This is a genomic window from Bacillus sp. AFS037270, from assembly GCF_002585305.1.
Genome location: NZ_NUNF01000026.1, coordinates 57672 through 104920, shown reverse-complemented (window position 1 = coordinate 104920; position 47249 = coordinate 57672). Strand labels below are relative to the sequence as shown.

The 47249-nt window shown below is 39.7% G+C and carries 39 protein-coding genes and 1 pseudogene (1 of these 40 only partly in view); 27 read left to right on the top strand and 13 right to left on the bottom strand.

Going from position 1 to position 47249, the window contains the following annotated elements; all coding sequences use genetic code 11:
• Positions 1-71: 71 nt before the first annotated feature.
• From COD92_RS13755 to COD92_RS13730, 6 genes are all read right to left on the bottom strand, one after another.
• Positions 72-1997 (bottom strand): GAP1-N2 domain-containing protein, encoded by a 1926-nt coding sequence (locus COD92_RS13755; protein WP_098996413.1) that lies wholly within the window; start codon positions 1995-1997, stop codon positions 72-74.
• Positions 1994-3259 carry a TRAFAC clade GTPase domain-containing protein gene (locus COD92_RS13750; protein ID WP_098996412.1) on the bottom strand — a complete coding sequence of 422 codons (1266 nt, stop codon included), beginning with the start codon at positions 3257-3259 and terminating at the stop codon, positions 1994-1996. Before COD92_RS13750 ends, COD92_RS13755 begins: the two co-directional genes overlap by 4 nt.
• Positions 3260-3270: 11 nt before the next feature.
• Positions 3271-3909 (bottom strand): beta-mannanase, encoded by a 639-nt coding sequence (locus COD92_RS13745; RefSeq protein ID WP_098996411.1) that lies wholly within the window; start codon positions 3907-3909, stop codon positions 3271-3273.
• A 246-nt stretch (positions 3910-4155) separates the two neighbouring features.
• Positions 4156-6507, bottom strand: coding sequence for a hypothetical protein (locus tag COD92_RS13740; RefSeq protein ID WP_098996410.1), 2352 nt, complete (start codon positions 6505-6507; stop codon positions 4156-4158).
• A 329-nt stretch (positions 6508-6836) separates the two neighbouring features.
• Positions 6837-10229, bottom strand: coding sequence for a tubulin-like doman-containing protein (locus COD92_RS13735; RefSeq protein WP_098996409.1), 3393 nt, complete (start codon positions 10227-10229; stop codon positions 6837-6839).
• Between the two features lie 40 nt (positions 10230-10269).
• Positions 10270-12051 (bottom strand): vWA domain-containing protein, encoded by a 1782-nt coding sequence (locus tag COD92_RS13730; protein ID WP_098996408.1) that lies wholly within the window; start codon positions 12049-12051, stop codon positions 10270-10272.
• A 177-nt stretch (positions 12052-12228) separates the two neighbouring features.
• Between COD92_RS13730 and COD92_RS31945 the strand changes: the two genes are divergently transcribed.
• A complete protein-coding gene (locus tag COD92_RS31945) occupies positions 12229-12378 on the top strand; it encodes a hypothetical protein (protein WP_176541223.1) in 150 nt (49 codons plus the stop codon).
• Entirely contained in the window at positions 12371-13318 is a 948-nt protein-coding gene (locus COD92_RS13725; RefSeq protein ID WP_098530882.1) for a hypothetical protein, read from the top strand. Before COD92_RS31945 ends, COD92_RS13725 begins: the two co-directional genes overlap by 8 nt.
• A gap of 310 nt (positions 13319-13628) precedes the next feature.
• Here COD92_RS13725 and COD92_RS13720 read toward each other — a convergent pair whose 3' ends face one another.
• Complete coding sequence (locus COD92_RS13720; protein ID WP_098530883.1) at positions 13629-13937, bottom strand: DUF4359 domain-containing protein; 309 nt, start codon at positions 13935-13937, stop codon at positions 13629-13631.
• Between the two features lie 324 nt (positions 13938-14261).
• On the opposite strand from COD92_RS13720, the gene COD92_RS13715 reads away from it, so the two are divergent.
• Positions 14262-15179: a CPBP family intramembrane glutamic endopeptidase gene (locus COD92_RS13715; RefSeq protein WP_176541224.1), complete on the top strand. Its 918-nt coding sequence runs from the start codon at positions 14262-14264 to the stop codon at positions 15177-15179.
• Between the two features lie 34 nt (positions 15180-15213).
• On the opposite strand, the gene COD92_RS13710 is transcribed toward COD92_RS13715, so the two are convergent.
• Both COD92_RS13710 and COD92_RS13705 read right to left on the bottom strand, forming a co-directional pair.
• Positions 15214-15813, bottom strand: coding sequence for a hypothetical protein (locus COD92_RS13710; RefSeq protein ID WP_098530885.1), 600 nt, complete (start codon positions 15811-15813; stop codon positions 15214-15216).
• Between the two features lie 129 nt (positions 15814-15942).
• Positions 15943-16335, bottom strand: coding sequence for a GtrA family protein (locus COD92_RS13705; protein WP_098530886.1), 393 nt, complete (start codon positions 16333-16335; stop codon positions 15943-15945).
• 131 nt (positions 16336-16466) lie between these two features.
• Between COD92_RS13705 and COD92_RS33170 the strand changes: the two genes are divergently transcribed.
• The 6 genes from COD92_RS33170 (at position 16467) to COD92_RS13675 (ending at position 25974) form a co-directional block, all read left to right on the top strand.
• Entirely contained in the window at positions 16467-17447 is a 981-nt protein-coding gene (locus COD92_RS33170; protein ID WP_098996407.1) for a peptidoglycan recognition protein family protein, read from the top strand.
• 249 nt (positions 17448-17696) lie between these two features.
• Complete coding sequence (locus tag COD92_RS13695) at positions 17697-18623, top strand: glycosyltransferase family 2 protein (protein ID WP_176550435.1); 927 nt, start codon at positions 17697-17699, stop codon at positions 18621-18623.
• Positions 18601-19659 carry a polysaccharide pyruvyl transferase family protein gene (locus tag COD92_RS13690; RefSeq protein ID WP_098996405.1) on the top strand — a complete coding sequence of 353 codons (1059 nt, stop codon included), beginning with the start codon at positions 18601-18603 and terminating at the stop codon, positions 19657-19659. The genes COD92_RS13695 and COD92_RS13690 overlap by 23 nt, the downstream gene beginning before the upstream one ends.
• Positions 19660-19721: 62 nt before the next feature.
• The gene (locus COD92_RS13685; RefSeq protein ID WP_098996404.1) at positions 19722-21245 is read left to right on the top strand and encodes an MATE family efflux transporter; all 1524 of its coding nucleotides are present in this window, start codon (positions 19722-19724) and stop codon (positions 21243-21245) included.
• A gap of 36 nt (positions 21246-21281) precedes the next feature.
• The gene (locus COD92_RS13680; RefSeq protein WP_098996403.1) at positions 21282-22598 is read left to right on the top strand and encodes a glycosyltransferase family 2 protein; all 1317 of its coding nucleotides are present in this window, start codon (positions 21282-21284) and stop codon (positions 22596-22598) included.
• Between the two features lie 226 nt (positions 22599-22824).
• Positions 22825-25974, top strand: a complete 3150-nt coding sequence (locus COD92_RS13675; protein WP_098996402.1) for an Ig-like domain-containing protein — start codon at positions 22825-22827, stop codon at positions 25972-25974.
• 39 nt (positions 25975-26013) lie between these two features.
• Here the strand turns inward: COD92_RS13675 and COD92_RS13670 are convergent, their stop codons facing one another.
• Positions 26014-27018: an LCP family glycopolymer transferase gene (locus COD92_RS13670; protein ID WP_098530892.1), complete on the bottom strand. Its 1005-nt coding sequence runs from the start codon at positions 27016-27018 to the stop codon at positions 26014-26016.
• Between the two features lie 275 nt (positions 27019-27293).
• Here COD92_RS13670 and COD92_RS13665 point away from each other — a divergent pair, with 275 nt between their 5' ends.
• The 10 genes from COD92_RS13665 to COD92_RS13620 all read left to right on the top strand — a co-directional run bounded on the left by COD92_RS13665 (position 27294) and on the right by COD92_RS13620 (position 37578).
• Positions 27294-28079 carry a glycosyltransferase family 2 protein gene (locus tag COD92_RS13665; protein ID WP_098996401.1) on the top strand — a complete coding sequence of 262 codons (786 nt, stop codon included), beginning with the start codon at positions 27294-27296 and terminating at the stop codon, positions 28077-28079.
• Between the two features lie 143 nt (positions 28080-28222).
• Positions 28223-29587, top strand: coding sequence for a hypothetical protein (locus COD92_RS13660; protein WP_098530894.1), 1365 nt, complete (start codon positions 28223-28225; stop codon positions 29585-29587).
• Complete coding sequence (locus COD92_RS13655; protein ID WP_098996400.1) at positions 29584-30420, top strand: glycosyltransferase; 837 nt, start codon at positions 29584-29586, stop codon at positions 30418-30420. Before COD92_RS13660 ends, COD92_RS13655 begins: the two co-directional genes overlap by 4 nt.
• 14 nt (positions 30421-30434) lie before the next feature.
• Positions 30435-31139: a glycosyltransferase family 2 protein gene (locus COD92_RS13650; RefSeq protein ID WP_098530896.1), complete on the top strand. Its 705-nt coding sequence runs from the start codon at positions 30435-30437 to the stop codon at positions 31137-31139.
• A 349-nt stretch (positions 31140-31488) separates the two neighbouring features.
• Positions 31489-32361 carry a glucose-1-phosphate thymidylyltransferase RfbA gene (gene rfbA / locus COD92_RS13645; protein ID WP_098996399.1) on the top strand — a complete coding sequence of 291 codons (873 nt, stop codon included), beginning with the start codon at positions 31489-31491 and terminating at the stop codon, positions 32359-32361.
• 21 nt (positions 32362-32382) lie between these two features.
• Positions 32383-32943, top strand: coding sequence for a dTDP-4-dehydrorhamnose 3,5-epimerase (gene rfbC, locus COD92_RS13640; RefSeq protein WP_098530898.1), 561 nt, complete (start codon positions 32383-32385; stop codon positions 32941-32943).
• Positions 32944-32953: 10 nt separating this feature from the next.
• Positions 32954-33976 carry a dTDP-glucose 4,6-dehydratase gene (gene rfbB, locus COD92_RS13635; protein ID WP_098530899.1) on the top strand — a complete coding sequence of 341 codons (1023 nt, stop codon included), beginning with the start codon at positions 32954-32956 and terminating at the stop codon, positions 33974-33976.
• Complete coding sequence (gene rfbD, locus COD92_RS13630) at positions 33976-34818, top strand: dTDP-4-dehydrorhamnose reductase (protein WP_098530900.1); 843 nt, start codon at positions 33976-33978, stop codon at positions 34816-34818. Before rfbB ends, rfbD begins: the two co-directional genes overlap by 1 nt.
• A gap of 479 nt (positions 34819-35297) precedes the next feature.
• A complete protein-coding gene (locus COD92_RS13625) occupies positions 35298-36392 on the top strand; it encodes a glycosyltransferase family 4 protein (RefSeq protein ID WP_098530901.1) in 1095 nt (364 codons plus the stop codon).
• 127 nt (positions 36393-36519) lie between these two features.
• Positions 36520-37578 carry a glycosyltransferase family 4 protein gene (locus tag COD92_RS13620; protein ID WP_098530902.1) on the top strand — a complete coding sequence of 353 codons (1059 nt, stop codon included), beginning with the start codon at positions 36520-36522 and terminating at the stop codon, positions 37576-37578.
• A 94-nt stretch (positions 37579-37672) separates the two neighbouring features.
• Here the strand turns inward: COD92_RS13620 and COD92_RS13615 are convergent, their stop codons facing one another.
• Positions 37673-38314 carry a YigZ family protein gene (locus COD92_RS13615; RefSeq protein ID WP_098996398.1) on the bottom strand — a complete coding sequence of 214 codons (642 nt, stop codon included), beginning with the start codon at positions 38312-38314 and terminating at the stop codon, positions 37673-37675.
• Positions 38315-38551: 237 nt separating this feature from the next.
• On the opposite strand from COD92_RS13615, the gene COD92_RS13610 reads away from it, so the two are divergent.
• The 5 genes and pseudogenes from COD92_RS13610 to COD92_RS33350 form a co-directional block, all read left to right on the top strand.
• Complete coding sequence (locus tag COD92_RS13610) at positions 38552-39694, top strand: sensor histidine kinase (RefSeq protein WP_098530904.1); 1143 nt, start codon at positions 38552-38554, stop codon at positions 39692-39694.
• A gap of 48 nt (positions 39695-39742) precedes the next feature.
• A complete protein-coding gene (locus COD92_RS13605) occupies positions 39743-40429 on the top strand; it encodes a response regulator (protein ID WP_098530905.1) in 687 nt (228 codons plus the stop codon).
• A 95-nt stretch (positions 40430-40524) separates the two neighbouring features.
• Positions 40525-41364: a DegV family protein gene (locus COD92_RS13600; protein WP_098996397.1), complete on the top strand. Its 840-nt coding sequence runs from the start codon at positions 40525-40527 to the stop codon at positions 41362-41364.
• A 543-nt stretch (positions 41365-41907) separates the two neighbouring features.
• Positions 41908-42216, top strand: coding sequence for a hypothetical protein (locus COD92_RS13595; RefSeq protein ID WP_098530907.1), 309 nt, complete (start codon positions 41908-41910; stop codon positions 42214-42216).
• Positions 42128-42313 (top strand): annotated as a pseudogene (locus tag COD92_RS33350) (nuclease-related domain-containing protein); the annotation flags it as partial. The gene COD92_RS13595 and the pseudogene COD92_RS33350, both read left to right, overlap by 89 nt.
• 505 nt (positions 42314-42818) lie before the next feature.
• Here the strand turns inward: COD92_RS33350 and COD92_RS32805 are convergent.
• Entirely contained in the window at positions 42819-42947 is a 129-nt protein-coding gene (locus COD92_RS32805) for a hypothetical protein (protein ID WP_255286669.1), read from the bottom strand.
• Here COD92_RS32805 and COD92_RS13585 point away from each other — a divergent pair.
• From COD92_RS13585 to hpf, 3 genes are all read left to right on the top strand, one after another.
• Entirely contained in the window at positions 42946-44448 is a 1503-nt protein-coding gene (locus COD92_RS13585; RefSeq protein WP_098996395.1) for an ATP-dependent helicase ComFA, read from the top strand. The two genes, COD92_RS32805 and COD92_RS13585, sit on opposite strands and share 2 nt — an antisense overlap.
• Positions 44445-45161: a ComFC family protein gene (locus COD92_RS13580; RefSeq protein ID WP_098530910.1), complete on the top strand. Its 717-nt coding sequence runs from the start codon at positions 44445-44447 to the stop codon at positions 45159-45161. Before COD92_RS13585 ends, COD92_RS13580 begins: the two co-directional genes overlap by 4 nt.
• 288 nt (positions 45162-45449) lie before the next feature.
• Positions 45450-45998: a ribosome hibernation-promoting factor, HPF/YfiA family gene (gene hpf, locus COD92_RS13575; RefSeq protein WP_098530911.1), complete on the top strand. Its 549-nt coding sequence runs from the start codon at positions 45450-45452 to the stop codon at positions 45996-45998.
• A gap of 419 nt (positions 45999-46417) precedes the next feature.
• Here the strand turns inward: hpf and secA are convergent, their stop codons facing one another.
• Positions 46418-47249 carry the 3' portion of a preprotein translocase subunit SecA gene (gene secA, locus COD92_RS13570; RefSeq protein ID WP_098530912.1) on the bottom strand. 1679 nt of this gene lie beyond the right edge of the window, so only the last 832 of its 2511 coding nucleotides appear in the window; the start codon falls outside the window, past its right edge — the gene reads right to left on this strand; it ends in the stop codon at positions 46418-46420.

Here is a 47249-nt window from a genome sequence, read left to right as displayed (position 1 = left end):
AGTAGGACGTTGCCAGGCACGGAAAAGGACAGCTAAATGTAGCTGCCCTTTTTTGTCTATTAAAAAAGTCCTTAAAAGTTAATTCCAGTCTTTTTTAGGAACCTAACCAGTGGATTGGCGGTGTCTTTCTCTACTTCTTTTATTAAAAGTTTAAATTTATCATCATTAACATCTTGCAGTTCCTTACGCCATTTTTTATCCTTCCAAATCGATTTTGGATGAGTTATAAAATAGATTTTCAAGGACTTTCTATAGAGTAAATCCGTTGCAACAAGGTTAGCATTCTTTTTTATAAACGAGCACATGGTGTTCTCGTTAAAATGGTCAATAATAAAATCTAATAACTTAGGGTAATCAACGCCATCACCACTGGTTTCAAAGACAACAAAAAATAACTGAATTGGTATAGATGATGGCAATTCACATAGTATTCTCTGAAGTGTCTTGTTAAGCTGATCACGCCCATTCTTGGTTAACAGCTTGATAAATTGTGAGGCCGATTCTGTTGGGAAGTTCAGTAGTTTGGATAGAACTTTGAGAATTAGAAGATGATCCCGTGTGGTTTCAACTTGTACTTTTACCAAAAGTTCATTTGAAATAATCTCCCCCAAACACGTTATTTCCTCCAATTTAAGATTATTTATACGCAGGTTAAGGTAACAGTTTAATAAGTCCTTATAGTCTGGCTTCTCATTGATGGAGCAGACTAATGACTCATAAGCAAGTCTGTCACGTTCAATGATCTTCCAAAGCTCTAGATAAAGCGGGTCTTTTTGATAAAAACGGAGTGTCTCTAGTAAAAATAAACATACCTCATCAATCCTCAATAAACGGTTTACTGACACAACAGACTCTGTATAAAAACGTGCAATTGACCAATCATCAGCCATTTTTTCATTATCCAAAATCCTCAAAAACAGTTCCACTAATTCTGATTTTCCCTCACTTTTTAACTGCAGGTATTTAACCAGATTATTTAAAAATCGAAGTTTATCATTTAAATAAAGATCGAAATCACCATTTTTCCATGTTAGATATAAACCTGTTAACTGATTGTAACTTGCTAAAGAATGTTTTTCCTCCTCAGCTAAACCGGCTAACGCCATTTCGGCGAACTTAAAGAAATCATCCATCCTTTTCATCTCGGTTAAATGCTGTAAGGCAATATCTAAATACTCACTCTGTTCAACAGCAACCGATACACCGGAAATAAATCCGCGAGAAAAATCAAAAACAAATTGTTTTTCAATCGAACGATCCCCTAGATTAAGTGTTCCAGGTTCAAAAAAGGTAACATGAATATACGTTCTTGTCTCAGGCTCACTTGTAAAGGTAATCGCACCCAGATTTCTTCTGTATGCATAGGGCAGATAAAGATAAAGTAATTCGAGCAGCAGGAGTGCGTAGTTTGTATATTCTTGCAAAGGCACATTCAGAGAAATAAATACCTTCTTCTTACCGGAAATTGACGTCATAACAGCAAATAAAAGCTGTTGAAAGTGGTCATGGCTAATCCCTAGCGCTTTTAATATTTCATGCTCCAAAAGGGTAGTATCATGAAAAGGCACTACATCTAGCTCTGGAAGAACAGGACCATTGCTCAGATCATAGGCTGTTTGGAAAGTCTCTAATTGGAACAGCATCTCAGGACGTAGAACCCACTCCTCTTTCTGTAAAGGAGGGATCACATAGGTATGCATGAAATAAGTGCTGCGGGTGCCAGTAAAATCAGCAGGGATAAATACGGCCTGACCCATCACAAGGTCCCCGGTCTCAGGCTGAACGATCGTCACCGCGGGAGGATAGAGAGAAGGATCCTTTTCCCCGCGTTCTCTTAACGTTTTAGGCGCATGATAATAACAAAAGGGATGCAAATACTTCTTAACAAAAGAAGGCTCAAGTCCTTCCGACACAGCAATGGTGTCATATCCAGCGGTGTCGTGAAAAATTCCTTTCCGTTCCCGTGTATACATATGCTGCTGAATCTTTCGGCTCACTCCCTGTGTCTCCCCTCAATATACCCCAATTTATAAAGCAGCCAAATAAATGGTTCATCCACACGAACCGGACTAATCATCCCACTTACTTGTTGATTAATGGGATTACTTCCTAGCGAAGAAACAGCAAAATATGAGATTTCTTTAAAATACACCTCTAGGGCATTTACTAACGGGTTATCCACTTTTGCCAAAAATCTTTTTATCTCTCCGTTGATATTTTCATATTCATCTAAATCAAGATACCCCTGATGTGTAAAATTGCGGAAAACATTGCTGTTCGTCCCGATATACTCTCCATCAGCCTTTAACGAATTTAAAAGATCGCTTTTTGTTACGATAACCGCGGTAGGGATAGTAGTTTTACTTTCTTCTAAATGGGAGATAAAGTCACTAAACAATGAAATGACCACTTCGCGGGGCTCATCGCCTTGGTCTGCAATTTCCCCGGGTTGTTCCCCCATCTGATATAGAAGCTTATTGCGAATGGTCCGAATTTGTATTGGGTCGACCAAAAAATGAATGCCGGCCGAATTTTTTATATGGGCCGCATGAAGCTTGAGGTAGTCTTTGTCTATCATACCTTCACCCGCGACATCGAAAAACACAAGAGTGAGAGGGGCTTGGTCTTCATTTTTAAAAATAAATTGAAAAATAAACGGCTCTTGCCGGATTGTTTTTTCCGTTGATTGTAATAAGCTCCCGTTTTCAAAGAGAGGAACTTCATAGTTACCTCGAAAGCGCCTGCTAATGTCAGTGGTTAATGGAATACAGGCCGCATTAAAGTTATTGGCTGTGATATGTTGAAGTGTGTGAATTAGCGTGGTCATATAAACGGTCTTTCCTACTGAGGTTGCACCCACAATCGAGACGATATTGCTTGGATATTTTCCGGCCGTGATTGGCAAATCGTTATGGCAAGCCGGGCAAAGGCGGTTTCTAGTTACCACCGAGTATTTATCAGAAACCCCGATTAGAACGTTATTGGAATAGATCTTATTTTCATCGGCAATCCTCGAAGGATCAATAATCGCCTCCAGTTCGTCAATCGGTGCAAGTCCAAATTTGGCACGGTAATCGTTCAAACGTTCATCCTCCTGAAGTGCCATTTCCTCATCTTCGTCCCGATAATGGGCAGCCCTGAAGACGACATCTTCATGGTGGAATTTTAAAAAACAGTAAGGGCAGACGATATCGTAAAAAGGTAGTCTTTCTTTTAATGGTTGTTTAGTTTCAAAGAGTCGTCTTAATAGTGAGAACATGGGTGGACCCCCTATTCAGGTATCAGCTCGAAGGGTTGAGCAGAAGCATTTCCTTTGCTTAGAAATATTCGAACGAACTCATGTTTATTTATTTCAATTTCTGGGAGGATGGTTTTTCCGGGAGCAATGTCCCGGACAAAAGGATAGATGGTTCCATCCTCCAACGATAGGGGAACGGCGCCGCTTTTTTTTACATAAACAAGCTGCTCTTTACTGACTGGCAGCTCGGTATTAATTATCATCTTTACTTTTTTACGAGTTTGGAAGAGTTTCTGTTTATAGGTGATTGAAAAATAAACCTTTGCCCTTAATCCGTTGATATAAATACGATTTTGGTCATTATCCTGACGAAAGACAATCAGATGACCGTCTACTTTTTTACCGGGGAAGATCCGGAGAGCAATCCTCCCCATTGTTTCAAGGTTAAATAAGAGCCCTTGGTTGGCTTTATATTCCTCACGGGTGTAGAGCTTTAAATCATGTGGTTCGAATTCATTTAGGGACTCACCCTGGTCTGCAGGAGTTTGATGAATATAGACAAAATCAATCCCACTTGGCCAGTACCATTGTATGTGGACCTTCATATCGATTATTGTTTTTTTGATATCCCTTATTTCATCATTAGGGGAAGGAATCGGTTCCCAGTTCACCACACATCACCCCTAGGTCTATTTCTTTGAAGTGCTCAGTCGAAGGGCTCCAGTCCATACGCCGCTAAACGGACGCTTCCGCTTTGATAAATAAAATAGTAAGGGACTTTAACTTTGGTAACCGTCTAGCTCCAGCGTCCAGCGGCTAGTGGACTTCGCTCTTCTCCCAACGATAAGTCAACATCGGATCGCTGGCGCTCTCCGTGTTTCCTTTATCTCGGTCGAAGCGCTCCAGCCAATACGCCGCTAAACGGACGCTTCTGCTTTTGAGTGGAATTCATAACCATTATCAGTATATTTTTTGTAATATCTTTCACCGTTGCGATAAAACATAAGGTCTTTTAATGTGAATCCTCCCATGAGGGTAAGCTTCTCAATCCCGCTTGTTTTCTTTTCATGGACACAGCCCACCTTCCATTGGCGTGTGTCATGTTCTTTTTCTAAGGCAAACCGCATGAACTCACTGTAAAAGTCGCCAAAAAAATACTTTTCTTCATAACGGTTCACTTGGGTGTAGTTGAACACTTCAATGTGGATGGATGAACTTTCGTCCAATCGAAGATATAATTTTTTAAACAATTCCTCTTTAGAGAGAATCTCCCTATTTTCATAATCGGTAATCACATTGGCTCTTTCTAGCAATTCATCTTCAAAGGTGCGGTGGAATTCTTCCTGGGATAATATCTCCCGGTCGCAAACAACCAACAGTCGCTCCAAAAGAACTTCAGGTTGATCGTCTTCCAGATAACTATAGAGGTTTTTAAAAAAACGTTCATTCAAAAAGAAATGGGGCCCTCGTTTTTCCTTTAACTTTGCTGTAATGAGCTGAATCACTCTTGAGTAATATTGGGCAATATTCTTGTCTAAATCATCATCGGAATCAAATAAACTATCCGCCGCGGTCTTTTTCAGGAAGGTATCCACCTTGTTCATCAGTCGGATCTTTGGCTGCAATGAGCGGTGCAGTCCCTTGAGCACCGTTCGGTATTGATTTAAAATCGCAAGTTTCACTTTAAGCCTTAACAGTTCGTATTTGGTCCCATATACTTCCTTGAAAAAGTATTCTACAAAACTGGTCAGGTTTTTCTTGGCTGAAAAAGGTAGATAGCTTTTATTAAAATCACAATGATCCACGATTTGCTGATAAGTTAGTTCCAGTTGTTCTTCAAGCTTTAACTGTTCCTGTTTTGTTTCCTGGAAAAGTTTGCTAATCGCATTCAATACATTTGACTCAGAGTGAACGTTGTCCGCTGTCCAACTATAAGCGCAATAGATTCCGTACTGTTCATGGTTGATCACATTTTCATAAAAGCACCATTCAATTTGCTCCCTTAGGTCTAAAATCCCTAAAAATTCACGGACGGGTTGTTCGAAGTTCTGGTAAAAGAACGTTTCCGTACCACCTTCGTAAAGAAACTCTTCTGTTTCGTTCAGTGACATTTTCCTCACGGCCTTATAGGAATTGCTAACCCTCATTAATCCAAGCATGTCATAAAGCCGGTCAGCTGGAGGAAGGAAGTGCTCATAATATTTTTCAAAAGAAGACTCAGATAAATCAAAGAGCTGAAGGATTTTCTCCCTGGGTTGCTTGCTTTGTTTTTTTAGGGTTTCTAATAAATCTTGGAAAAAGTGACTCGCAGCGTTAAGAACAATCGCTTTATTGGGCCGTGTCACCTTAGCAAATCCGGCTGATGCATAAACAGGATCCCTTGCATTCCCCTTCATCGCGCGCTTAAAGGATTGGTGAGAATAACCATTCATTTTTTCATGATGCTCGGTCCATATTTTCCGATTCTTCAACAGGTTTAGATGACTGATTAATTCATAGTTTTGTTGAACGGCTTCCTCCCTAATCAGACCATTCTCATTTTTATCGCTTAATAAATAGACCACTTCAAAGAGCGGGGATGGGGGATGGCAAATGGGCAATCTTAAATGGTCCTCTGTCAGCTGAAGGTCCTTTTCGAAATGATAATCATTCTGTTGATAATTATCTAGCTCTTTTAGGAAGCTGATCCCAAGCGATGTGGTGAAGGCAAAGTTCTCACCGTCCTGTTTTTCCATTAACAACCCGAATAAATCCACCTCCACGATTCGGAACGATTCCTGAAGGATGCTTTTGAGAAGAAGGGTGAATTCTTGGATCAGAATATTTGCCGGGTCATGAACGGCAGTTACCACACATAGGTTTACTTTCTGGAGCGAAGAAAAGGCCCTTCCATATTCGGCTAGCTTTGATGTAAGCTTCCGAAAGGTTTTATTGAGCTCAATCAGCATCGTTTCATCCTGGTAAAAAATCTCTACCAGCTCTTTCCGTTGTGATTGGCGATCGAACCCATTATTCGCCAGCTGGAGTGAAAACAGATTATCAGCAAGGATGGTTTCTGTTTGATAGGCATGAAAGTATAAGACTCCGTTACTGTTATGCCATTTTTCCTTGTTCAACTTTTTGATAGCTAATAGGGCATCCTTAACGAGGTCGCCTAAAAATAAAAAAACAATCGGATAGTTGACACTGCGCTGCACATTTTCGGATTGGCTTATTTTTTCAAGTTGAATGGCGAAGGAATCGGCATATTTTTGTAATAGGTCTCGCACAAGTGTATCCCTCCTTGAAAAACATGAAATGAGGCGGGCCACATGCAACGAAATGCGTGTGGCCTTCTAAAATTAATTTGAGAATTGTCTAGCTCCAGCGCCTAGGGGCTCTTAGGTCTAAGCTTATCCAGTTTCGGCTCCTTGGGACGCAAGTCTAAGCCACCCCCTGAAGTAGGCAAAAATCGCCTTCTTGCAGGGTGCGTCTTAGCCTAGAGTCCCAGGACAGTCGCCTCCACTTTTAAATCAATCCGTCAAGAAGGCTAAAGAGCAGCCTTCTTGCCGGCTCGTCTGTAGCCTCGCGCCCCTGGTCAAGGCGCCTTGCGCTTTTATTATGATTTTAACTGTCTAAGCATTTCTTGCACTTTGATCATCATCTCTTTATAGAAGCTGTACACTTCCTCGCCATTTACCAAATCCTTGTATTCATAATCAAGGGCTTCCTTTTCTTTTTGAAAGGTGTCTGCCATTTGTTCTAAGGCGAAGATTAACTGTGCCGCGCTTTCTTGTAGGATTAACTCATGGCTGCGCTGCTCCGATTTTCTTTCAAGCTGGGCTTTTTGCTTTGGGGTTTGTGCTTTAAATGCTTGAAAGATTTCATAGTCGACGAATTTCGGGGTTTTTATAACATTAACCAACGGCTCCCACGCATCTTCCTCCAATCCATGATCATAAACGTAAAGTGCCCCTCGTTTTTTTATCGTATGGGTGTAAATGGCCTGAATATACAGGTTTTTAAGTCTCTCATTCTCTTTTTGTAAGGAGATGAATTGTTCTATTTCCGCCATCATTTCTTGAATAAATTGGTATTTTCGAACCTCTAGTTTCAATTTTTCAATTAACTTAGGCGAACGAATAAAGTTTTCTTTTGCCATTTCTAAGTTGGTGCTTCCGAAAATATCACAGCTGCCTTCAGGATCCATGCCCCCAGCGGACCATTCTTTCAGCTGCCTGAGTACTTGATTTAAGTTTCCGAGGCTGGCTCTATCAAGCTTTTTTAGGTCAATCTCATATTTGGCGAAAAATGCTCGTCTGTTTAACTCTTTTGTAAAATGGCACCGGTATTTGGCACTGGTATTCCGTTCGTCCTCTTTCACCGTAATACAGCCGAATTCCAACGCCTGATCAAATAAAGCCCGTACTCCGGCATTGTATTCTTTCACCCGTGAGTTTTGGTACGTATCTCCCCAGGATTTTTCCGGGATGGGTGAGGGGAGGTAGAGCCAGTTTACCTTCTCTGTCTGCACCAGGTGCCGGCCCACTCCCTCTTTTTCTAAGATTGTCTTTTCATAGGATGCCTCGTAAATTTTTAAAGGCGAGTAGGCAAATAGGGGAATTCCGTTTTTCGTATTTAACCAGAAAATCCGATTTCTTAGCTCGCTTTCTTTAATGGTGAAGCGGGAATGGCTTAACGAGTGCTTTTCAAAATTTTTAATTCCGTTATAAATATTTGGAGCTTTTACTGGCACGCTCACAAACCCCCATTGCGGGAAGTGGAGCTGGCCGTTGCTATTAGCAAGGTGGAACACTGGCAGGGCGTCGCGGTCCAAGCGGGCAGCAATCTTTTCTTCAATAATTTTATCAATTGGTTTATCCTCGCCGTACTTCAAACGTAGAAAGTCTTCCATCGATTTCGTAATTAAATCACCAAACTGATCGGTGAGAAACTCGGACACGGTGCCAACCACATCGACATCTTGTTCTTTGATCCAATAGGCTGATTTTTCAAGGAGCATTTCCGACCATTTCTGTAGCAGTAATTCGCCATCCTTCGAATCAAACATCCGCTGAATCTCTGGGGAGGTATCAGGAATACTGACCAAATGCCAATAATAGGTTAGGGGGGTATCCTGATTAATCTCCTCTTTTTCTATTAAAATACCGGCATTTTTTTCAAAGATATTTTTCAAGGTTAGTAAGATTTCTTGATAGACTTCATAAATTTTGTTGTTCTGGTTGTAAAGAAGCTGGTACAGTTCCTCATAAAATTCAATCATTTCTTCGAGTCTTGCCTTTTCTGCCCGAGCAGAGAATTCGTTTAATTTTGCTTCGATATAGGCATTCTTTTTGCGGTCTTTGGAGAGAAATGCACTCCTTGCCTCTTCAAGCTTGTTATAAGCGTAATCTTGTTCCGATTGAATGGCTCGCGGCAAGTGTTCCAATCGGTCTCGCAAGCGCTCGATATATACCTTTAAGGTTTTTAACAGACAGAAACTGTCATTGGAGTAGATTAACCTAGATGCATAGATGGGACCCTTTTCTGGACTAAGAAAGATCCGCTCCATTTGGCGCCGGAACTCCTCGAGGATTTCGCCTGGCAGCTGCTTTTTGCATTTCCGGTATTGTTCTTTCGCCTTTAATAAATATTCTCTCTCCAGCTCTTCGTCAAGATTAATCACAGCTGATTTAATTACGTTGTTATAGGAAAAACGTTCACTGTGCTCGAACCCTGAGAGGGGCTCAGGTATACGCTCATTGAACCGCTGATGAATGGAGTCAGGGTCAATACGCAATTTCTCCGCAAACCTCTCCACATCCGGTTGGTCTGGTTCCGCCTCAAACATCCTCTTCATATTTTCAAATAGTTTAAAGCCGATATAAGTGGTCATTTCTTCAACTGGAATTTCAGCCATCGAGGCACCGATAATATTGTATTGGTAGTTGGCGGCATAGGGCTTTGGCATTTGGGCGATATTTGTACGGATATTGCTGATATAGTCATGGATGGCAAATTCCTCGCTGGATTTCTTATCCTCATTGGCCATGAAGTTGGTAATATTTTCAGCGGTGACATTCATGCAGTAATCATAGGCATTTTCAAGCCATTTCCCTTCCAGATTCGTTCCTGAGATGAAATGGCAAAGATTAAACGGCGGCATCGGGGAGTTGACGTCTAAGATGCTGCCATATTTCATTTTGAAACGTTCATTTCTTTCATCACAATTCATCCAGTAATCGAGTTCTTTTAGGGCAGCATAGCCATTTTTCTCGATATACTCGACTGTATGGGAGCTTAGGCCGCGTTTGGACAGATTCACATCCGGCATGAACAGATACCCAAGCATGCTGACCTTATCGATACCGGTCGGGCCAAATTTGCGCTCCATGATCCCGCGCGTGATGTAGGCAATATCAAGAAAACATCCGCTGCCAGTGCCTCCGGAAACCCCAGTCAAAATGAAAACATATAGCCGTTTATTTGTTCCTTCTAGGACTGACTCGATTTTTCGCTCCATCGTTTGTACCACTTGGTTGATTTTTGTAAACAGCAGAAGTCGCCCGGCCTGGCGGACACCGGAGGCACCGCTGATTCCATCTGTAATCGATAATTCAGGTGACAGCCACTCCTTGATGCACGGCTCGAGTGTGCTGCGGTTTTGAAGCAGGCCGCCGATCTCAGGGTTAGAAAGGAGGACGAACTCCTTATTTGGATCAAGACCAATCCCTTTGTATGTTTTGTAGCGGTCATATTCATTGGTTTCAAAGGCCAGGAACTCAATGTTGTTGGGTTTTTCCTTTTTCTTCTTGGATAAAGGATCCTGTGGCAGCTTAAAGCGGCGGTTCACCTGGTATTTAAGTCTGAGCAAGGCATCAATCCCAGTTCCGCCAAGACCGATGACAAGCATGGGATTCTCGATCGTATCGACACGGATCTTCTCCGAAATAATCCCACCGCCTAAGGAAACATCCAACTGCTGAATATGCTCTCTTACACTAGCTTTCATCATTATTCCTCCCTCGGTGTTAGAAACGGTGCCTGTCACCTTATGAAATATACTCAATGTAGATAGATTTATTGACTTTTTTTGGTATGATGCGCAGGCGGTCGTTGCGTTTGATAGTGAGGCCTTTTTGGGAACTGATTGCCCGGCCGTTTTTTTCTATGGTGCAATTAGAGTGATTGATAAGTAATAAAGAGTCATAGGCGAGTGGTTTGAATATGAGTTTCTCGGTCTCCGCAAACTCCGGCACCAGGGATAAAAGTTGATGGAGACGGAATTTCCCCTTAAAGACTTTCAATTTTTTATATTGCGGGCTGATCCGTTCCCCGGTTTCTTCGTCCTTGACTTCAATGACGATCTGTCCGCTGAATCTGCGGTTTCTGCTCTTTAATTTGGACCAAAGCAGGGAAGCAATCGCAGCGAGTAATAGGATGCCCGCGGCAGCTCCGCCGATCAAAAGCCAAGGGAAGGATTTGCCGCCATCATCCAACACGTTGCTCGGTTTCTCGGTTACAGGGACAGTGGTTGCTGTTTTCAACGTGATTTTTTGTGGAATCGTCTGACGGAAAAAGCTGCTATCTTCTGCTTTTACCATCACTTCATAGGAAGAGGCGCTGCCAAGCTTAAACTTACCGGAAAATCCCCCTTTGCCAGGTTCTAACGAAAACTCCTCTGTTTTTCCTTTATCGAGGTCCCTGACAAACAATGTACCTTTCATCGAGTGATAAAAAGCTTGATCCTTAAGGACCGCGCTGTTGTCCTCAAAGAAGGCACGAACTTGAACCGTGTCACCAGCTTTATAGCTCTCCTTGGCAAGTGCCGCCAATTTCAACTGTAAATCATAGTTAAAAATAAGATTAATATCGATTTTTTCCTGTGGGACGCCCTTTACCTTCAAGGTCCAATCCCCCTGAACGGGCTTCAGCAGCTTGACCATCGAATAGGTTCTTGATTTCGTTAACACCACATGATCAGATGGAATCTGCACCGTTTTTCCGGAAGGGTTAATCAGTTGAATCTCAACAGGCTGATCAGACATAAGGGAGATATTTGCTTCCCGAACGTTTTCATTTGGCACGGTAATCTTGATATCCTGATAAGCGCCAGTCCCGATTAATTGTGAAACTGGGACAATCTTTAACTTAAAATGTCGAGCAAAGATTTCACTCAGGATCTTAGGGAGCTGCTCCGCTGAAGTGGCCTCAAAGAATTTCCCATTTGTGCTGTCCGCCACGTTCGTCAGGACTTCCTTATTGAGCTTTCCATCCGCGTTTAAGCCAATCGTATAAATGGGGTAGCCCTTTGCTTTTGCCTGACTGACCGCTGATTGGAGCTCTTGATTTGCCTGAGAAATCGTTTTGGACTTTCGCGGATTCAGTTCGTTATTTCCGTCCGCAAGCAGGACAATCAATGGGGTAAAATTCTTTTCATGGCTGGATCCCAGCATCCTTATCGCCTCAGAAACCCCGGTAGATAAGTCGGTGTAGGTGTATTTCTCAAGTGAATCGATGAACGACTTCAATTCTTTTTTTTCTTGTTCCGAGCCAATTTTTACGAGCGCCTTTTCTCGCATCACCTCGTCCGAGTAGGCAACGACCCCGATTTTATCTCCTTCGAGCGATGACATATCGATAAACATCTTCATCGCTTCCTTACTGATATTATTCGGATCGCTGTCTTTCATGGAATTACTGACGTCCACAACAAGCATTCCTTCCATTCGTGAGGTGGAATGTAACGGACTTGCCGCGCGTACATTAAGATAACTAATGCTGCAAAAAATAACGGTCAGTATGATGAAACTACTAATTGTCTTTCTTAACATGTGCTGCCACCTCCATTAGCAGTATCTCTTTCTAAAAGTGAATAACCTCCAAGCCCATCCCAATTGTTGTCATTATATTCCCAAGCAGTACTCCCTAGAATGATAAAGTTCGTCCTTTAGAAAGATGTCTAATAGAGAATTGCCCAGGCTTTTTATTGGTGAAAAGGGGGAGAATCCATGTATGGGTTGATTTTTACCAGCATCCTAGTTTTCATTTTGATTTATAAAACCTATAAATTACGAAAAAATAAACGCAGCAATGGAAGTTTCGGAGATATTGACGAGGAATTGGAGATTATGCTGACAGAAGGTGATACCTTTGGCTAAACGGGATGTTCAACCCAATAAAAATGTAAAATATCAGTTTCAAAAAATAAAAATGTGTAAGAACTGTCAACGTTATTCTGTACTAAAGGACCCGATTTGTCCGGTCTGCGGCAAACACTATAAAAAAGTCCACCGTCTTGTTAGAAAGAGCGTCATAAAACGCTTATTTATGGAAGCCTTATGGATTCTAACTGTAACCGGCCTGGGGGTCATCATCGCCCCAAAGACGCAAACCATGTACTACTTGGCTGGTGGGGTGATGTTTTGTATCAGCTATATCATCGTAACGTCCATCTTTTTAAAAAGTGAATATCACTACCAATTGAAAAAACGACTTAGGAAGGATTTACGCAAAATTCAAGCGGGAATTCGGTTTGACAGTAACCTTGCAAAAGAAGCTGAGAGTGAGGGACAGTTAGAGGCGGCATATGAAAAACTTTGTGAAATAGGTGACTTCGTTTATAGCGATGAAGTGAAAATAAGGCAGGTAATCGTGTTAAACAAGTTACCTTTAAGAAGTGGCGGTGAACCCGAGCTTGAAAGGTTGATTCCGTCGTCATATGACAAAAATTTTGTGAAATATGCACTCAAGGTATTAAAACAAAACCGAGCCCGGTTCACTAAGAGGTGTATCGCTTACTTTATCCGCAATCGAGAGAACATCATGATTGATTTTGGAGGAGATGCACTGATTGCCATCGCGGATACGGCCTTACGAATGAAGCTTTACATCCTCGAATACTCTTCCTTTATTGAAGAGTTCCTTCCAGATTTGCCAAAAGAGCGGATCCAGAGGCTTTGCAGCATCCTCTATGCAAACCCTGACCTGGACTGGGGCAGTCTTAAAGTGAGCACCATGGAACTGGTTGGGAGGAAGTATCGATATGACCCGGAGTTTAAGAGGTTCTTAGTTAACGAGAGGGTCATTAGCCGTGGATAAAAAAAAAGGCCGTTTGGGTGGGCCCCATTCGGTCCTTTGATGAGATAAGAAAGTATGAAAATTTTTGACTTTGAGAATTGTCTAGCTCCTGGCGCCATCGGCTCGAGGTCNNCTCCTTGGGACTCGAAGTCTAAGCCACCCCCTGAAGAAGGCAAAAAAACGCCTTCTTACAGAGTGCGTCTTAGCCTAGAGTCCCAGAACAGTCGCCTCCACATTTAAATCAATCCGTCCAAAAGGTTAAAGAACAACCTTTCAGCCGGCTCGTCTTGTGCTTGTCGCCGAAAGGCGGGCGCCGCTGCGCTTTTCTTATTTATTTCTCTTTTTCAAGACTGGAAAGCGGAATAAACTCATTAAATATCCCAAGTGTTGTCATCTTCCCCATTCCGACATCTGAAAAATCCGTCTTGTAGATGGAAAAAACAACATAATCGGATTTTGTGGTCCCGGCATCAAAGATAGACTTTCCTGCAATTGAGAGGATCCCCCTTTTAAGCAGGTTCGACGACTGATCCATTGTTTTGTGATTAACCCAGTCAATATATGCCGACCGCCCTGGATTTGTTGCAGACAATACATAGATGATAGCAACTAATAGAATCAAAGAAATAAAACGCCTCATTTCATAACCTCCCATCTCTCTAGTAATGGACATACAGCTTGTACATTCATATGTACCACAAACCAAAAAAATCACTAAGTACTAATAATAATGGAAACAACATTGTAATGATATTTGTCTGCTGATATGTTAGATTATTACTATTATTATCTATTAACAAATTCGGTAAACATGTGGCTAAAAACAATAATTTAAGGAGACAAAATGGAGAAGAGAACCTGGAAGTGGCTCTTAGGCTGTTTGCTATTCCTGCTATTATTAAATGGATTCGGAATATTGGCAGTAGAGATTTTAAAATAAGCAATAAGGCAGGGAATGACGCGGATGACAACAAACTTAACCAAACCGATTTCAATCAAGTTACTCTTTGCCATGCTGGTTGTAACCATAGGGGCTGAGGTGCTCCTTTATTTAACCCGGTACAGCTATTTGGCGAGCACTTTTTATGATGCGATGATGGTATGTTCCTTTTTTGTAGGTCTAAAACTGCACCGGCGGATTAGCAGTTCAGAACGTTTCCGATTAACAAAACGGCAGCAAGTCCTGAAGTTTACCGGTGCCTTCTTAGTATTCTTTCTCGGAAGCACGATCATTAACATGTATTCATCCAACATCTTCAACGATTTTAACGCAGATTATGATCAATACGTGCAAGATTATACCGACATGCAGATGGACGTTGTTGAACAAAAACCAACAGCAGATGATTCAGAGACAAAGGCAGAACCTGTTTCTAGTTTTTTTGAAAAAGTAGATGCCATTGGCGCTGATTTATATACGGATGCCCTCGCAGGATTAGAGGAGGTTTGGCGCCTTGCCTATATCATCCTCCTGCTGGTTGTATGTAAAAAGCTCTTTCCAAACAGATGGGCAAGCGGGAAAAGAGATCTTTTTCTGATGATGGCTTTATTTCTCACCTCTATTCTATTTGGGATTGACCACACATTAGATTCCGTTGAACCATGGGGAGTGAAGATAGGAGCGATTGTTACCTTTGCGAATATGGGCTTATTATTCGGATTAATCTTATTGTGGACGCGAAGCCTTTGGGTGACGGTCCTCGTTCATTCCCTTTACGATATAACCGCGACACTTTCGTGGTACTACCTTGATTCCGCTGTCGATCTAATGGCCTTGGCCATGTTAATTGTCCATGTCTTTCTCCTCATATTAGAAAAATTAAACCGAAAACGTGCGCTGCAACAGCTGGAAACGGCTGATGGGGTACAGGCGGCCGAATAGTAAAAGAGGTTCTGCTTTTAGTGCGGAACCTCTTTTAATACGTATAGATTTTCGAGTGCACCCAATACCGAACCGTTCCATCCTCAAGCGTCTCGTATTTAAACTTATCGCGCTCAAGTGCTGTTCGCAAACTATCAAATGCCAGCTCTTGCCTGACTTTAAGTTCAATCATTTTCTGGTTAAATGTGGCTGAATCTATATTCTTAGAGGCAGTGAGATCAACCAGAACCTCTTGCTGCTGCTCCATAACATGCAGCAAATCAAGTTTATGGTCATGAAGGCCCGATGGTGAATCTAGCTCTGAGAGTTTTTTCCATAATTCGATTTGTTTCATTTTTGCTTCCTGGTAGTCAACAGGCTTCTCATAAAGTGTTTCATTGAGCAGTTTTTCACTTTGCCGATATAAATGCTGCTCTTTCACTAAATAATCGACTGTTTCGGATTGATTAGGGTGAAATAGATACATAACAACCAATAACAAGATTAACAGGATTACGACTAGTGGAAGCATCCATTTTTTCAAAGAAGAAGGTTGTGGAGCGTGGAACTCCAGTGGGGCCTTGTGGTGGAATCTTCCCGCCGCTTGCAATTCTTCCAGCTCTTGTTTTACTTTTTGTTGGGCAGGAGTCAGCATCTTCCAAGTCCCCCATTATAATAGAATAATTTAAAATGAAACTAATACTATCCTACTATAAATAGTTACAAAAAATCCATTTATTATCCAAATTGTTAATCAAAAATACTCATATTTTATTTAAAAAGATTAGTTTACTTGTTTCTGGTTGTTCATATTAGATTCAAAGGTCCATTTTTTATTTAAAATAAAATTGATTCCCATTCCTAGCGCAGTTGCCACTAATTGTGAAAGATACTGATTGAATCCCCATTTATGAACAAATAAGAAGAGACATAAGGTATTGAAACTGAGCACAACTAAATTGACAATCACAAATTTAGCAAAAACAGAAAGATGGTTTTCCTTATTTTTAAACACCCACTTCTTATTCCAATAATAGCTATTTACTAACCCAATTAGATAAGAAATGATATTTGCGAGAATGTAGTGCATGCCTAATTTTACAAACAAAATATAACAGCCGATTGAAATCAACGTATTCACGACCCCGACAAGGCCGAACTTTAGTAACTTTTCCATACTAGCCCTTCAATCTTTTTAATATGATTACCTCCATACTAATGATTTGTGAAAAGAAATGCAAAAAGTAACAATAGCCCTGTCCAAATCATGGGGTTTTGCATAAATATAGATGAAAGGAGTGGATATGTATGAACATTATTCAACGATTTATTCCTGCATCTAATACAGACACACGTCCAGGCATCAAAATGTTCCCTAAATACATCACCATTCATGAAACAGATAATCCTAACCCAGGTGCAGATGCCGAAGCACATGCAAGACTGCAGGAACGGGGAAATGACCGTTCGGCCTCCTGGCATCTTCAAATTGATGACCACGAAGCAATCCAATCCATCCCATTTAATGAGGTAGCTTGGGCGGCCGGAGATGGCAGAAGTGGGACAGGCAACACCTCATCCATCCATATTGAAATTTGTGTAAACAGTGATGGCGATTTTAAAAAGGCCGTAGCAAATGCTGCGGAAGTGACGAACCAGTTGATGAAGACCTATCATATTCCCATTGCAAATGTTGTCCAACACAACCATTGGAGTGGGAAAAACTGCCCAAGAAATTTGCGCAATGGTGATAAAGGTGTTACCTGGAATGATTTTATTAATATGGTGAAAAGCGGAATGGTTCAACCTGTTCAATCATCACCAACTGCTCTAGTCGAACCCGTATTTATTCACAGCAATACAATCATTCAAAGGGTACGAGCGTTAGTGAGAACTGATATTCGTAAAGCACCTAGTCATTCAGCCGAATTTGTCCGTGATGCCATGCCAGGCGAAGAATTTAATGTTTTTGCGCGTCGTGGTGATTGGCACAACGTAGGCCGTGACAAATGGATTGATGGGAATGGCGGCAGGAATCTTTATTGGATTGATAATCCAGCCTCCAAAACGCAAGCTGCATCAAAAGCCAGTTTTCCCTATCCGGGCCATTTGCTTAAGAGAGGTTCAACAGGTGAAGATGTTAAGCGAATACAACGTGTTGTTGGGATAGAAGCGGTTGGTATATTCGGTCCAAGAACAGAAGAGAACGTAAAAGCTTTTCAACAACGCCATGGGTTAACGGCGGATGGAATCGTCGGGCCTAAAACTTGGGAAGCAATGTTTGGATAAAGTATATAAAAATAAAAGTTCAATCTGCATAAAAATTGGACTTTTATTTTTTATTTCAAGTTTATAAAAAGCGCCAAGGCAAAATAGATGAGGGTATTTTCTTTTTATGCCCATTTGGTGTATATTATTAGGCGTGCCGGAGTGATATTTTACAAAAAATATTTGATAAGCTACACTTAATTGAACAGATCATATATTGAATCTACCAACAATTTCATATAGAAAATGAATAATGATTTGACTTCTAAAATGTCAAAAAATAATTTAAAGGAGTTGAACACTATTATTAATCCAGATGTTTCGGTTATTATACCTGTTTATAATGGTGCGGGTACAATCGGACAAGCAATAGGTTCTTGTCTTTCACAAACGTATTCTAATCTCGAAATCATAATAATTGATAATGGCTCAACAGATAATACTAAGGATATTGTTCACTCTTTTAAATCGGAAAAAATCAAATATTATTATACCGATGTAAAAGGGAGATCAAATGCTAGAAATTTAGGTTTAGAAAAAGCAACTGGCAAATGGATTCAATTTTTAGATGCAGATGATTTGCTGGATGAAAATAAAATAGCAAAAGCAATGAAAGTCTTAAATGCTAATGGACGATGGCAAGCTGTGCAATGCGCAACTGAATATATAAAAGATAATAAGGTCATAAATGTCTTCAAACCATATTCCAACAAGGATATGTATGACAATTTATTGTTGGGGAATACCATTCCAATCAATTCAATGATATTGAGTAAAAGTAGGTGCAAGTCATTTCCTATGGGTATGGAACATTGTGAAGACTGGGTATTTTGGATTGAAAGCTTAGCTGACTGTGACATATTCTTCGATAATAACTACTGTGGAGCGAAGGTAAATATTCATGAAGGTAATACCATGAAGAATATCCAAAAAATGAAATTTTATGAATTAGAAGTTTTATTAAAATACACAGATAAGAAGATTCCCATGAAGAAAAATCTACTTAGAATCATAAAAATTTTAAAGAGATACGTTGAATATTTACTATTTGCATCTGAAAAGAATCTGTATATCGAAAATGAGGCAAAAGGGAAATTTTATCTTAGGTTCACAAGGATGCTTTGTAAGGTCAATGTAATAAAAAGTTATCTGAAGAGGAAAATAGGAGAATTTAATGAAAAAAACGTATACCAGTAAAAAAAGAATTGCAGTTGACGCATACTTTTTTAATAATTTTGGCGATGATTTATTTCTAGAAATCTTAATAAACCGATATCCAAATGCTCACTTTGATTTCATCACTCCAAGTGAAGATAGAATAAAAAACTTTCTCGGTAATCCTAGGATTAAAATTGTTAGTCGAAAGCAAGCTTTGAAGAATGTTATGAGTTACGATCTGTATATCATGATTGGCGGATCGATGTTTCAGCAGCCACCGAATTGGAAGATGCAGTGGTTGAATTTATTTTTGATGGTTCGTACTTTTAAATTGTTTAACAAACCATGTGCCATTATCGGATGTAATTTCGGTCCTTATTCTAATCCGTCTTATCTAAAGGCGTATAAAACCATTTTTAAAAAATTAGATTACTTTTCTGTTCGAGATGAAAAGTCATTTAATGTTCTTAACGATAAAAATATTAATATTCATTGTTATCCTGATATTGCCTTTTCTTTTGATGTTGCGCCAAACAATGGCGATCATAGGAACAAGGAGAATATTATCGGTATTTCTATTATGGATTTTGGAAAAGAGAATCTTTATTATGAGGACAAGATGGCTGAAATTTTAAGCAGGATTCAGCAGGATTCTAAAATAAAGATTTTTAGCTTTCAAAATTCAAATGAGATCAATGATTTAAAAGTCATTAAAAATGTTTTATCAAAAATACCTAACAATAGTGATCACATTGAAGTTGTCAATTATGAAGGCAATATGAACAGTTTCCTAGGCCATTACGAAGAGTGCCGGGCCTTTTTAACCACAAGATTTCACTCACTAATATTATCGCTTATGTATAATCAAAAAATTGTAGCAATAAATTATAATCCAAAAATCGAAAATACTTTAAAGTTTTTAAACCTTCCAATTGATATGGTTAATTTAGATTCATTAGAAGATATTAATCTAAATATCCTATTCGATCAGAAACAAACAAGTTATGATTTATCCCAAATAAAAAGAGAATCATTAGCTCATTTTGAATTTATTGATACAGTTATTGGTGATTAATTACCCTGGATGTCAAGTAACAGATGAATGGAAAGTCTTTCCCGGGTTTTAAGGAGCATTTCATGAAAGCAAAACGAAGTTTTCTTAACTTATTGGTTGGATTAGGGAGCCAGGTTATTACGATCGTACTTGGGATTTTTATTCCAAGGCTTATATTGGTTCACTTTGGTTCGGAAGTGAATGGGCTATTAACATCCATAACTCAAATTATCGTTTATTTTACATTGTTAGAAGCTGGTGTTGGTGCAGCTTCCTTACAGGCGTTATATAAACCAGTAGCAAATGGTGAAAAGAATAGTATTAATGAAATATTGGCTGCAACGTCAAGCTATTATAAAAAAACAGGGATTGTTTATTTTTTTGCCGTAATCGCACTGGCGATTATTTATCCACTTGTTATTAATTCCAGCATCAATAAAATGACCATCTTGGTGGTTATCTTATTGACAGGTCTTGGTGGAGCAGTTAACTACTATTATCAGGGGAAATATAGAATCCTACTAACAGCTGAAGGTAAAAGTTATATCGTGACTTTGTTCACTACCATCATCACGATTGTAAGTAACTTGGCAAAAATTGTTTTATTATATCTGGGCTATGATATCATCATTGTTCAAGCATCGTTTTTTATTATCACACTGGCTCAGGTTATTGTTTATCATATTTATATTAGCAGGAATTATAAGTGGATTGATTTGCGTGTTAACCCCAATTTCGGCTCTATTTCACAAAAAAACTCCGTATTGGTGCACCAATTTTCATCGTTAATTTTTAATAATACTGATGTGCTCATTTTGACTATTTTTACCAATCTAAAAGTGGTAAGTGTTTATGTGATGTTTAATATGCTTTTTACGATCATTGATAATTTAGTTACTACTGTTAGTGGCAGCATCACCTTTGTTCTTGGACAAACCTTTCACGATAGTAAGGAGAAATTTTTAAAATTGTTTGATGCCTATGAGGTTTACTTTATGGCATTAGTTTTTTCACTTTTTACCGTTACCTATATTTTGGTACTGCCTTTTATGCGTCTATACACAGCGGGGATTCATGATATTAACTATATTGACAAATGGCTCCCAATCTTGTTTGTAGCGATTAAATTATTAGTTTATGCTCGTTCCTCATGCAATAATGTCATAAATATTGCGGGGCATTTTAAAAAAACACAGTATCGGTCCATTTTTGAATCGGCTATTAACTTAGTTGGTTCGTTGCTATTTGTGAATTTATTTGGAATATATGGTGTTTTGCTGGGTACATTATTGGCCGTCTTATACCGTTCAACCGATATCGTGATCTATGCAAATAAAACGATATTAGGACGAAGTCCGTGGCGAACAGCGAAGAGATGGCTGTTTAATGCAATTCTTTTTTTGATTATTATTTTTATTGCTCATTCGATCACTATAAATCCAACATCTTATCTAACGGTGTTCGTTTATGCCGTTATTTTAACAATTATTCTCTCCTTTATTTATTTCTTTACCAATTCCTTACTTGAGAGAGAGACTTATCTTTATTCGAAAAATTTTGTATCAACATTTCTCCAAAAAAGGAAATATAAATTACAAAATCAATGATTTTTCTATCAAATTATCACTTCAGGAGGATTGCTTATGAGCCAGTATGAAAGTTCTAAACATGCTGATTGTTACTCCTTTTTAAATAGCATTATTGAATATATTCAAAGTTCAAAGGTGCAGAAGATTACTTATGAAGATTTAAAAGAAGTTGCAATTGATTTCCTACAAAAGGGACATAGCCAGGATCAGAGTGAGCGTTATGAAACCCTTACACAATTAATTTTCAAATTTATTGATGGCAAAGCCTCTGAAAGTGTATTAAGTTTCTATCTTAAAAGGCAATTTGCTATGGAAGAGTTTACTCTTGATGAAATCATCAATAAGCTAAAACTTGTAATTAGTAAGGACGCTCTGGTTGATCAATCGATAACTTTCGCAGATAACTTTTCATATCCTAAAGTTAGTGTCATTATTACTACCTACAATAGAAAAGAATACCTGCTTCAAGCGATCAATAGTATATTAGCGCAGGATTATCCGAATATCGAAATTATCACCATTGATGATAACTCTAGTGATGGAACAGACTTATTAATGGAGGAACATTTTAAAAATCACCCCCGGATCATTTATATTCGAAAAGAACAAAACTGTGGACCTGGTACAAATCGTCGAGAAGCATTTAAAGCTTATGCAGATGGGGAGTATACCCTATTTTTAGACGATGATGATTATTTAATCGATCCGAATTACATAAGTAAAACAGTAAATTTTCATATGAATCATCCTGAAATTTCTTTTGTAGCAGCTAATGTTTTTCTTGAATATTCATTAAAAGATCTATTAAAAATTTCTGATTTAGGTCTTAGCGAAGTGGTTAATAAATACGACTATTTATTAAATTTTGAAAGGCCAGGTTTTCCTAAGCCATTATCAACTTTAACGACATTATTTAAACGGGACTCACTTATTGAAATGGGTATTTTAAATATGAATATGGTTAATGATGCTTCCATTTATATGCGGGCATTATTAGTAGGGAATGCTGGCTTCATTGATTCGATTGTGGGTGTCTACCGAATCCATGGTAATAATATTACCTTTAACCTTAGTAAAGAATTTATTGTTGAAAATTTAGATGAAAAAACGATTGTTAAAAATATGGCGATCGAACAGTTCGGTTTTAATAAAAAAGATATGGATAAGTGGTTTAATTATACAGTTCATAACACCGTTTCGTATTATCTTGTGAACTCAGCAAGGAATGCTGAGGATTTCAGGTACATGTTTAATTGGACAAAGGAAAATTGTCCATTCATCTATAAAGATTTAAGACAGACCTATCGATTTACTTTATTGAAAAAAAGATTATTAAAATTTCCACTTGTTAAGAAACTTAGAGGGAAATAAATCATCAATATCTATCAAAAAGTCTTCATTAATAAGAAGGCTTTTTTTATGCTTAATGGTCAAATGTTCCTATTTTAATTAATAGTTTCTGTCGTATTTTCTTATACTTTTATGTCAATATTTGTTGATATTTTGTAAAATTTGCCGATTTTAATTGTTTGCAAATCTTTATTCTGATAAAATTTATTCGGTTATGCTTTTAATAGATTAATTGATAGTAGGGGAGATGACGATAATTAAAAGCAAGTTAACTGAATATTTACTGGCAGCATCCTTTTTAACCATCCTATTAATCTTTCATAGCAGTAATGCCTTAGCAGCTGGTGCAGTATTAACTCCTAAAGGATACATTGATGCACCAGCAACCGGAGCTACCCTTAAGGGGATTAGTGTTGTAAAAGGTTGGTTTTTAGATGGAAGCGGTGTGTCAAAGGTTGAGGTTTTAGTAGATGGAAAAACGATCGGCCAAGCACAGTATGGGAGTTCCCGCACGGATGTAGGAATCGCTTATCCGGCCTATCAAAATGCAAACGCTGGATATCAGTATTCTTTAAATACTGCCAATCTACTGAATGGCCAACACACGCTGACAGTCAGGGAGACCGGAAAAAATGGAGCCATGACCGAACTTAAACGTATAGTTAACGTTCAAAATGCCGTTCAGAACACCGTTCAGAATACAGTTCAAAATTTACCTGCAAAAGGTACCATTGATGACCCAAAGAACGGTGCAACGGTGAAGGACAGCACGCTTGTCCGCGGTTGGTTTTTAGATGGAAGCGGTGTATCGAAGGTTGAGGTATTGGTGGATGGAAAAAGTGTCGGACAAGCACAGTATGGATTATCCCGTACAGATGTGTCAAGGGCGTATCCAGCCTATAAAAATGCCAATGCTGGCTACCAATATACCTTAAATACCAAGAATTTATCAAATGGCCAGCACACCCTAACAGTTAGTGAGACCGGAAAAAGTGGGGCGAAGAAGGAAGTTAAAAGCTTATTCACCGTTCAAAACACCGTTCAAACGTTACCTGTCAGAGGTACCATTGATGCACCAGTAAATGGAGCAACGGTTAAAGGCACTACTCTCGTCCGCGGTTGGTTCTTAGATGGAAGCGGTGTGGCTAAAGTGGAAGTCTTGGTAGATGGAAAACTTTTAGCTCAAGCACAGTATGGACTCTCTCGTACAGATGTGGCAAGGGTCTATCCAGCCTATAAAAATACCAACGCTGGCTACCAATATACCTTAGATACCACAAATCTATCAAATGGCCAACACACACTTACTGTCAGAGAGACGGGAAAAAGTGGAGCAAAGCTCGAGCTAAAACGTCTAATTACCGTTCAGAATACCGTTGTAAACATAGTTACACGAGGTGTCATTGACGAGCCAAAGAATGGTTCGACGGTAAGTGGCAGTACTCTAGTTCGCGGTTGGTTCTTAGATGGAAGCGGTGTGTCAAAGGTGGAGGTATTGGTGGATGGAAAAAGCGTCGGTCAGGCACAGTATGGATTATCCCGTACGGACGTGTCAAATGCATATCCAGCCTATAAAAATGACAATTCCGGCTATCAGTATGCCCTAAATACGGTGAATCTTACGAATGGCCAGCACACCCTGACCGTTAGAGAGACAGGGAAGAATGGAGCAATAAAGGAGCTTAAAAGTCTATTTAGTGTCCTTAATTTACCCGTAAGAGGATCTTTAGAATCACCAAAGAATGGTGTGACCATTGAAGGAAATACGCTAGTCAGCGGTTGGTTTTTAGATCAGAGCGGCGTAAGTAAAGTGGAAGTACTGGTAGATGGGATAGTAATCGGTGAAGCAAAGTATGGAGTTTCCCGTTCCGATATTAATCAAGCTTATCCGGATTATCAAAATGTAAACGCTGGATTTCAATATACCCTTAATCCAGAGAACTTAACGCCGGGCCAACATACTCTCACGGTTAGAGAAACAGGGAAAAACGGGCTAAAGACAGAGCTGCAGAGTCAATTTAACATCCAAGGGTTGCCTTCTAAAGGGTCTTTAGATTCACCAAATAGTGGGACTGTATTAAAAGGTAAAGCAATAGTCAGCGGTTGGTTTTTAGATGGTAGCGGAGTAAATAGGATTGAAGTTCTTGTGGACGGAAGCTTAATGGGTGAAGCAGATTACGGCTTAGCACGAACTGATGTCCAATCGGTTTATCCTGAATATAAAAATGCTAACTCCGGATTTCAATATACTCTCAATACGCTCCAGTTAAAGGATGGAGAGCACACCCTATCAGTAAAAGAAACTGGGATTAATGGAGAAACCAGTACCATTACCACCCAGATAACAGTAGGGAATGGAAATCTATATACCATCCTAAACTTAAAAAAGCCGTCTACCATTACGGCTAGTGAGATTGTGGCTTTCTTTGATAAAAAGAATCCAACTAGTCCACTCAAAAGTTATGCCCAAAGTTTCATTAATGCTCAGATTATGTATGGTGTCAATGCACTTTATTTATTAGCCCATACGATTTGGGAAACAGGCTGGGGTGGATCCGATTTAATCACCTATAAACATAACCTATATGGTTATGGGGCCTATGATGTCTGTCCGTTTACGTGTGGTTACTATTTCCCAACGGTACAAGATAGCATTAATAAAGTAGCTTATCAGGTAAGACATGATTATCTCGATGAATCTGGAGCCTACTACAATTCAAGTTATGGTCCTACGTTAACAGGGATGAATGTCAGATACGCTACAGATCAAAATTGGAAAAATGGGATTGCGAACCTGATGGAAAGTATGAAACCATATGACTCTTCGTATTATTGGAATTTGCCTGAGCTCAATGTAACGGCAAGTGCTCCGCCAACATATGGAAGGGATATTCCAGATGGGCAGTTATACCCAACGGATACAATCATTAACTTCCCAAGCGGGATCGTGGCAAAAGTAAATACTTCATCGGTGAACTTAAGGTCATTGCCATATCTCTCGACATCAACGATTATTGGCTCACTTAATTTCAACACGGTTGTTAGCATGGTAGGATATAATACAGATGTATATTATGATCCAACAAGCACCAATTATGATGGTTACCGTTGGTATCGAGTGGCTGCAAATGGCCAGAATGGCTGGTTGAATGGACAAAATGTAACTATTGGTAATTTACTTCAGGTCGACAGCGATGCTGATAATTTACTTGTCCGTAGTAGTGCTTCTACAAGCTCTACTATATTAACCTATGTTGATAGTGAAACGTATCTAAAAGCAGTCACCAACACAAATGGGGACGTAGTTTCACAAAATGGCTGGTATAATGTATATCTTCCTAATTCTACATCGACAGGATGGGTATCTGGAGAGTTTGTAAGTCAAATTACTCATTAAAACAATTAAAAAAAATCCTTTAGNNCTAAAGGATTTTTTTTAATTACTAGAATAAGAATCGATACTTGCTACTGTCTCTTGTCCTAGACCTAGCTGCTCACGTAATTGGTTAGATAGTTCTTGTCGAGTCTCATCGTCTACCAGGTAGTACCAAATTCCATTATTCAGAATCTTACCTTCTCCATCCATTGCAAGACTCTCGATTTTCTCTGCTGCAGGTTTATAGGTTGATTGAATGCCAATCATATCATCGAGAGTAAGGTTGGTTTTTATATTATCTTCGAGTGCCTTTAGAATGTCGTCGTATTTGGTAAGCGTTGAAAAGGACTTTCCTTTTGTAACAATTTTAGAGATAACTTCCTGTTGACGTTGTTGACGCCCAAAATCACCTAGTGGATCTTGATGTCTCATCCTTGCGTACTCAAGAGCCTCAATACCATTTAAATGCTGCGGACCCTTTTTAAGGCTAACGCCATCTAATTCGAATGCGTATTTATTGTTAACATTGATGCCGCCGACCGCATCGACAATGTCTTTAAAGCTTTCCATATTAACCTTGATATAATAGTCAATCGGTATGTTTAAGAAATTCTCTACTGTGTCAATGGTTTCATTAATGCCGCCATAGGCATAAGCAGCGTTAATTTTATCGTATCGTTGTTTATTTGGCTTGTCATTATTGACTAATAAAGTTCTTGTGTCACGTGGAATACTTAACAGTTTAGTAGATTTTGTTTTAGGATTAATTGTCACGACGATCATAGAATCTGTCCGTCCGCTGTCGCCTTTTCGCTCATCAACCCCAACCATTAAAATGGAGATAGGATCAGAATTATTAAATTTAACCTTTGTTTCCCGTTTTGCGGAGATATCCCTTGAAAGTGGTGAAGTCATTTTACTCACGGCCTTGGCTACATTATGGTAAACGCTGTAGGCATAAGTAGCGCCGCCCGCTAAAAGAATGACAAGGAAAAACAATGTTACACGGAACCATTTTACTTTCCTTCTCTTTCCCTGCTTTAGGGTAGATCTAGTTCTGTTCATTTATATAATTCCCTTCTTAAAGGTATTGATGTAAAAAGAAATACTAAGGGATATTATAATATTGAACGGGTATAAGTTCAACAAGAATCAAAAAAATCCTCCATAAAAGTACAAGTTTCGCGATAATGATGCTATAATTTACACTTGGTTAAGTTTAAGGCAAATGAAATTTGTCATTTACTGCTTTGTTTTACCTATGAAACCTATCAGAATGGTTGTTGTACAAGTATTTAGCCTAGACATAAAAATAATGAAATGAAAGTGTGTGAAAACAAGTGTCTAATGCAAAAGTTGCAATCAGTATTGTGACATATAATAGTAAACATATCTTTGACGTTTTAGATAATTTAAAAAAAGAATTTGGGCATGATGAAAATTTTCGCTTCGTGATTTTTGATAATAACTCCAATGAGGATTACAAAGAGCACCTGCGCGAGTATATGGATTTTGCGGAGATTACCTTCTACCATGAAAATAACGGCTTTGGTTTTGGTCATAACTACAATTTGCTGCATGCGGATGAAACGTATTTCTTAGTCTTTAATCCAGACATTGTTTTGGTAAGAGACGATTTACTTAAAATGATAGACATGATGGAAAAAGATTCATCCATTGCTTTATTAGTACCCAAAGTCCTGAACCCTGATGGAAGTGTTCAGCATTTAATGCGGGATCGTGTTTCTGTTTTTGATTATGCGCTCCGCTTTGTCCCTTTTCAATTTGTGAAGGAAATGTTTTCTAAACGATTAGCGTCCTATGAACTTAGAGACATCCCAAATGACCGAGATGTGGAGATCCGAATTGGTTCCGGCTGCTTTATGTTATTAAGAGGTAAGGATTTTAAAGAGGTGGGCGGCTTTGATGAGCGTTACTTTATGTACTTTGAAGATTATGATCTTTGCCTTGAACTAAGAAAACGGAATAGAAGGATTGTGTACACTCCTTTTTCACAAGTGGTCCATTTTTACGAAAGAGGGGCACATAAAAATAAAAAATTGTTTAAAATTTTTATGCAATCTATGTATAAATATTTTAATAAATGGGGATGGAGATTGTTTTAACATCACCTGAATACTTATGGACTGGAAAAATCTTTAAGTATAAATATAGAGATATCTCAAAGAGATTTAGATAAAAATAAAAAAAATGCCAGCACTCTCGGCCGAATATTTTTGGTTCGAGGTAGTAGGAGAGGGAAATTTTCATGAACAAGTTTGAAAAAATTTTGTTGACGATTTTTTTTATTGAAGTATTTGTTGGTGGAGGAGGCAGACTAATTGATTTTGGAGTTTTATCGATTCGTCAAGTCTTGTTCTTACTCCTGATCGCAGTGTTCATCGTTCGCATTATCAAAGAAAAAGCGTTCTTTAATAAAGAAATCAATACATTTCTACGATTCAATCCGGTGACTATCGGAGTCTATTTATTGGTTGGATGGTTTGTGGTTAGTTCTATCATTGGTGTTTTAAATGGACATCCATTAGGAATGATTGTCACTGACTTTTTCAGAGTATCTTATTTTGTGGTCTATTTTCCATTGGCTTATTATATTTCAAAGGAACGGTTCTCCCTTCAGCGGATTATTACGCTATTAAAATATTCTGCACTAGCTGTTGCCCTTTTTACGATTATTATTTCGCTGCTAGGAAAGACCATCTTTGTCGGTGCTGATTTTAAACCATTTTATGACTTTTTAAATCGGGTATTTACGGGGGATTTATTCTTCAGACCAAGTAACAGTGTGTTTTATAAAAGTCACTTTTTTGTGTTAATTGGATTAGTTATTGCCTTAAATGACCTATTCAATAAAAGTAAAAGCAAACTTAGCATTGCGCTGGTTATCTTTGGCTCTGTCTCGGTTCTATGGTCTGAAACGAGAGGGTTTTTATTAGCCTTTATGTTAAGTGTATTTATGATTATCGTGTTGGATGTAAAAGTTCTTGTCGATCCAATTAAGGGGTTAGTAAGCAAGCTTCAGAAACTTGTTCATAATAAGCAATTTATAAAAAAATTCACCATTCTAATTCTTGTGGTAGTGGCTGTTCCCTTTTTGTATAAATATATGACGCTTGAACGTTTTGAAGTGGTTAAGCCTCCTGCATCAAATGTGCAGCCAAATGTGGAGCCAAATCAAGCGGCAGAGGAACAGGAGCCTGAAGTTAATGATATAAGTGTTAATAATCGGCTTGAATTTATTATTGCTTCTAAAGACATATTAGTTCATCCTGCCAACCTTGTTTTTGGGTCAGGCTATGGAACAGAAGTAGCAGGAAGAATTACTGGGTTAGAAATGAGTTTCCTTGATATTTTAGTGGAACAAGGATTGATCGGGCTTGGTATCTGGGTGTTCTTATTTTTCATTGTTTACTTTAATTACTATATTGCTTATAAAAAGGGGCATAAATTAACCTCGCTTGAGATTTCATTATTGTCGGCTTTTATGGGCGTGTTATTATTAACAAACATTAATCCCTTTATCAATAATCCAATTGGAATCAGCTTTTTTATTGTTCTTTTAATTGCTTCTCAGCAAAAAAGGGACTTAACTAAAAATGAGGTAATCGAATGAAATTAACGGCTGTCATGGTTCTCTATAAACAAGCTGTTGAAGAGAGCAAAACATACCAAACGTTAAAAGAGACTTTCCTTTCAAAAAAGGATTTTCCACATGAATTGGATTTAATTATTTACGATAATAGTCCAGAAAAGCAGATAGAAACTTCTTTTGAGCAAGAAGAGGTGCACATTCAGTACATTCATGACCCTCGTAATTTAGGGATCGCTGTTGCTTACAATTTTGCCTGGTCTATCGCAGCTCAAAACGGCAGTGACTGGCTGCTCCTGTTGGATCACGACACCCAATTAACGAGTGAGTATGTTCAGGAAATTAGTAACCTACCGGTATTAGATAGTAATGTTGCTGCAGTAGTACCAAAGATCACAAGTAACGGAACGATGATCTCTCCTGTTTATAGTCGTTATCTTCGTCCATTAAAGGGGGAACAGCCGCCAGCAGGGCTGCAAAGTGAACCGGTCATGGCGATTAACTCAGGTTCTCTCATTAGGGTGGAATTTTTAAAGCAGCTTGGCGGATTTAATGGAGATTTCAGGTTAGACTATCTCGATCATTGGCTATTCCATGAAATTTATGCAAAGCATCATAAGATCTGGGTATTAAATGTGGTCCTTGATCATGAATTATCCGTAATGGATTATAGACAGGTTTCGTTAGCACGATATAAAAGTATTTTAGACTCAGAGATCCACTTTTATAAAAATTATAAAAAGGACCTTTATTCCTCCTATCGAAAAAAGCTGGTGATGAGATTTATGAAACAGGTATTACTGGTGAAAAATAAAAAAATTGCCATGTATACGTTAAACAGGCTCTTGAATAGGTAAAGGAGATCATTGATATGTTATCGGTTTGTATGGCGACCTATAATGGTGAACAATTTGTCATCAGGCAGCTAGACAGCGTCCTAAAACAGCTAAATCGTCAGGATGAAGTGATTGTTGTTGATGATGGATCAAAAGACAATACGGTCCAGGTGATTAAGAATCACTTTGGTGACCTGGTTCAGGTTTATGTAAATGAAAGCAATTTAGGTCCTATTAAAAGCTTTGAAAAGGCGATATCTTTGGCAAAGGGAGATATCCTTTTTCTATGTGACCAGGATGATGTGTGGGAAGACAATAAAGTAGAAAGTGTTTTAGCGGCCTTTGAGGAACAGCGGGCTGACCTGGTTCTGCACGATGCCTATGTTGTAGATGGGAGTTTACAAATCATTAACCCATCGTGGAATGATTTTAATCGTAACAACATAAACCAAGGAATATTTGGGAATATTTTAAAAAACGCCTATACCGGGGCATTTATGGCTTTTAAAAAAGAGCTAGTTCCATTGATTCTGCCATTTCCAAAAGAGATTGAAATGCATGATCAATGGATTGCCCTTGTGTGTATGTTAAAAAAGAAGAAAATCGTCTTTCTCGATACTCCGCTCGTCAAATATGTCCGTCACGGCGGCAATGTAACCGGGATGAAGAAACGGCCGCTTATGACGCAATTAAAAGGTCGATTACGTACCCTTTCGGCGATTGCTGGTTACAAACGTTAAAACGACCTCGAACATTGTCCAGCTCCAGCGCCTAGGGGCTCGGGGTCAAAAGCTTATCCAGTTGCGGCTCCTTGGGACTCGAGTCATAAGCCACCCCCTGAAGAAGGCAAAAAGCGCCTTCTTGCAGGGTGTGTCTTAGCCTAGAGTCCCAAAACAGTCGCCTCCACATTTAGGTCAATCCGTCAAGAAGGCTCGTCTTAAGCCTGTCGCCCGTGAACAAGGCGCTTCCGCTTTCTGTTAAGTTTTTGTTACATTTTAGTGAGGGTTATTCTTTTTATTTGGCCTTTCTTTATAATGGGGAAGGAGCATTTTTGGCGGAATATGTAGAATAAAGTGAGGAGTTGTAAAAATGAAAGGTATTATTCTGGCAGGTGGGAGCGGGACGAGACTTTACCCGTTAACAAAAGTCGTCTCGAAACAATTATTACCTGTATATGACAAACCAATGATTTATTATCCTTTATCTGTATTAATGTTAGCTGGCATTAAGGATATCTTGATCATATCAACACCAGAGGATATTGCCCGTTTTGAACAAATCTTAGGTGATGGTTCCGATTTAGGAATGAACTTTACATATAAAATCCAACCGCATCCAGGCGGCTTGGCACAAGCCTTTATTTTAGGTGATGAATTTATTGGCGATGATAACGTTGCTTTAGTGCTTGGCGATAATATTTTCTATGGACACGGTTTAACCGACCTATTAAGAAAGGCAGCTGCACGTGAAACAGGAGCGACTGTATTTGGCTACTATGTGAACGATCCAGAACGTTTCGGCGTCGTGGAATTTGATGACGATGGTAAGGCTGTCTCGATTGAAGAAAAGCCTGAAATCCCGAAATCCAATTACGCTGTTACAGGTCTTTATTTTTATGATAACCGTGTTGTTAATATTGCTAAGAGCATTCAGCCATCCCCGCGCGGTGAGTTAGAAATTACCGATATCAATAAAGCTTATTTAGAAATGGGCGAATTAAGTGTTGAACTCTTAGGTCGCGGTTATGCCTGGTTAGATACAGGTACACATGCTTCCCTTTTAGAAGCATCTCAATTTATCGAAACGGTTGAAAAAAGACAGTCCTTAAAAATTGCCTGTCTGGAAGAAATCGCATATAAAATGGGGTATATTTCGAAAGAAAAGCTGGTTGAGCTTGCTGAACCTTTAAAGAAAAATCAATACGGTCAATATTTGCTTAAAATTGCAAGTCAAGGTAAGTAAATCGTAAGTGAGGTAATGAAAATGAATGTTATCGAAACGAAAATTTCCGGTGTAAAAATCCTTGAACCAAAGGTTTTTGGCGACCATCGCGGTTATTTTATGGAAAGCTATAATCAAGAATTATTTGAGGGTCTAGGTTTGCATTATGACTTTGTTCAGGACAACCAATCCTTGTCCGCACCTGTAGGCACGTTACGAGGTCTGCATTTTCAATTAAATCCAAAGGCCCAAACAAAAGTAGTCCGCTGTGTAACAGGTGCTATTTATGATGTAGCAGTTGATATTCGTAAGGGCTCCCCTACATATGGAGAGTGGGTTGGGGTAATCTTAAGTGAACATAACAAGCGTCAGCTTTTAGTGCCGAAAGGCTTTGCACATGGTTTTTGTACATTGGTTCCTGACACCACCGTCGCTTACAAAGTCGATGAGTACTACTCACCTGAACATGACGGCGGCATCCTTTGGAATGACCCAGAGTTAGCTATTGATTGGCCGACAACTAACCCAATTCTCTCTGAAAAAGATACTAAGCATCCAACCTTGAGAGAAGCAAGCCATCTTAATTTTGTGTTTGAAGAATAGGAGGACCCTAATGAAATTATTAGTAACAGGCGGCGCCGGTTTTATTGGCAGTAACTTCGTCCGCTACATGGTAAATAAATATCCGAATTATATGATTGTGAATTTAGATTTATTAACATATGCAGGAAACCTTGAGAACTTAAAAGATATTGAGAATGCCTCAAATTATAAATTTGTCCGTGGTGATATTGCAGACCGCGAATTTATTCAAGGTTTATTTCAAGAAGAAAAGTTTGATTATGTCATCAACTTTGCAGCAGAGTCACACGTAGACAGAAGTATTACGGACCCAGGAATTTTTGTGCAAACGAACATCCAAGGGACGCTGGCATTGCTTGATGCAGCCAAATCATTTGGTGTGACGAAATACCTTCAAGTTTCAACTGATGAAGTATATGGAACTTTAGGTGAAACGGGCTACTTTACAGAAGAAACTCCACTAGCAGCCAATAGTCCATATAGTGCAAGTAAAGCAGGTGCTGACTTGCTTGTTCGTGCGTACCATGAAACATTTGGTCTGCCAGTAAACATTACACGTTGTTCAAATAACTATGGACCATACCATTTTCCTGAGAAGTTAATCCCATTAATGATTATTAATGCCTTACATGACAAGGAGCTTCCAATTTATGGTGATGGCTTAAATATCCGTGATTGGCTTCATGTGGAAGACCACTGCCAAGCCATTGACCTTGTTCTGCATAAGGGCCGAAACGGTGAGGTTTATAATGTTGGCGGTAATAATGAGCGAACCAATATTGAAATTGTAAAAACGATTTTAAAACATTTAAATAAGCCTGAATCATTGATGAAGTTTGTCAAAGATCGTCCAGGCCATGACCGCCGTTATGCTATTGATGCGACAAAATTACGTACAGAGCTTGGCTGGTCGCCTAAATATAATTTCGATACAGGTATTGAACAAACGATTAATTGGTACTTAAATAACCAAGAATGGTGGGAAAACATCATTTCTGGCGACTATCAAGATTATGTGCAAAAGCAATATGGCGATCGTTTAGGGGTAGAGTAATGAGGGTAGTTGTAACGGGCGCAGCCGGACAATTAGGACAAGATGTGGTAAGAGAATTAGCAAAGAAAAATCATGATGTTTATGGTGCGGATCGCAGCCAATTAGACATTACAATTGAAGCCGATGTAATGAGTTATATTCATGAAGTAAAGCCAGACGTGATACTTCACTGTGCAGCCTACACCAACGTAGATGCGGCGGAAGAAAGTGAAGACACTGCCTATCAAATCAATGCATTAGGGACTGAATATTTGGCGAAAGCAGCTAACGAAGTTGGCGCGAAAATGCTTTATGTCAGCACTGATTATGTATTTGATGGCACGGCAACAGAGCCTTATGAAGTAGACCAAGCTACTAGTCCATTAGGGGCATACGGCCGTACCAAATTAGCCGGAGAACAACTATTACAAAAGCATTTAGACCAATTTTTTATCGTTCGAACGGCTTGGGTCTTTGGGGTGTATGGCAATAATTTTGTTAAGACGATGATCCGCCTCGGCAAAGAACGAGGTGAAGTAGGAGTTGTCCATGACCAAGTAGGTTCTCCGACCTATACCGTAGATTTAGCTAAGTTTATGGTGGAGTTGATGGAGACAGAAAAATACGGGATCTATCACGCTACAAACAGCGGCGTTTGTTCCTGGTATGAGTTTGCCGTAGAGATCTTTAAACAAGCAGGACTAGAGGTAACGGTAAACCCATTAACAAGTGAGCAATTCCCACGTCCTGCTAAACGTCCAAACTATTCCGTATTAAGTAAGAAAAAAATTGAAGCAGAAGGCTTAACACCTCTTCGTGATTGGAAAGAAGCACTTGCTGCTTATTTAGAAGAATCAAACTAACTTAAGAAAATATTAAGCTGCCTCTGTTGTAATGAACAGAGGCCTTTCCTTTTGTTAAATGCTCTGTTAAACGACATTGTTGTTTATGATACTCTGTTGGTTGGAGCGGAAATCAACAATCAAATTTAACAGAGCCTTTGTAAAAAGAAAGGGCGTTAATTTTTGAAACCTTTTTTCATTCTATACGTCAATATTAATGGCCGGATCAAATGGCGATTTAGGTAAAATAAGTAGTTATTTTGTCACTTTTGGCAGGAATTCTTAAGTTATAGTAATTGCTTACATCATTGCTAAATCTCAATCTCTAGCAATAATTGGGTTATCTACTCTATAAATTGGGTAAGAAAATTGTAGAATGGAAGTATTTATTTCTTGTAGTGTCTGTGCTATAATCCATAAGGGTATGATTGTCTCTAGGTTTCATTGAAAATATTAAAATTTAAAAATACAAAACTACGGAATGAACCATGGAGGGCTATATGTTCTATCTAACGTTAGCTATTTGTTTTTTTTCAAGTATTATTCTCACCCCGTTAGTAAAAAAACTTGCATTTAAAATTGGTGCAACTGATAAACCAAATCAACGAAAAGTACATCAGAGAATTATGCCTCGTTTAGGCGGATTGGCAATATATATAAGTTTCCTAATTGGAATTGCGATCATACAACCAGACGCAAAATCGCTTTTACCGATTATGATTCCTAATGAAAATATTCATTTGGCTATTATACTTGGGAGTATTATCATTATTTTAACTGGTGTTCTTGATGATACAAAGGAAATTTCACCAAAAGTAAAACTTGCTGGACAAATCCTTGCTTCATTTATCGTCGTATTTTTGGGAGACCTTAAAGTAGAGTTTATTAACTTGCCATTTGGCGGTCAATTAGATTTTGGTTTCTTAAGTATTCCGATTACGATGTTTTGGATTATCGGGATTACCAACGCCATTAACCTAATTGATGGCCTCGACGGTTTAGCGGCTGGTGTCTCAACAATCGCCTTATTCGCTATTTCCGGTATGGCTTATCTTATGGGCAACCCATATGTTATGATTCTAGCACTGATTACCGCTGTTTCATCACTTGGCTTCTTAGTATTTAACTTTCATCCTGCCAAGATTTTCATGGGTGATACCGGAGCATTATTTTTAGGATATCTAATTAGTGTACTTTCACTGCTCGGATTTAAAAATGTTACCTTTATCTCACTTGTTATCCCAATTATTATTCTTGGTGTGCCAATCTCTGATACATTCTTCGCGATTATCCGAAGACTTGTCAATAAACAGCCGTTATCAGCTCCAGATAAATCGCATTTACACCATTGTTTATTACGATTAGGTTTTTCACATAAGCAATCGGTGTTAATCATCTATGCTATGAGTTTAATCTTTGGACTTGTTGCCTTTATCTTCTCACAATCAACGGTTTGGGGCTCATTGATTGTGATTTTAACTCTGTTAATTGCAATCGAGATTATTGTTGAAAAGATCGGTTTGGTACGCGAAGATTATAAGCCGCTGCTAAAATTTATGAAGGGCTTCAAGCCAATCAATCTTAAAGATAGATAATCGTATATGCAAAAAAGGTTTTGGTATTATTGCCAAAACCTTTTTTGTTTTTGGAATTTTTTTACCATACATTAGTTGTTATTGATTTGCTCTTAATGGACAAACTTACTAACAAGGAGGATTTTTGATGCTGTATCTTACCTTGATAGTATGTTTTCTCATCTCAATTGTTATGACTCCGCTAATCAAAAAATTAGCCTTCCTTATTGGTGCAACTGATCGCCCCAACCAGCGAAAGGTACATCAATCGATCATGCCAAGGCTCGGGGGATTGGCCATTTTTATTAGCTTTATTGCCGGTATTTTCTTAATCAGACCTGAAAATCCATATTCGTTCGCGATATTGCTTGGAAGTTTGATCATCATCATAACCGGTTTTTGTGACGACCTGTTTGAATTGCCGGCAAAGTATAAACTGCTTGGACAATTAGCAGCGGCTTGTTGTGTTGTTTTTTTAGGTGATCTGCAAGTTGTATTCATTAATTTGCCGTTTGGAGGACAGCTTCAATTTGGCCTCTTGAGTATTCCCTTTACGATTCTTTGGATAGTAGGAATTACAAATGCGATTAATTTGATTGACGGTCTCGATGGATTGGCCGCCGGAGTTTCATCTATTGCCCTCATTACGATTTCAGGAATAGCCTTTATTCAGGGGAATTTTTACGTTGTAGCAGTTGGTTTAATTGTGCTGGCGAGCACGATTGGATTTTTATTTTACAACTTTCATCCCGCAAAAATTTTTATGGGAGACACAGGAGCACTCTTTTTGGGATTTATCATCTCCGTATTATCACTGCTCGGTTTTAAAAATGTAACGTTTATTTCGTTTATTATTCCCGTCATCATACTTGGAGTACCCATTTCTGATACGCTGTTCGCGATCATCCGAAGAATTATTAACAAACAGCCATTGTCTGCACCTGATAAATCCCATCTCCATCATTGTATGCTGCGAATGGGCTTTTCCCATCGACAAACCGTGTTACTTATCTATGCCATGGCCGCCTTTTTTGGGCTTGTCGCAGTCATTTTCTCGCAGGCACGGATTGGAGGGGCGCTTTTCTTAATTGGTGTTGTCGTTTTAATAATTGAGATTATCGCTGAAAAGATTGGATTAATGGGAAAAGACCATCGGCCACTTTTGAACATCATGCGGACATTAACGACGGAAAAAAACCGCTCTTAGTAGGAAAAAGGGACTCAAGATTCTTGAGCCCCTTTAATTTTTCCCAATTGTATCCACACAAACGTACTACTATAATGTACCTATAGGAGGTTATTTATTCTCGAACGTAATCTTCTTCTAGATAAACCGTTTCACCCTGCTCGAGTGAGCATTGGCCGTTGGTCAGTTCGATCATCCAATCCATGAAGGCTTGGACCTGACTTTCGTCTACATATGTTTCCACCTCGACGGTATCTAAGTAGTGAATTTCTTTTATTTTATAATCAGCGGCACGCAATTCTTTTTCAATTTTCCCAAGCCAGGTATAATCAAATTTGGCATGAATAATTTGGGAAAGTTTTCTTTCAACAATGCCCACTGCCTCAAGTCCTTCTGAAGTGGCTTTGCCGTAAGCACGGATCAGACCGCCGGCTCCAAGTTTAATGCCGCCAAAGTACCGGGTAACAACCACCACTGTGTCCTTTAGCTTTCGTTTTTTTAAAACCTCAAGAATCGGTACCCCGGCTGTCCCGCTTGGTTCACCGTCATCGTTGGCTTTTTGGATTTGGTCGTGCTCGCCAATCAAGTAGGCCAAGCAATTATGAGTAGCATCCCAATGCTGCTTCTTAATGGTTTGTATGAACTCTTGCGCTTCAGTTTCGGTTTCAACCCGTTTTAAATGGGCAATAAAACGGGATCTTTGGATCGAAATCTCGTGTTCGCCTGTCTGTTTAACAGTAAGGTAACGTGGCAGCATAGTAGTCTCCTTTCTTTTTTTAAAAATATTGTTGTAATATACCTTTAATATGATGGTAACGTTCGAATGATATAATAGTATTAGTTCAATACGTCTCCTTAAAGAGAATGTAACACTATTATTATATTACTTTCACCCCAGTGGAAGGTCAATATGAGTGTTATGGTTCGCTAAATGAGTACATTCAATGTAAAATAAGTGTTAAAGGCCTTAAGGGAAAGCCCTGGAGGGAATGAAATGAAACTTAAACAAGTGAATACGAAGTCCATTGATGAAATTCGTGAAGAAATGATTGATCGGGTTACAAGCAGTAAAAGTGATATTTTTCGAATCGGCGAGCAATGCCGTCAAGATTACGAAAGTATGACAACTGAACTCCGAAATATTAAAGAAATGATGGTTAACCTCATCGAAGAGGGGAACCAGCTAGAAGATCAGGTTCATCAAGCACGGCTTATGCTCTCAGAAGTGAGTATGAATTTTAATCATTACACAGAAGAGGAAGTTCGTGAGGCCTATGAAAAGGCCCATCAGCTCCAGATGGATCTCTCCATCAATTGGCAGTATAAGAAACAGCTTTTGGAGAAAAGAGACGATTTGGAACGCAGATTGATTGGGTTAGATGACACAATAGACCGTGCCGACCAGCTTATTTCCCAAATTTCTGTGGTGATGAATTACTTGACAAGCGATTTGAAACAAGTAGGGGAAGTAATCGAAACCGCGAAGGCTAAACAAGACTTTGGTTTGAAGATTATTGAAGCCCAGGAAGAAGAGCGAAAACGGTTGTCCCGGGAGATTCACGATGGACCTGCCCAGATGCTCGCCAATGTCATTATGAGATCTGATTTGATTGAACGCGTGTACAAGGACAAAGGGCCGGATGAGGCGTTTGCTGAAGTGCACAGTTATAAAAAAATGGTCCGTGCCGCGCTTTATGAGGTCCGGAGAATTATTTATGATCTCCGTCCAATGGCACTTGATGATTTAGGCCTTGTCCCTACCCTCAGAAAATATTTAAAAACCATCGAAGAATATCATAACCACTCGAGGATTGAATTTGTAAATATTGGTCTGGAGCGCCGCCTGCCAACTAAGTATGAGGTCGCGTTGTTCCGGATGATCCAAGAGTCTGTGCAAAATGCGCTCAAGCATGCCAACGCCTGTGAAATCAAAGTCAGATTGGAAATCACCAATGATGCTGTCACCGTCCTCATTAAGGATAACGGTGTTGGATTTGATACATCGATTAAGAAACCTGAGTCTTTTGGGATGATTGGGATGAGAGAGCGTGTCGACTTGCTTGAAGGCGAAATTACCTATGATTCAAAAATTGGTAAAGGTACATCGGTTTTAATCCGTGTTCCATTAATTAACTAAAGGAAATTTCCTGCAAATGATAAAATTGTAAATAAGGGGGAGTACCAAATGACAACCAAAATTGCTATTATTGATGATCACCAACTATTCAGAGAAGGTGTTAAGAGAATACTAGAATTCGAAAAGTCGTTCCAAGTTGTAGCTGAAGGCGATGACGGCAGCGATGCTTTAGGACTAGTGGAACAGTACCAGCCTGATGTGGTAATTATGGATATCAATATGCCGGGAATGAATGGTGTCGAGGCAACCCGTGAGCTAATTGAAAAATACCCAAGCACAAAAGTCATTATTTTATCGATTCATGATGACGAAAATTATGTGACCCATGCTTTAAAAACTGGAGCATGCGGCTATTTGTTAAAAGAAATGGATGCCGACGCTTTAATTGAGGCAGTTCGCGTAGTGGCGGATGGCGGTTCTTATTTACATCCAAAAGTGACCCACAACCTTGTTAACGAATATCGCAAGCTTGCAGCAACAGCAGGACATTCTGGAGGCGGCTATGTGCCAACGCTTGAAATCCGCCGTCCATTGCATTTGTTAACCCGCCGTGAGTGTGAAGTATTACAAATGCTTGCCGATGGTAAAAGCAACCGCGGTATTGGTGAATCTTTATTCATCAGTGAAAAAACAGTTAAAAACCATGTAAGTAATATTTTACAAAAAATGAACGTAAATGACCGGACCCAGGCAGTTGTGTCTGCAATTAAAAATGGCTGGGTGGAAGTAAGATAGATTTGTTAAGGAGCGCGCCTTAAATGGGTGTGTTCTTTTTTTGTGGTTTCATATAAAATAAAGGGTAGTCAAAAAGACAAGGATGGTACATTTTTATGAAAACGGCAATTGTCACGGATAGCACCGCGTACATACCGAAACAGTTACGAGAAGAATTTAATATACATATGATTCCGCTAAATGTCATTTTCGGGACAGAGGTATACCAGGAAGAAGTCGATTTAACCGCAAATGCGTTCTATGAAGAGATAAAAACAAAAGATTTGCCGACGACATCCCAGCCGCCGATTGGCAAATTTGTCGAGTTGTTTGAGGAACTGGCAGCCGATTATGATGCCGTCATTAGTATCCATCTATCCAGTGGCATCAGCGGTACGTACCAAGGCGCTGTAACTTCTGGTACCATGGTAGAGGGAATTAAGGTTTATCCGTTTGATTCTGAGATCAGCTGTATGGTCCAGGGGTTTTATGCGCTTGAGGCTGCCGTGATGGCAGGCCGTGGGGAGTCCGCTGAGGTGATTATGAATCGTTTGGAAGAGTTAAAGGAAAATGCCGATGCTTATTTTATGGTTGATGATTTGTCTAATCTTCAGAGGGGCGGGCGGCTGTCGAGCGCTCAAGCCTTTATTGGCAGCCTATTACAGGTGAAGCCGCTGCTGCGGTTTGAAGATAAGGTCATTGTTCCGTTTGAGAAAATCCGCACTCGGAAGAAGGCTCTGAAACGGATTGTGGATTTACTTGGTGAAGTGGTCTCAGGCGGTGGGGAATACCGGGCTGTCATTATTCATGCGAATCGCGAGGCGGAGGCAGAGGAGTGGCGCCAGGAGTTGGGTGCATTGTATCCCAATGTTGAGTTCATGATCGGTTATTTTGGTGCGGTTATTGGTACCCATCTTGGTGAGGGTGCGATGGGGCTTGGCTGGATGAAAAAATAGAATTTTAGTTTTGCTGCCATTCCGGCTTTTGGGCCGGGATGGCTTTTTCGTGTTTAGCAGAATTTTAGATAGTTAGATATTTTAAATAAAGGTATCTTAGAAAACTTTGTTGGCGGAAATAATGGGAATATCGGCGGAAAAAAGAGAGAAGTGCGCGGAATAAATGAAAAAGTCGGCGGAATTCCGGCCTAAAACGGCGGAAACGGAGCTATGATTAGGATTTTAAAAAGGTAACTGAAAAGTAAGTCGGCGGAAATAATGGGAATATTGGCGGAAAAAAGAGAGAAGTGCGCGGAATAAATTAGAAAGTCGACGGAATAAAAGAGAAATCCGGCGGAATTCTGGCCTAAAATGGCGGAAACGGAGCCTTGGTTGGGATTTTAAAAAGGTAACTGAAAAGTAAGTCGGCGGAAATAATTGAAATATCGGCGGAATAGTTTCAAAATCAGACAGAATCCTCAAAAAATCCTCAAAAATATTTCATCAATCATGTAGGAAAATTGTATTTTATGTAGAATTATAGAAAAAAAGGAGTGATATATCTTGGCAATAAAAGAACTAACTCTTCCCCAGAGACTCATCTTGAGCGAGATCTTAAAAAAATACTTAAACCGCAGCCACCCAAAGTATCCTATCCTAGAAAAAGACCTAGCCAAAAGATGGGCAGGCTATTGGGGCGAACAGGCCTTAGCAAACTATGTAAAGGAACTGCCACAAGAAAAATACCTAATCCTCCACGATCTTCAACTCAAACTCGGGCGACATCTACTTCCAAATCGACACTCTACTAATCTCCCAAACCCACATCCTAATCATCGAAGCCAAAAACATCATTGGAACCTTGTGCTTTGATCATGTCTTTAACCAGCTCATCCGTAACAACCTTGACGGAACAGAAGAATCCTTCGAGGACCCGCGAACCCAATGCCGCAGACTCCAATCCCTTTTAACAAGATGGCTAATCCAACATAAACTCCATTTCCTGCCGATTGATTACCTTATTTTTTTCAAAAGCACTAACAAGACCATATTAAAAACCACCGGTACAAATACAGACACAACAAGAATTTCTAAAGGAAGAGACCTGTTTAATAAAATTGAGGACTGCGAAAAGCGATACAAACAGGTAAAAATCCAACCCGAAAAATTGCATGAAATAGCTCATTTCCTGTTAAGCAAACATAACCCAAAACCAATAGATATCTTAAAAGAGTACGACCTGACCGAAACAGACCTTCACTATGGAGTCCAGTGTCCATCGTGTAACCACGTCCCCATGGACTATCAAAGAGGAAACTGGATTTGCCTAAAATGCAGCCAGCCCTTCAAAACTGGCCATATCGAAGCAATCAAGGACTACTTTCTCTTGATTAAACCAACCATCACAAACCATGAATGCCAGACGATTCTTCATCTCCCGACATCGGACATCACACGAAAAGTACTAATATCCCTTAATCTGCCCACAACCGGACATACCAAAAACCGTTTGTACCATCAATGGCTTGGCAGCCAAAGCTACCTAATCCTAGAAGAGCAACTCCTAAAACAAAATCAAATCCAAAGAAGGTGACCATCCCCATGCGTTTTATCCAAAAAGATAACCTAATCATTCCAAGCAAAACAAAAGAAGATTCCCTGCCAATCTCACAAATCCCAACTATTCCGAATCCACCGCTTAACCCCGCATTCACCTACAACCCAGAACTTCAACAGCGCCTTACCGGCAAGCAGCTCCTTCTCGATGATCTCCCATTCCCACTCACTGACATTCAAGAACATTATCAATATGGCTATCTTACATACCGAAAAGGAATCGAAAAAAACGGCAAGCAATTCATCTGTGCCCGCTGTGGCAATAAGGACCCGCAGTGGTTCGCCGCATACCCATGCGCTAGATGCGGGGAGACCTGCCTTTATTGCCGCAGCTGTCTTATGATGGGCAGAATCAGCGAATGCACACCGCTCATTGGCTGGAACAGCCCAGCACCTGAAATTCAAAACCCAGCCCAAATCATGGCCTGGCAAGGGACTCTATCTGAGGGTCAAAAAGTGGCATCCAACCATGTTGTCGAGGCCATCCGCCAAAACGAAGAGCACCTTGTCTGGGCCGTGTGCGGGGCGGGGAAAACCGAAGTCCTATTTGCTGGAATCGAATCCGCACTCTTGGCCAAAAAAAGAATCTGCATTGCCACCCCAAGAACGGATGTCGTCTTAGAACTAACACCAAGATTAAAAGCGGCTTTTCCCGATATCCCCATTGCCTCCCTATACGGCGGGAGTGAGGACCGCCACCTTTTTGCCTCCCTAACCATCACTACCACCCATCAGCTCCTCCGTTTTTACCAAGCCTTCGATGCTATCATATTAGATGAAGTTGACGCCTTTCCGTATACAGTGGAAGAATCGCTCCAGTACGCTGCCGTTCAGGCCCGAAAACCAGCATCCGCCATGATTTACCTAACTGCTACCCCTAATTCCAATTGGCAAAGAGAATGCCGAACCGGTAAAAGGGCATTTACCACCATTCCGGCCCGATTCCACCGCAAACCGCTCCCTGTCCCAGAATTCAGTTGGTGTGGCAACTGGCAAAAACAGCTTAAAAAAGGGAACCTTCCCGCAAATGTAATACGTTGGATAAAAACCCGAATCCAAGACGACAAACAGACATTAGTCTTTTTCCCTCATATCCCGATGATGGAAAAAGCGCTGACAATCTTGCGGCAAATTCATCCCGAGATTGAGGCCGTTCATGCCGAAGATCCTGACCGAAAAAGCAAGGTACAAAAAATGCGGAACAAAGAAATTCCTATGCTTCTTACCACCACCATTCTTGAGCGGGGTGTTACTTTTCCAAATATCGACGTAGCCGTAGTAGGAGCGGAGGACACTATTTTTACTGAAAGTGCACTCGTCCAAATTGCCGGCCGGGCAGGTCGGAGCAAGGATCATCCCACGGGTATCGTCACCTTTTTTCATTATGGAAAAACCGAAGATATGCTAAAGGCAAGAAGGCAGATTGTCGCCATGAACCTAGAAGGACTAAAAAAAGGTTTACTTGATAAACAAGGGGCAGCCAAATGACTATCTTTCAGCAAGACCGTTGTCTCTATTGCCACAATGTTATAGCTCCGAACATTGGATGGATTGCACTTTTCTCTAAAGAAAAAGAACAACTCCTTTGTCCAACTTGTGAAGAAAAACTGGAAGAAATAAAAGGGGAAACCTGCCGCATCTGCAGTCGTCCATTCCACCACTTAAATGAACAATTCCGTGATGGGGATTTGTGCCATGATTGCACGCGCTGGGAGGAGGACCCCGACTGGCAGGGTTTTCTTGAAAGAAATCACTCTCTCTATCTCTATAATGATTTTTTAAAAGAACTAATTGCCACCTATAAATTCCGAGGTGATTATGTATTAGCAAGGATTTTTGCAGAACTTTTTAAAAAAGAAATCCCAAAAATCGATCCGGATTTATTGGTTCCGATTCCTTTAAGCGAAGAGCGCCTATATGAACGCGGCTTTAACCAGGCAACTGCCATCATAACCCTTGCCGTCTTCCCGTCAGCTGGACTCCTTACGCGAATCCATTCTGAAAAACAATCGAAAAAATCAAGAGCAGAGCGAATCCATATTCCTCAAGTATTTAAGGTGGATTCTGACTGTGAAATAGAGGGGAAAAGGATCTTGTTGATCGATGATATTTACACAACTGGCTCGACATTGAGACATGCAGCGAAACTTTTAAAACAGGCGGGGGCAGCAAGCATCCAATCCTTCACCATCGCAAGGTAAAGTTCCCCCACTCTGTTAAGATCAGCATCCTCATTGTTCACATCATTGTAACCTATTCCTAAGCGTTTTAGTGGTAAATTGTCTCTGAAGATAATAAGATAAATATATGAATAACCATTCATTTTAGTGAAAATAACACAATAAAGTCAATGGGTGTATCCACCTTTGTCACTATTTCCCTATTGTTTTTGTCAAAAATTCGACAAAATTATTGTCATGTTTTAGCAGGAATCTCATAGGGTAAAATAGAATTGTATTTACATAGCCTTAACAAAAGGAGGATTCCACATGAAATACAACGTACGTGGCGAAAACATTGAGGTTACTCCAGCAATTAGAGAGTATGTTGAAAAGAAAATCTCCAAATTGGAGCGATATTTTACTGAAGCACCTAATGCAAAGGTAAACGTGAATCTAAGATTCAATCAAGATAAATCTTCAAAAGTAGAAGTCACTATTCCACTGCAGCAATTAGTATTACGTGCTGAAGAAACAAACGTTGATATGTACGCGGCGATTGATTTAATCACTGACAAGCTTGAGCGTCAAATCCGCAAACACAAAACAAAAGTAAACCGTAAATTCCGTGAAAAAGGGGAGCCATCTTTCACTTTTGCAGCGCCTGAAAGCCCTGAAACTCACGATTATGATGAAGAAGATCTTGAATTAGTCCGTACGAAGCGTTTTGATTTGAAACCAATGGACAGTGAAGAAGCGATCCTGCAAATGAACATGCTTGGCCACAGCTTCTATGTCTTCACTAATTCTGATACTAACCGTACGAATGTTGTTTACAAGCGTAGAGATGGCCGCTACGGCTTAATTGAGGCGCAATAATCAAAAAAACTGCTCCAGGTGACTGGGGCAGTTTTTTTATTATAGTAAATCCTCGAGTAAACTAAATCTTGATGCTTATGATATTTGCGAAAGAACTAAAGAGTTATCCCCATGTGGATAACTCTTTTTGTTTATATTTATCCACAAAATTCTGAATAGTTATACACATTAACCACAGGAGTTAATGATATTTACGCAAATTTGTGGATAAAATTCTGAAAAAGGTTGGGGATTGATGGTGTAGCAGAAAACAAAAAGGCCAGCACCATATTGCTGGCCTCTAATAAAAATAAACAATTATAAAAATCTTTGAGGAGTGTCCAGCTGCAGCGCCTAGGCTCTCAGGATCATAAGCCAATCCGTCAAGAAGGCTCGTCTGTAGCCTTGCGCCCCTGTTCAAGGCGCTTCCGCTTTTCTTATTATTTCCCCGCACCACAGCAGTTCTTATACTTCTTACCGCTGCCGCAGATACATGGGGCATTACGTCCGACATCAAGCTGCTTCACTTTTGGCTTCTGCTTCACAGGTTCGCCGTCTTCCTTCGGATTCACCGCTTGACCTTTAGCAACCTCTTGACGCTCCAGGTTATTGCGAATTTCTGCCTTCATGATATACATCGCCGTTTCATCTTCAATCGATTGAATCATCGCTTCAAACATCGCGAAACCTTCATGCTGGTATTCACGAAGCGGATCAATTTGTCCGTATGCACGCAAATGAATTCCTTGACGAAGCTGATCCATCGCATCGATATGGTCCGTCCACTTAGAGTCAACCGCTCTTAGTGTGACAACCTTCTCAAATTCACGCATTTGTTCAGGGAACAGAATCTGTTCTTTTTCCTCATAGCGCTCCCTGACTTTTGCAAAAATTGTTTCAACCATCTCTTCCGGCTCTTTGCCTTTTAGGTCATCTACCGTAATATCACCTTCATGAAGAAGTGTGGCCTGCACATATTCGATAATCGCTTGAAGATCCCAGTCTTCCTCATCCTCATGGCGAGGGGCATGGACCTCCACATTACGCTGAATCGAATTGAGAATCATCTTCTGAACGATCTCGCGCAGGTCTTCAGATTCTAATACTTCATCGCGCTGTGAGTAAATAATCTCACGCTGCTGACGAAGAACATCGTCATATTGTAAAAGCTGTTTACGGGCATCGAAGTTGTTCCCCTCAACCCGTTTTTGCGCAGATTCAACAGCACGGGAGACCATTTTACTTTGAATTGGCTGGCTATCATCCATACCA

Bases quoted from the DNA above. Each gene is read 5' to 3' on its own strand.
- COD92_RS31945 (WP_176541223.1), top strand. From the start codon at position 12,229: ATGTATGGGTTGATTTTTACCAGCATCCTAGTTTTCATTTTGATTTAT.
- COD92_RS13670 (WP_098530892.1), bottom strand. From the start codon at position 27,018: ATGAACAGAACTAGATCTACCCTAAAGCAGGGAAAGAGAAGGAAAGTA.
- COD92_RS13605 (WP_098530905.1), top strand. From the start codon at position 39,743: ATGACAACCAAAATTGCTATTATTGATGATCACCAACTATTCAGAGAA.
- COD92_RS13685 (WP_098996404.1), top strand. From the start codon at position 19,722: ATGAAAGCAAAACGAAGTTTTCTTAACTTATTGGTTGGATTAGGGAGC.
- COD92_RS13610 (WP_098530904.1), top strand. From the start codon at position 38,552: ATGAAACTTAAACAAGTGAATACGAAGTCCATTGATGAAATTCGTGAA.
- hpf (WP_098530911.1), top strand. From the start codon at position 45,450: ATGAAATACAACGTACGTGGCGAAAACATTGAGGTTACTCCAGCAATT.
- COD92_RS13615 (WP_098996398.1), bottom strand. From the start codon at position 38,314: ATGCTGCCACGTTACCTTACTGTTAAACAGACAGGCGAACACGAGATT.
- COD92_RS32805 (WP_255286669.1), bottom strand. From the start codon at position 42,947: ATGGGGATGGTCACCTTCTTTGGATTTGATTTTGTTTTAGGAGTTGCT.
- COD92_RS13710 (WP_098530885.1), bottom strand. From the start codon at position 15,813: ATGCTGACTCCTGCCCAACAAAAAGTAAAACAAGAGCTGGAAGAATTG.
- rfbB (WP_098530899.1), top strand. From the start codon at position 32,954: ATGAAATTATTAGTAACAGGCGGCGCCGGTTTTATTGGCAGTAACTTC.
- COD92_RS13690 (WP_098996405.1), top strand. From the start codon at position 18,601: ATGAAAAAAACGTATACCAGTAAAAAAAGAATTGCAGTTGACGCATAC.
- COD92_RS13580 (WP_098530910.1), top strand. From the start codon at position 44,445: ATGACTATCTTTCAGCAAGACCGTTGTCTCTATTGCCACAATGTTATA.
- COD92_RS13715 (WP_176541224.1), top strand. From the start codon at position 14,262: ATGACAACAAACTTAACCAAACCGATTTCAATCAAGTTACTCTTTGCC.
- COD92_RS13730 (WP_098996408.1), bottom strand. From the start codon at position 12,051: ATGTTAAGAAAGACAATTAGTAGTTTCATCATACTGACCGTTATTTTT.
- rfbC (WP_098530898.1), top strand. From the start codon at position 32,383: ATGAATGTTATCGAAACGAAAATTTCCGGTGTAAAAATCCTTGAACCA.
- COD92_RS13695 (WP_176550435.1), top strand. From the start codon at position 17,697: ATGTCAAAAAATAATTTAAAGGAGTTGAACACTATTATTAATCCAGAT.
- COD92_RS13585 (WP_098996395.1), top strand. From the start codon at position 42,946: ATGCGTTTTATCCAAAAAGATAACCTAATCATTCCAAGCAAAACAAAA.
- COD92_RS13735 (WP_098996409.1), bottom strand. From the start codon at position 10,229: ATGAAAGCTAGTGTAAGAGAGCATATTCAGCAGTTGGATGTTTCCTTA.
- COD92_RS13675 (WP_098996402.1), top strand. From the start codon at position 22,825: ATGACGATAATTAAAAGCAAGTTAACTGAATATTTACTGGCAGCATCC.
- COD92_RS13650 (WP_098530896.1), top strand. From the start codon at position 30,435: ATGTTATCGGTTTGTATGGCGACCTATAATGGTGAACAATTTGTCATC.
- COD92_RS33170 (WP_098996407.1), top strand. From the start codon at position 16,467: ATGAACATTATTCAACGATTTATTCCTGCATCTAATACAGACACACGT.
- COD92_RS13660 (WP_098530894.1), top strand. From the start codon at position 28,223: ATGAACAAGTTTGAAAAAATTTTGTTGACGATTTTTTTTATTGAAGTA.
- COD92_RS13655 (WP_098996400.1), top strand. From the start codon at position 29,584: ATGAAATTAACGGCTGTCATGGTTCTCTATAAACAAGCTGTTGAAGAG.
- COD92_RS13625 (WP_098530901.1), top strand. From the start codon at position 35,298: ATGTTCTATCTAACGTTAGCTATTTGTTTTTTTTCAAGTATTATTCTC.
- COD92_RS13720 (WP_098530883.1), bottom strand. From the start codon at position 13,937: ATGAGGCGTTTTATTTCTTTGATTCTATTAGTTGCTATCATCTATGTA.
- COD92_RS13600 (WP_098996397.1), top strand. From the start codon at position 40,525: ATGAAAACGGCAATTGTCACGGATAGCACCGCGTACATACCGAAACAG.
- rfbD (WP_098530900.1), top strand. From the start codon at position 33,976: ATGAGGGTAGTTGTAACGGGCGCAGCCGGACAATTAGGACAAGATGTG.
- COD92_RS13750 (WP_098996412.1), bottom strand. From the start codon at position 3,259: ATGTTCTCACTATTAAGACGACTCTTTGAAACTAAACAACCATTAAAA.
- COD92_RS13680 (WP_098996403.1), top strand. From the start codon at position 21,282: ATGAGCCAGTATGAAAGTTCTAAACATGCTGATTGTTACTCCTTTTTA.
- COD92_RS13705 (WP_098530886.1), bottom strand. From the start codon at position 16,335: ATGGAAAAGTTACTAAAGTTCGGCCTTGTCGGGGTCGTGAATACGTTG.
- COD92_RS13620 (WP_098530902.1), top strand. From the start codon at position 36,520: ATGCTGTATCTTACCTTGATAGTATGTTTTCTCATCTCAATTGTTATG.
- rfbA (WP_098996399.1), top strand. From the start codon at position 31,489: ATGAAAGGTATTATTCTGGCAGGTGGGAGCGGGACGAGACTTTACCCG.